The sequence below is a fragment of the Streptomyces celluloflavus genome, from assembly GCA_000720995.1.
GTDB lineage: Bacteria > Actinomycetota > Actinomycetes > Streptomycetales > Streptomycetaceae > Streptomyces > Streptomyces celluloflavus.
Genome location: JOEL01000037.1, coordinates 1 through 57,671, shown reverse-complemented (window position 1 = coordinate 57,671; position 57,671 = coordinate 1). Strand labels below are relative to the sequence as shown.

The window sequence follows — 57,671 nt, the reverse complement described above, 5'->3', positions numbered from 1 at the left end:
CGCACAGTGCGGGCAGGCGACCGCCGCCCGGGTGTGGCCCTCCGCGTTGATCTGCCGGTAGAAGTCCTGCAGGAAGGCCAGGTCGGAGGCGAACATGTTCTCCACCGTCCCGTCGTGCACGTCCGGAAGCGTGCCGAGCCGGGTGATGACCCGGCCCAGCAGGACGACCGAGAGGTAGGCCGGGTTCTCGCGTACCCGTACGTCACGGAGCGGGATCAGTTCGTCCCGTGCCGTGGCCAGCCGCATCGTGCCGTTGCGGTGCACCGTTCCCGACTCGTCCACGAATCCGCGCGGCAGCTCGAACTCGAATTCCGTGCGCAGCACGTCATGCTGGGCCGAATGTTGGGCCGAGGTTGCTCCGGCCGGGCCTTCCCGTCGCATTACTCGATGACCAGTTCTTCGAAGACGATCGTGACCTTCTCGGTGAGCGCGGCGGCGTCGCCCGCCTTGACGCCACTGGTCTCCACCTTGCTGCACCAGGCGTTGCGCATGTTGTAACGCTTCACCGGGGAGTTCTGGTAGTCCATCATCATGATGGTCGCGTTCTTACGGGCCGAACCCATGTCGCCCGCGACGGACTTGTTGATCCACTCCGTGAACGCGCCGCTCTGCGTCATGCCTCGCGTGACGGTGCACTCGCCGGCCTTCTTCACGCCGGGCATCTTCTTGACGACGGGCTTTCCGTCCGCCGACACCTGCTGGTATTCGATGACGTCCTGCTCCATGGAAAGGCCGCTGACCTCCTGGAGGTACTCGACCATCACGCCGTCGATCTGGAGGCCGAAATTGTGTGAGGTGAGCGCATCACCGGGCTGAAGGGACAAGGAATTTCACTCCTGTGCGAATTCTCGAAAGGATCTGTGTGGCTGCGATGGAGACTGCGGCGGCGATTGCGATTGCGGCTGCGAGGGCGACCCGATTGCGGACCGGGTCCGCGCACGCAGCCGCTTCGCCGGCTGCGAACGGGGCTTACTCCTCCAGCTCGCCCCCGCCACCGGAGAACTGGGCCAGCCGGAAGACGACGAACTCGGCCGGCTTGACCGGTGCGATACCGATTTCGCAGACGACCCGCCCCAGGTCGACGGATTCGACGGGGTTCGTCTCCGCGTCACACTTCACATAGAACGCGTCCTCGGGGCGCGCCCCGAACAGTGCGCCCGAGCGCCACTCGTTCACCAGGAACGCCGAGATGTTGCGGCGGATACGGGCCCACAGCGCCTGGTCGTTCGGCTCGAACACCACCCACTGGGTGCCGACGAGAATCGACTCCTCCAGGTAGTTGAAGTAGCGGCGGACGTTCAGGTAGCGCCACGCCGGGTCGGACGCGAGGGTCCGCGCGCCCCATACCCGGACACCGCGCCCGGGGAAGGCCCGGATGCAGTTCACGCCGACCGGGTTGAGCAGATCCTGCTCGCCCCGGGTGATCTGGAGCTCCAGGTCCACGGCGCCGCGCACGATCTCGTTCGCCGGGGCCTTGTGGACACCGCGCTCGGAGTCGTTGCGCGCCCACACACCGGCCATGTGGCCCGACGGGGGAATGACGCGCGACTGGCCCGACGCCGGGTCGAAGACCTTGATCCAGGGGTAGTAGAGCGCGGCGTACCGCGAGTCGTACCCGGCCACCTCCTGGCGCCACTTGCGGATGTCGCGGGCGTTGAGGGACGGCGGCGGGTCGATGATCGCCATCCGGTCGCCCATCAGCTCGCAGTGCGAGATCAGCCCGAGCTGGACCGCCTTGACCTGCTCCAGGTCGATCAGGCCCTGCTGGTAGGCGGCCATCAGGTCCGGTACGGCGACCATGTTGACCTCGTCCAGCGCCTCCAGGCCGCCGAAACCGGTGCGGTCGGCCGAATCGCCGATGAACTGGCCGGAGTTGAGCCGCTCCACGGCGGTGCCCGTCCCCGGGGTGGCCGGCACGGGGGCGGCCACGGGCGGGACGAGGGTGACGGACTGCGCGACGGGCTTGGTCAGCTGCGCGGCGGTCGCGGCCTCTTCGACGGTGATGGTCTTGGACCGCTGCTTGACCTGCGTGACGACGTAGTTGCGCGCCGTCTTCTTCGAGCTGACGTCGAAGCTCTCGACGACCTTCTCGCCGTCCTTGACCACCAGCTTGAAGCGGTCGGCCGCGCTCTCGCCCTCGACGTCCTGCACCTCGACGGTCAGCGCGCCGTTGTTCGCCGAACCCGTGGCGATGGCGGCGACCTTGAACGTGCCGAGCGCGACCGGCTCGCCCGCGGTCAGCTCCTTGGGGGCGGCGGCGCCCACGGCCTGCGGCTGCCCGGCCTCGTCGGTGTCGGCGGACGTCCCGCCCACCCGCACGACGTAGGCGGCGGTGCCGCCGTTGTTGAAGAAGCCGTAGACGGCGTGCGCCAGGTAGTACCCGTCCGTGAACTCGCCGAAGGCGGCCACGTACTGGGACCAGTTCGTCACCAGCGTCGGCTCGTTGACCGGACCGGTGGACGCCAGCCCGACGAAGGCGGCGACGGACGTGCCAATGCCTTCGATCGGGCGCGATCCGCTGGAGACCTCCTCGACGTATACGCCGGGGGACAGGTAGGTGGGCATGGCGTTGCTCTCCTCATGGGCGGTACTGAAGATCGGCTACTGCGGTTACTGCGGTTACTGCGATTCCTGCGGGTACTGCGGATGGTGCGGCTGTCGGGTGCTCAGCTGTCGGGGCGGGGCACCGGTACTCGTACGCGTCCGGGCCTGGGTCCGGGTGCGGGTTCGACGTGCTTCCGGGACACCGGCACCGAGTTCGGCAGCATGGCCTGCGGGTGCAGCAGATCCGTCAGCAGGAACGTCATCAGCTCATCGCCACTCATCTTCTTCAGCCGGGCGGCGAGTGGCTGACCGGCCTGTTCGAGCCGGGCGATCTCCAGGACGGCGCGCTCGGCCAGACCGGGGACGATATCGGCGCCGACGAGCACGTTCTGATGGACGCGGTCCGGATAACGGTGCGCGACGCCGCCCGTCGGAGCGTGGTATTCCTGCATGCTCTCGGTCAGCAGGGCGGGGTAATCGCGCCGGGCGAAGTCACCGAGCATGACCCAGCCGCGCTGGAGGAGACCGGATTCCTTGATTTTCAGGGAGATCCGGGCGGGTTCACCGCCCCCGGCGAACCGGATGTCCCACAAGGGCGAGCTCGGCGCCTCGATGAAGAAGAAGACGAACGCGTCATTGGCCAGCGCCGTCTCGTCGCGGGGCTCCGTAAGGTGCCGGTTGCCGCGCCCTTCGAGTTCCAGGGATGTCCTGGACCGCATGGCCCTGTCGTCGACCATCGCGGCGGCCCGGTCCACGGTCGTGTAGTGGTGCAGGACGCTGTTTCCGAGCGCCGTGGTGAGTTTCGCGCGGGTGTCTGCCATCCATGAGGGTTCGGCGGTCTTCTGGAAGAGCGAGAAGCGCCCTTTCTCTCTTCTGCTCGCGTTCTCCCGCTCCATGGACTGGAGATTCATCCGGGAGAGTTCCTCGAAATAGGCCCGTCCGGACTTCTGGAGCGCCGCGGTGCGGTGCTCGAATTCCGGGTCGCGCCAGAGCAGACCTTCGCGCGTCATCATCTCGTAGGGGCCGTCGCTGCGGCTGGTGAGATCGGCGAGGTCGATGAACCGGTCACTGACCGCCTGCGTCTCCTGCTCGACGATCTCGCGCAGCGCCTTGAGCGGGTCCGGGCCGGAGAGCGCGGAGGCGGCGTCCCGGAGCTCCCCGAGGACGGTGAGCCGCGCCTTCACCCGCCGTTCGCCCAGGCCGTCGTAGCGGTCCGCGAGCTCGCTGATGCGGGCCTGGGCCCCGGACGGCGGGTTCTTGTCCCGCAGCCGTTCGGCCAGCGGCACGCCGGTCCGGTGGGGCCGCCGCTGCGCCTCTCGTTCGGGGGCCCGGCCCTGGGCGGGGACTCGGTTCCGGTCCTGCCGCCGGCCCGGTACCTCACCGGCCGCTGAACCGTGCTGTCGCATGACGTCGGCCAATCCACCGCTGTCCGCGGTCCGTTGGAGCAACTCGGCCGCGCTCGGGGTGAGGTGGCCCGCCGGTACCGACGCCATCACCCGGGCGGCTCCGGACACCGCGAACGCGGCGGACGGGGCCGGTGCGGTGGCGACGGCGGATCCGGGGGCGGCGGGACGTGCGGCGGGTGCCGGGGTGCGGGTGGCCGCCGCGGCGCCCGCGCGTCCGCGCCCGGACGCGGGCTGGTGGCCCGGAATCCGCATGGTGTCCCCCCGTCCCCTGGCTTCCCGGCCCCGGACGCGTGGTCCGGCCCCGGCCGCTCTCGCGGTGTGTATGTTCTGCGCCGCTCTCGCGGTGTGTGCGGCTCTCGGGTCCCGTACTCCGGGCTCGTACGTCCTCGTCTTCGTACGACGCCGTACGTCCTGCTCCGCACCACGTACTCCGTACCCGGTGCCGGGTACTCCGTACTTTCCCCACGATCGCGTACGGTCCGGCGCGGATGTAGAGACGAACGGACGTCAGTGGGGGCACAGGGGGCTGCCCGTTCGGTCACCTGACGCTCCGCCGAGGCCGGCGGACGGGGGCCGGAGCCCCGAGGCCGGACGCCCGGAACGGGGAGTCCGGAGCCGGCGCCCGAGGTCCACCGCCTCTTCGCTGCCCCGGCTTCGGGATTTCAGTGTCCGTGCCTGCGGTCCGGTTCGTCCGGGGGTCCGCATCCGGCGGACGGCGGCGGGGGACCCGGCGTCGGCGTAGACGATGGCCGGTCCGGGGCGCCGGGTACAGAGCCGGGCGGACGTCCCGGCGGGCAGCGCGCGGTGACCGGAAGGGCAAGGCGAGGTGGTGGGGTGCCGTCCCGGGCCACAGGGACGCCCGATGACGTGTTTACGGTTCCGCAGGGGTGAAAGGGCAACCGCCGCTGCCCTTTCGGGCACCTTCCGGAGAAGTGCCAGGCATCACAGGAGGTCCGGGAACGCCGGGGCGAAGCCCCGTGGTTCTGGGAACGGGGGGAATACGACCGGCCGTTACTCGGTTCCCGTCACCCGGCGAGGATGACCGCGCAGCAAGAAAAGGACGCTCCGATGGTGACGTCGAGTACATCCGGTACATCTGAGTAGGTGCGCAAGGGCAGAATCTCGGGGTGCCATGGGCCAATCGGGCAAAGGGGTGGACAGGCTGTGACCACGGACAGGGGTGCCACCCGGTACGGGTACGAGGAGGGGCTGGGCTACGAGGAGGGGTACGCGGACGGCCCCGGATACGAGGGCGGGCACGGGCGCGCGGGCGGCCACGGGAGTGGATACGGGGCCGAGTACCGGAGCGGTGAGCGTGGTCCGTTCCGGTTCCAGGTCCTGGGATCCGTCCGGGTGCTGCGGGACGGTCAGGCGCTGAACGCGGGCTCGCCGCAGCAACGCGTGGTGCTGGCGATGCTGCTGCTGCGCGGCGGCCGGGCGGTGCCGGTGTGGGAGATGGTCGACGCGCTGTGGGAGCAGGCGCCGCCGAAACGGGCGATGGGCACCGTCCGGACCTATGTGTCGCGGCTGCGCACGCTGCTGGAGCCGGAGCGGGGCGCCCGTGCGCCCGCGCGGCTGCTGGTGTCCGAGGGCGACGGCTATGCGCTGCGGACCCCCGTCCAGGCGCTGGACGCGGCGGAGTTCGAGGCCCGGCTGGCGGTCGCGGCCCGGCTGCGGTCCGGGGGCGACACCCGCGGGGCGTACGAGGAACTCTCCCGCGCCCTCGGGCTGTGGGGCGGCACACCGCTGGCCGGACTGTCCGGTCCGTACCCGCACCTGCAGCGCGAACGGCTCACGGAACTGCGGGTCACCGCCCAGGAGAACGCCTTCGCCTGCGCGCTGGAGCTGGGCCGGGCGAGCGAGGTGGTGGCGTCGCTGCGCGCGTTCGCCACCGAGCAGCCGTTACGCGAACGCACCCAGGGACTCCTGATGCGGGCACTGGACCAGAGCGGCCGCCGGGCGGACGCGCTGGCCGTGTACGAGGCCACCCGGCGCTTCCTGGACACCGAACTCGGCATCCGGCCGGGGCGCGAACTCGGTTCCCTGCACGCCCGGTTGCTGTCGGGCGCGCCCGCCACCCGCCTCGCACAGCCGCAGTCACAAACACAGCCGCAGACGGAACGGCGGATACAGCAGCAGCGGCAGCCGCAGATACCGGTGCGGACCGGCCGGTCCGCCGAGTCCGCCGGGCCCGATCTCCCGGTCCCCGCACAGCGATCCAGCCGTACGCGGGGGATCGTCACTCCGGCGCGCGCGCGGACAACGATGTCCGCCCCGGCGACCAGGCCGGACCCCCGCGCGGGTCGCGGGGGCGGCGCCGTACCCGCACCCGGCGTGCCCCGGCAGACCCCGCCGCGCGGGGCGGCATCGGACGCGTCACCGGCACCGGGAACGCCGGCAGCCTCCCTGCCGTCACCGGACTCACCGACCTCACCGGACTCACCGGCCGCGCGAATACCGGGGGCATCCGCCCCGCCCTGCGCGCCCCGCCCCCAGGCCCCCTCCGGTATCCCGGCCCGGCAGCCGGCGGCGTCCGCCCAGCGGATCCCCGTGCCCGCACAGCTGCCCTCCGCCATGGCGGACTTCGCCGGGCGGCGGGAGCTCGCGGCCGGGCTGCACGAGCTGCTGGACGGGGCCGCGGCCGGGCGGGCGCCGGTGGTGGCCGTGCTCACCGGGCTCGGCGGGGCCGGGAAGACCGCGCTGGCCGTCCATGTCGCGCAGCAGGCCCGCGCCCGTTTCCCCGACGGCCAGCTCTACGTCGATCTGCACGGCTGCGATCCGGTCCCGGCCGACACCGCCGACGTACTGACCCGGTTCCTGTCCGCCCTGGGCGTCCCCGACAGCGCCCTGCCGGACGGCCTCGACCAGTTGGCGGCGCTCTACCGCTCGCTGCTCGCGGGCCGCCGGATGCTGATCCTGCTCGACAGTGCCAAGGACGCCGCGCAGATCCGGCCGCTGCTGCCCGGTACACCGGGCTGCGCGGTGCTGGTCACCAGCCGTTCGCGGACGATCGCGCTGTCCGGTGCGCGCACCGTCGAGGTGGGCGTACTGGAGGAGGCGGAGGGCGTCGGGCTGCTGGCCGCGGTGCTGGGCCGCGACCGGGTCGCCGCGGAGCGGTGCGCCGCGCGGGAACTCGTCGCGGACTGCGGCGGACTGCCGCTCGCGCTCCGCATCGCCGCCGCCCGCCTCGCCGCCCGGCCCGGCCGCACCCTCGCCGACCTCGCGGCGCGGCTGCGCGACGAGCGGCGCCGGCTGGACGAACTGCGGGTCGGCGACCTGGCCGTGCACGCGACGTTCCGGATCGGCTACGAGGCCCTCGACCCCGAGCTCGCCCGGACGTTCCGCATCCTGGCCCTCGCCGATATGCCGTCGTTCTGCCGGGGAGCCGCGGCCGTACTGCTGGGCGGGATCAGCGAGGACGAGGCGGAGGAGCGGGTGGAGCGCCTGGTCGACGCGGGGCTGCTGGAGTGCCAGGGCACCGACCGCTACCACTACCACGGCCTGGTCAGGCTCTTCGCGCGACGGCTGAGCGAGCGCACCGACAGCCCGCGCGAGCGGTGCGAGGCGCGGCGCCGCTTCCTCGACTTCGTCCTGGCCACCGTCCTGGAAGTGGTGCGCAACAGCAAACCGCACAGCGTTCTGCCCAGCCTGCTGCACCGTCCGGCGATGCCGGGCCGCGCGCTGCTGGACGCGGCGAGCTCGCGCGAATGGCTGGACGACGCGGACGCGCGGCTGTACGCGTTCGTGGACCGGGTGCTGCGCTACGGGCCGGGCCCGGCCGACGGCGCGGAGCGGCGCGCGGACGGCGCCCCGGAGGGCGACGGGTGCACCGGTCCGGCCGGCGGACGGCACCGCGGCGCGGGCGGGGACGCGGAACGCGCGGGCGACGCGTGGGCGGGGGCGGCGGCGCACCGGGCCGAGGACGCCGCCGATGCGGACGACTGTCCCGGCGACCTGCTGCGCCAGGCCGTCGATCTGCTCACCGCCTGGTCCCACCTCCTCGGCGGCACCGCACGCCACCGCGGTCTGGAACCGCTGGCCCGGCTCGCCCTGGAGCGGGCCCGGTGGCGCGGCGACGACGTGGCCACGGCCCGTGCGCTCCGCCTCCTCGGCGCACCCGGCCACGGCTCCCAGACCTATGAGCGGTCCGCCCGGATGCTGCGCGAGAGCCTGCGGCTGGCCGAGCGGGCGGGCGACCGGCTGGTCGGTGCGGAGGCCGCGCACGAACTGGCCATGGTGCTGCTCGCCATGGGCCGGGCCGGGGAGGCGCTGCCCGTACTGGGGCAGGCGTACACGCGCTTCGAGGCGCTCGGCGGGCGGGCCGACGCGATCCGGGTCCGCGCCCATCTGGCCCGCGCGTATCTCGTCCTCGGGCAGCGCCGCCAGGGGTACCAGGCCATGGCCGAGGCGCTGGCGAGCGCCCGGCAGCTGGGGTGCCCCGAGACGACGGCGCAGGTGCTCTACCAGACCGGCTGCGGGATGCTGGCGGACGGCCGGGCGGGCGAGGCGGCGGCCCATCTGCGGGAGGCGCAGCGGCATCACCGGTGCGCCGGCAACCCGCGCTGGGAGGCGCTGGCCTGGGCCCGGCTGGCCCACTGCGAGCTGGCCCGGGGCCGCGACTCGGCGGCGCTGGACTGCGCGGCGCAGGCACTGGCCATCGAACGCGACCTCGGGGACGACGTCTGCCGGGGGCTGGCGCAGGCCGCGCGCGGCCGGGCGCTGCTGGCCCTGGGCGACACCGCCGGCGCGCACCACGCACTGGAGTCGGCGCGCTCGGCACTGCGGCGGCGGGGCGCGCACCAGGCGGCCGGTATCGCGGAGCTGCTGGCGGAGCCGCTGGACGAGCCGCTGCCGGACGAACTGCTGCGCTCCGACATACCGGCGTAGCGGGCCGGGGCCGGCGCGTCCCGGCCCGCTACGGGCAGCCGTATCACGGGACCGTGCCGCCTGTCGGCCGTTCCGGACGATAGGGCAGCCGATCGTGCCCCCGGGTGTGCCCTTACGGACGCTGCCCCGCGCCTGTACAGACAGTTGACTGTCTGAGTGAGTATGTGGACTTCTCTGGAACCGGCCGCGACGAGCGTCGAACCCGGTTCCGGTACCGGCGTACGGCTGCGCGTGCGCAACACGGGGGACACCGTCGAGGAGTACCGCCTACAGGTGGTGGGCGCCACGGCGGGCTGGGCACGGGTGGAGCCGGATGTGCTGCGGCTGTATCCGGGGGCGGAGGGCACGGCCGAGGTGCGGTTCGCGCCGCCGCGCACACCGGACGCGGTCGCCGGGCCGACGCCCTTCGGTGTGCGGGTGATGCCCCGCGAGACACCGCAGGCCGCGGACATCGTCGAGGGCCAGCTCACGGTCGGCCCGTTCACCGAACTACGCCCCGAACTGGTGCCATTGGTCGTCCGCGGCCGGTGGCGCGCCAAGGCGGCGGTCGCCGTCGACAACCTCGGCAACCAGGAAGTGACCACTTCCCTGTCCGGCCGGGAGAACGGGGACGCGTTCACCGTCGAGGCCGAGCCGAGTTCGGTCCAGGTGGCGCCCGGCCGGGCCGGGTTCGCCGAACTGGCCATCAAGCCGGGCCAGGTGAGCTGGTTCGGCACCACCCGCAAGCACCCGTTCACCGTCTCGGTGCTGCGGGCGGGCGAACCGCAGCCGACCGAGCTGCGCGGCACCTACCTCCAGCCGTCCGTGCTGCCGCCCTGGGCGCTGGCGCTGCTGTCGCTGCTGCTCGCGGCCCTCATCGCGTTCGTGACGCTGTGGTTCCGGGCGTCGCCCGAGGTGTCCACCCAGGCCAAGGAGAAGCCGGAGGCGCAGGTACAGCTGCCGACCAAGCCGGATGCGAAGACCATGCCCAGCGCCCCGCCGCCGTCGCCGTCGGCCCCGCCGGCCGAGAAGCCCCCGTCGGGCGACGACGGGCCCAAGGACCCGCCGAAGAAGGACGGCGGTGGCGGCGGTGAGCAGAAGAAGGACAAGGGCCCGAAGCTGGAGACCCTCCACAGCGACTTCGACCCCGGCGGGTACCTGGAGGTCAAGGAGGGGCAGCAGAAGGACGGCACCTACGTCGGCCAGAGCCCGGACCTGACCGGCGACAAGTACGGCCGCAACCAGCTGTGGATCATCCACCGCTATGCCGAGGACAACACGGTCGCCCTGGAGGCCGGCAACGCCCCGGGCAAGGTCCTCGACAAGAACGGCGGCAGCAATATCGTCTCGATCTGGCACGCCGATCCCCAGGCGCTGAAGTCGGGGCAGCTGCCCGCGAACCAGAAGTGGCGGCTGGAGGACGCGGGTGACGGCCGCTTCCGCCTCGTCAACATGGACAACAACGAGTGCCTCAGCGACACGCAGAACGACAAGAGCGCGCTGACGGGGGAGTGCGGGAAGTACGGCGGTCAGAAGTGGAAGATCGAGAACGCGAAGTGAGCGTCCGCCCGGATCCCGGGATGTGACGGAACGGCCGCCCCCGGGCTCCGAGGGCGGCACCGGGCCGCGTGCCCGGACCAGGGCCGTGCCGGGCGTCCGGCACGGCCCCAAGCGTCTCACTCCCAGCCCGGTGAACTCCCCGGCACCAGCCGCCCCATCTTCCGGTACTCGCGCCGCGCCCCGGCCCGGACATCCGCCGCCGACACCGCCTCGCCGCGGCCCGCCGCCAGATAGCCGGCGGTCACCGCGGCGGACCGGATGGCCCCGCCGGACAGTTCGAACTCCTTCGCGCAGAGTTCGAGCTCGACGGCGAGATCCGGTGCACAGGGCACGGACCGCAGGCAGCGGTTCCAGAGCGTCAGCCGCTGTTCGGGGTCCGGGAACGGGAAGTCGACCACCAGGTCGAGGCGCCGGGTGAACGCCTCGTCGATATTGGCCCGCAGGTTGGTGGTGAGCACGGCGATGCCGCCGAAGGACTCCAGCCGCTGGAGCAGATAGGCGCTTTCGAGGTTGGCGTACCGGTCGTGCGAGCTCTTGACGTCCGACCGCTTGCCGAAGACCGCGTCGGCCTCGTCGAAGAGCAGCACCGCGTCCGTGTGGTCGGCCTCGACGAAGATCCGCTCCAGGTTCTTCTCCGTCTCGCCGACGTACTTGTCGACGACCGACGACAGGTCCACCACATAGAGGTCCAGGCCGAGCGCACCGGCCACGACCTCGGCGGCGTGCGTCTTGCCGGTGCCGGACTCCCCGGCGAACAGGGATGTCACCCCCCGGCCGCGGCCGCCGCCGGTCCGCAGCCCCCACGTACCCAGCACCTGATCCCGGTGCCGGGCCCGCTGCGCCAGCTCGTGCAGCAGCTCCAGGGGCTCGGGCGGCAGAACCAGGTCCGCGAAGGAGACGGCCGGACGCACCCGGCGCGCGTGCCGTCCCAGCAGCGGTGCGGACTGCTGCCGCGCGCTGTGCTGGATGTGGGCGACGGTCAGCGGCGTCCCGTCGAACGCGGCGAGCGCGCCCGCCGTCCGGGCCGCGCCACGGATCCCGGCCGGACCCAGCCGGTACGGTGCGACGGCCTCGGCCAGCTCGGCCGGACCCAGGTCGCCGCCGCGCGGGGCGAGTGCGGCGCGCCAGAGCGCGGGCGCGCCGCCGCCCGCCGGGGCGTCCAGTGCGAGCAGCCCCGCGTCGGGCAGCCACTGCGGATCGCAGGGCTCGCCGCCGTGGAACACCACGGGCACCCCGGCCGACGCCAGCGCCCGCACGAGCCCCGCGGGGCGCTCCGGCAGCGGGCCCACGACGAGCGCGGCACCCCGCAGCCGGGCCTCGCGCACCAGCGCCGCCGCGGCCGTGGCGGAGACCCCGGCGGATGCCGGGGCGGCCGGTGCCGCCGTGGTGTCCGCCGCGTCCGCCTCGCGCGGCGGGGCGCCGCCCGGCCGGTAGCGCAGTACGGCCAGTCCGGCGCCGCACAGGGCGTCGGCCGCCAGCTCGGCGGCCCCGTCGCTCCGCCGCTCCCGCAGATACACCGGGGCCGACCGCGCCACGACGAACGCCCCGAGCCGCGCCGCGAACCCGCCGTCGCCGCTCTCATCGACGCTCTCGGCGCCGTCGCCGGGCGCCGCTTCCGCTCCGGTGCCGCCGCCGGCGCTCCCGGCCGCTCCGTCGTCCGGCCCCGCCGGCAGCAACGTCACCTCGTGGCCCGTCAGTTCGGGGTCCAGCGCATCGTCCCCGAGGAGGTGGGCGACCACCCGCTCGGGCACCCGCAGCGCCCGCCCCGGCAGCGGCCGGTCCGCGTCCTCGACGGCGATCAGCGCGCCGGACGCCAGGGGCGCGGACGGGTGGAAGCGGGCGCGGGCCGCCGGGTCGTACGGGCCGGTGCCCGCGAGGTCCAGGGCGAGCGCGACCGTGGCGCGCCGCCGCCCGACATCGTCGTTGAGATAGCCGTACAGCGGCTCGAAGCCCCGGTCCACGTCGGGTGCCAGCGCGCACAGCAGGATGTGCGCGTCGAGTTCCGTCAGCCCGAACTCCCGGACCAGCAGGTCGAACCGCTGCGCCACCGGCCCGAGTTGACCGGCCTCCGGCAGGGGCCCGGCCCGCAGACCGTCCCCCTCCTCCGCCGCCGCGTCCGTCCGCCCGTCCGCGTCCGTCCGCGTGGCCGCCAGTGCCCTGGCCCGTTCCGGGGTCACATACAGCCCGCGCAGCGGGTCCGTGGCCGTCGGGTCGTCGGCGCTGCGCAGTTCGACCAGTCCGGCCACCCGGCTGCGCAGCCCGGCGAGCCGGACCAGCAGATCCCGCGCCGCGCCGTCCGCCGCCGCCGTGCCGCTCATCCGTCCGCCTTGTCCCCGGCACCGGACGCGGCACCGGACACGGCACCGGACGCGGCGCCGGGTGCGGCCCCGGGGGTGGTCCGCAGCATGCGGGGCTGGGAGTCGTTCGGTTCGCCGTGCAGTCCGCGGACGACCGCGACCGCGCCCTCGGTGACCGGCGGGGCGACGGGATACGTGGGCGATACCGGGAAGGGCACCATGATCACCAGGTCCAGGGAGGGCTTGAGCTCCCCGCCCAGCGCCGACCAGATGTCCGCGATGGAACGGGACTCGGCCGGCGGCACCGCGATGGAGACCGGCAGCGGGGCCCGCAGCGCGGTGAGCGCGTCGGTGAGCGCGGCGGCCGGCAGGATCTCGTGCGGCAGCAGACACGCCAACGCGCCCGCCAGCAGCCGGTGTTCGTCCAGCGGGCGGGTCGTCCAGGCCGTGACCAGGTAGGACAGCCGGAACCACCGCGGCGGCTGCCGCCGGCGGACCACCACCCCGTTCTCGTCCCGTTCGGCGAAGGCCCCGCGCTCGCGCCGGGCCACCTCCTCGCGGATGTCGTACAGATAGGTGTTGAGCGTGGGGGCGTTGCGCCGCGCCGCCCATTCGCGGGTCGGGGCCTCGAACGCGACCTCGCCCAGTCCGTCCGGCAGCGCCCCGCCGCGCAGTATGCGCCGGATGGCCTCGTCGACCTCGTGGATCACGCCGGTCCCCCCGGCTGTCCCGCGCCGGCGCTGCCGCGGCCGCTTCCCGTACAGGTACGCATCAGATGTAGCCCTCTCGCAGCGCGTACGCGACGGCGTGCGCGCGGTTGTTCAGCTGCAGCCGTGTCATCAGGGCGTGCAGGACGTTCTTGACGGTGCGCTCGGAGTAGGAGAGCTTCTCGGAGATCTGCCGGGTGTCCATGCCCTCGGCGACCAGCCGCAGCACATCGACCTCGCGCGGGGCCATACCGAGCGTCGGCACCGCCGCGCCCGCCGTGGTCTCCACCACCGAGCGCCGCAGTCTGCCGACCTGGGTGAGCAGCCGCCCGATCAGGTCCGGCGGGAGTTCGCCCTCGTCGCGGGCGGCGGAGCGCACCGCGCGGAGCAGCCGCTGCGGGGTGGCCTGATGGCGCCAGAGGATGGCCCGGATACCGCACTCCACGACCGTCATCAGCTCCGGTTCGCGCAGTTCGCGGGCGACCAGCACCACGCGCTGCTCACCGCCGCGCACCAGCCGGCGCAGCTCGGCCGTGGCGACGTCGTCGAGCCGGTCGACGATCATGACGGCGACGATGCCGGGGGTCGCGGGGGTCGCGGCGGTCCCGTCCGGATGCGGGTCCACGGCGCCGCCCCGGTCCTTGCCGGGGCCGGTGCCCGTGCCGTGTCCGGTGGTGACCTGGCCCTGGAGGAGTTCGAGGGAGGGCTGATGCTGGAGGTGGCTTATCACCCCGGCCCGGCTCAGCGGATCGGAGGCGTGGACGGTCACCGTGACACGTTCTTCGAGCACTGGCGTTCCCTGTCTTCCCTCTCGTACCGACGGAGACAGGGTGCACCAGGTCGTTCAACAGGCGATTACAGGCGAATCAACGCCGCCGTGCGGGCCGGTGCGCGCGGGGCCCGCGGTGTGCGCGCAGGGCCCGGAACCGGGTACACGGTTCCGGGCCCTGACACGGACGTCAAGCCCGGCCGCACGATCGGCCGGGCGGATCCGGGGCTCAGGCGCCCGCGGTCTCCTCGCCGCCGCCGAACCGCGCGCGGTACGACTCCAGATCGTCCTCGGTGATCTTCGCGAAGAGCACCGGCGGCACCGTGAAGGCCGTCCCGGCGGGCACCGAGGCGAGCGCCTTGGCCTCCTCCTGGGTGACCCAGGCCGCCGTGTCGTCCGGCAGTGCGAACGCGCTCCGCATCGCCTTCGCGGACGCCGGGATGAACGGCTCGGAGACCACCGCGTACAGGTGGATGAGGTTCATCGCCGTGCGCAGCGTCAGCGCCGCCGCTTCCTTGTCGGTCTTGATCTCCAGCCAGGGGGCCTTCTCCTCCAGGTAGGAGTTGCCCGCGCTCCACAGGGCGCGCAGCGCGGCCGCCGCCTTGCGGAACTGGAGGGCCTCCAGGTGGCCCTCGTACTCCGCGAGCAGTCCGGCGATCTCCTCGCCCAGCTTCTGCTCCGCCGGGCCGGCCGCCGCGCCCGCCGGGACGTCGTCCCCGAACCGCTTGCGGGAGAACGACAGCACCCGGTTGACGAAGTTGCCCAGCGTGTCCGCCAGGTCCTTGTTGACCGAGGAGGAGAACAGCTCCCAGGTGAAGGAGGTGTCGTCGGACTCCGGGGCGTTGGCGATCAGGAAGTAGCGCCAGTAGTCGGCCGGCAGCAGCTCCAGCGCCGCGTCCGTGAAGATGCCGCGCTGCTGGGAGGTGGAGAACTTCCCGCCGTAGTAGTTCAGCCAGTTGAACGCCTTGAGGAAGTCGACCTTCTTCCAGGGCTCGCGGGTGCCGATCTGGGTGGCCGGGAACATCACCGAGTGGAACGGGACGTTGTCCTTGGCCATGAACTCCGTGTAGCGGACGTCGCCGGCCTCGTACCACCACGACTTCCAGTCGCGCTCGCCGTCCGCCCCGGCTGCGTCCGCCCACTCCTTCGTCGCCGCGATGTACTCGATCGGCGCGTCGAACCAGACGTAGAAGACCTTGCCGTCGGCCGCCAGCTCGGGCCACACATTGGCCGGTACCGGCACGCCCCAGTCGAGGTCACGGGTGATCGCGCGGTCCTGGAGGCCCTCGGTCAGCCACTTGCGCGCGATCGACGAGGCCAGCGTCGGCCAGTCCGCGCTGTTGGCGTCGATCCACTGCTCGACCTCGGCCTGGAGCTTGGACTGGAGCAGGAAGAGGTGCTTGGTCTCCCGCACCTCCAGCTCGGCGCTGCCGCTGATCGCCGAACGGGGCTCGATCAGATCGGTCGGGTCCAGGACACGGGTGCAGTTCTCGCACTGGTCGCCGCGCGCCTTGTCGTAGCCGCAGTGCGGGCAGGTGCCGACGATGTAGCGGTCGGGCAGGAAGCGGTCGTCGGCGAGGGAGAAGACCTGGCGGATCGCCCGCTCCTCGATGAAGCCGTTCTCCTGCAGCTTGCGGGCGAAGTGCTGGGTCAGCTCGACGTTCTGCCGCGACGAGCTGCGGCCGAAGTGGTCGAAGCGCAGCCCGAAGCCGTCGTAGATCGCCTTCTGCGCGTCGTGCTGCGCACCGCAGAACGCGTCGACCGACTGTCCGGCGGCCTTCGCGGCCAGCTCGGCGGGCGTGCCGTGCTCGTCCGTCGCGCAGATGTAGAGCACGTCGTGCCCGCGCTGGCGCAGGTACCGGGCGTACACATCGGCCGGGAGCATGGACCCCACCATGTTGCCCAGGTGCTTGATCCCGTTGATGTACGGAAGGGCGCTGGTGATGAGGTGTCGAGCCATTGCCGGCTGCTCCCAAGTCGCTACGGTGAGTGAGGATTTGCTTTACGGAACGTCAATATCGTACTGGACGGGGTGCGGGCGCCCAGCCGGGTTTTTCGGGACCGACGGGGAGGCCCGGGAGCGGAGGGGAGGCCCGGGGCCGCTCCCCCGGGTCTGCTACCCGGGGTCCGCCGATGGCCGCCGCACCGGCCCACGGGCGCCTTCCGCCTCGTCTTCCCCGTCCTTCTCGTGCTCCCTGTGCTCCCCGTGCTCCTCGTGCACCACGGCTCCGTCCCGCACTCCCGCCGGGCCCGCGCCGTCCGTCCCGGGGCCGTGCCGCGGGGGCCGGGCCGTGACCATCAGCCCGGCGACGGCGGCGGTCAGCAGCATGATCGCCGCTCCGATGCCGATCGCCACGGTGAACCCGTGCACCACCCCGTCGTGCACGATCGCCGTCCGCAGGGCGGGCGGGACGGCCCCGCCCCCGTTGCGGCGGGCCGCGTCCGCGAGACGGGCCGTGAGATAGGTGGCGGTGGCCGAGGTCGCGATCGTGTTCAGCAGCGCCGTACCGATCGAACCGCCCACCTGCTGCGCGGTGTTGACCGTCGCGGACGTGACACCGGCGTCGTGCGGGGCCACCCCCTTCGTCGCGGTCGCCGTCACCGGCATGAAGACCAGGCTCATACCGAGGCCGACGAGGAGTTCGGCGGGCAGGACGTGCGTGGCGTACGCGGGCCGGGCGGTCAGGAACGTCAGCAGATACAGCCCCACCGAGACCAGCAGCGCGCCCGGCACCATCAGCAGGCGGGGCGCGAGGCGGTGCAGCAGCCGGGCCGATATCTGCGTCGATCCGACGACGATCGTCACCGTCAGCGGAAGGAACGCCATACCGGTCTTGACCGGCGAGTAGCCGAGCACGACCTGGAAGTAGTACGTCATGAACAGGAACATGCCGAACATGGCGATGACGGTCAGCGCCATGGTCAGGAAGGACCCGGCCCGGGTGCGGTCGCGCACGATGTGCGGCGGCAGCAGCGGGTACCGGGCCCGCGTCTGCCACCAGGCGAAAAGAGCCAGCAGGGCCGCGCCGCCCGCCAGCAGCCCGATCACCGGCCCGCTGCCCCAGCCCCGCGGCCCGGCCTCGCTGCACCCGTAGACCAGCGCGACCAGCCCGCCGCAGCCGAGCGCCGCACCCGGTACGTCCAGCCGGGCGTGGCGGCGGCCGGGCCGGTCGCGCAGGACGACGGACGCGCCGGTCAGCGCGGCGGCCGCGACCGGGACGTTCACGTACAGGCACCAGCGCCAGTCCAGGTACTCGGTCAGCAGACCGCCGGCGATCAGCCCGATCGCCGAACCGCCGCCCGCGATGGCGCCGTAGATCCCGAACGCCTTGCCGCGCTCCTTGCCGAGGGTGAACGCCGTGGTCAGCAGCGAGAGCGCGGACGGGGCCAGCAGCGCGGCGAAGGCGCCCTGCAGCGCCCGCGCCCCGAACAGCAGCCCGGAGCTGGTCGCCGCCCCGCCGAGCCCCGACGCGACCGCGAACCCGACCAGGCCCACCATGAAGGTCCGCTTCCGCCCCACCAGGTCGGCGATCCGCCCGCCCAGCAGCAGCAGACCGCCGAAGGCGAGCGTGTACGCGGTGATCACCCACTGCCGGTTCGTGTCCGACATGCCCAGTTCCCGCTGGGCGGACGGCAGCGCGATGTTGACGATCGTCGAGTCCAGCACCACCATCAGCTGCGCCAGCGCGATCACCACGAGCCCCCACCAGCGCCGCGGATCCGGTGCGGACCCCGCGACCCCGTTCGGCCTTGGGCACTCCATCCACTCAGCGTAGGCAGCGGGCGCGGAGCCCGCCCGATGGCGGCGGGCCCCGGTGGCGGAGCGGAGGCGGCCGGTCACGCGGGGAGCCGGGGAGGGTGGCCGCGCGCGCCCGGCGGTACGTTGGCCCCGAGACGAGGGAGGGCTCGCCGGTGGCCAACGATGATCTCCAGTCCATCGTGGACGGTCTGGCCGAACGGCTTCAGCGGTCCGTCGCGATCGACGACCCCTCGATCCGCCTGCTCGCCGCCAGCCGGCATTTCGGCGACGAGGACGCGGTGCGGGTCGCCTCGGTGCTCAACCGGTCCGTGAGCGCGGACCTCGTCGAGCGCGTACTGGCGCACGGCGTCGCGCGCTGGACGGGGCCCGGCAGCGTGGTGGTCGGCGCCGAGGGCTGTCTGCCCCGGCTGTGCGCGCCGATCCGCTGCAACGGTCTGCTGCTCGGCTACCTGTGGCTGATCGACACCGGGCTGGCGCCGGAGCCGGCGTCCGTGGACCTCGCGGCGGAGGCGGCGGAGCGGGCCGGGGTGGTGCTCTACCGGCGGCTGCTCCTGCACGAGCGCACCAAGGCCCGCCACGAGGCGATCCTGCGGGAGCTGGTCTCCGCCGATCCCGCGACGCGGACGCAGGCCGCGGCGGACCTGCGGGACGAGCAGCTGTTCCCCGAGCGGACCGGGCACTACCAGGTCGTCGCCGTCTGCTGCCGGGGCGGCGACGGCATCCCGGCCGCGTCGCGGCAGGCCGCCCTCGAAGCCGGGGTCGAGGACGGTCTGCGCGCCGTGCCCGGCGACCGGCATCTGATGGTCGCCCACCGCACCAGGGCGTGGATTCTCCTCGCCGACGAGCAGGTCCTGCCGCGGTCCCGGCTCGACGCGCTCACCAGCCGCGTCGCGGCCAGGTTCGGCGACCTCACGGGCGGCGGCGCGGCCCGCGTCGTCATCGGGACCGGCGCCGCGGTGACGAGCCTGGAACGCGTCGTGGAGTCCTACCGGCAGGCGTTCCTCGCCACCCGCGCGGCCCTGCTCGTCCCCGGTATCGGCGATATCGCCCGCTGGGGCGAACTCGGCCCGTACGAACTGCTGTTGAAGATGCCCGCCGACGATCTCGCGGCCGCGTCGCGGCTGCCCGCGCTCGTCGCCCTGGAACGCGAGGACGGCCAGGGGACGCTGCTCGCGACCCTGGAGGCGTTCTTCGACCACGCGGGGGACGTACGGCGCACCGCCGAGTCCCTGCGGGTGCACCGTGCGACGCTCTACCACCGGCTCAAGCGCATCGAGCACATCACCGGCCGCCGGCTCGACAGCGGCGACGACCGGCTGACGCTGCACCTCGGCCTCAAGCTCCGGGTGCTGGCGCGACACCTGCCGGAAGCCGCCGTCGCGGAGTTCGACGATTGACCAGTGACCGGGCCGGCGGCGGGCGCCTAGCGTCGGAGGGAAGGCCGCACCCGACTTCCTGGAGATGACGATGCCCCCTACCGGTACGGACGCTGCCACGGGTGCCGTCACGTCCGCCGCTCCGGACGACGCCCCTGATCTTGCTCCCGGCCTCGCTCCCGACTCCGTCGCGTCCGCCGCCCCGGACTCCGTCACGGAGGTGATCGTCGTCGGGGCCGGTGTCATCGGCGCCTCCGTCGCGCTGGAGCTGGCGAAGCTCGGTCTGCGGGTCACCGTCGTCGACAAGGCGGGCGGCGTGGGTCACGGCTCGACCAGCGCCTCCAGCGCCATCGTCCGCTTCAACTACTCCACCCGCGACGGCGTCGCCACCGCCTGGGAGTCCCAGCACTGCTGGGAACGGTGGCCGGACCACCTGGGGTTCCGCGACCCGGCCGGACCGGCGCGCTTCCACCGCGCCGGGATGGCCATGCTCGATGTGCCGGTGGCCCCGCGCGAGCGGATGACCCGGCTCTTCGACCAGGTCGGCGTCCCGTACGAGGAATGGGAGCCCGCCACCCTGGCCGCCCGGATCCCCGGTATCGACCCCGGACGGTACTGGCCGCCCCGGCCCGTCGACGACGACCGCTTCTTCGACGACGCGCGGGGGGCGGTCGGCGCCCTGTACACCCCCGACGCCGGTTATGTCGACGATCCCCAGCTGGCCGCGCAGAACCTCGCCGCCGCCGCGGCCCACCGGGGCGCGCAATTCGTGCTGAACCGGGCGGTGACGCGGATCCACACACGGGGCGACCGGGTCGGCGGCGTCACCCTGTCCGACGGCACCCGGCTGACGGCCCCCGTCCTGGTCAATGCCGCCGGGCCGTGGTCCGGTGCGCTCAACCGCCTGGCCGGGGTCGGCGCCGAGTTCACCGTCGGGGTGCGGCCGATGCGCCAGGAGGTCCACCAGGTCACCGCCCCCGCCTCCTGGACGGGGCCCGGCGAGACCCGGCCGGCCGTTGCCGATATGGACCTGGGGACCTATCTGCGGCCCGCCCCCGGCGGCCGTCTGCTGGTGGGCGGCACCGAGCCGGAATGCGATCCGTTCGACTGGGTGGAGGACCCCGACGCGGCCCGCCCGTACGCCACCGCGAGCCGCTTCCGGGCCCAGGTCACCCGGGCCGCCCGCCGGCTGACGGATCTGACGGTCCCCAACACCCCGTCCGGCATCGCCGGGGTCTACGACGTCGCCGACGACTGGACGCCCATCTACGACCGTACGGACCTCGACGGCTTCTACGTCGCCATGGGCACCAGCGGCAACCAGTTCAAGAACGCCCCGCTCGCCGGCCGGTTCCTCGCCGCCCTGGTCGCCGGGGTCGAAGCCGGCCACGACCACGACGCCGAGCCGCTGAGCTACCACTGCGAGCACACCGGACACATCATCGGCCTCGCCGCGTTCTCGCGGAAGCGCCCCGTCAACGCGGACTCCTCGGGCAGCGTCCTGGGCTGACCGGCCGCGGCGGGGCCGCGACCGGCGAACCGCGGCGGCGGCCCGCGGCAGCCGCTCCGCACGCGCGCCTACGGCAACGGCCGCGGTGGGCCCGGTGGGGCCCGGCCGCGGCCGGAGGGGGTGAACGGGTGCCGGTGCGCCGTCAGTTGTCCTTGAGGACGCCGGCGGTGCGGGCCTCGGTCAGCCACTCGGGGAATTCGACCATGAGCTGCTGGTAGAACTCGTCGGCGGAGAGGCTGCGGGGGTCGCGGCCGGCGTGGAAGAAGCCCGCGTTGTCGACCGCGCGCCGGTCCGGGACGGTCAGATCGTCCAGCTTGCGCAGGAAGTCGAAGCCCCTGGCGTCCGGGTCGCCGAAGCCGATGAACTGCCAGAAGACCGGCAGGCCCGCCGCCTCGCAGAGGGCCTTCTCCGCGGCCGGCTTGGAGGTGGGGGCGCCGTCGGTCTGGAAGATGACGAAGGCGGGGGCGGTGGCGCCGGACTTCTTGTAGTGGTCGACGACCTCGGTGATGGCCCAGTGGTAGTTGGTCCGGCCCATGTGACCGAGCCCGGCGTGCAACTCCTCGATGCGGCCCTGGTGGTTGGCCAGGTCCAGGTCGGCGGTGCCGTCGACATCGGTGGAGAAGAAGACGACCGGAACCGTGCCGTCGTCCAGGTGGGCGGAGAGACCGAGGGCCTGCTCGGCGAGGTGCTGGACGGTGCCGTCCTTGTAGTAGTTGCGCATCGAGCCGGAGCGGTCGAGGACCAGGTAGACGATGGCGCGTTGGGTGGCCAGACCGTGCTTCTCCAGGGTGGCGCCCGCGGACGTGTAGAGGCTGACGAGACCGGGGGCGGTGGATTCGAGCCTGCTGAGGGGGGAGGGGGAGGTGTCGGGGGAGGGGGAAGAGGTGGCGGACGGGGCGGCCGCGGGGGCGGGGGTCTCGTCCTCGTGGGGTGCCGAGTCGGTCTCCGGGGCGGGCTGCGGCTCCGGCGCGGCCTCGGCCGTCGGCTCTGCCGTCGGTTCGGCCGCCGGCTCGGTCTTCGACTCCGGCTTCGGCTCCGTCTTCGACTCGGTTTTCGGCTCGGCCGTCGGGATCGGCTCCGGTGCGGATACGGGCTCCGCCGCCGCTTCGAGGTTCGTTTCCGGTGTCGTCGTCGCCGCTTCGGGCTTCGTTTCGGGCTTCGTTTTCGGCTTTGCTTCCGGTGCTGCCGTCGGCTTCGCGGTTTCGGCGGCCGGTTCGGGGGACGGTGCGGCCGGTTCCGAGGCCGGGGCCGTGACCGGTGCGGGGTTGTCGAAAGCCTGGCTCACCAGGTCGGCGGTGGTGGTGACCTCGGGCTCCGGGGCGGTCGGGGCCGGTTCCTCGACTGCCTTGACCGCCTCGGGGGCCTCGGCGGGCGCCGGGACGGTGACCGCATCGGCCTTCGCGTCGTCCGCCTTGTCGAGGCTGTTGCTGCTGTTACTGCTACTGCCGCTACCGCTGTTGTCACCGGCGCCGCTGGTGGTGAGGTGGCTTTTGGCGGCGCCGATGTCGACCGGGCTGCCCTGGGCGGGCAGGGTGGCCGTCTTCGGCGCCCGGTCCGGCTTGGGGGACCCGGACGGGGCGGTGCGGGCGGCGGGGACCTCGGCCTCGGGGGTGACGGCTCCCGGGGCGGATTCCTCGCGGGCCTCCGGGATTGTCGCCGACTCCGGCGCGTCCGCACCGTTCGGTGCTCCGCCGGTTTCTTCACGGGTCGCCTTGGAGCGACCGAATGCGTTGCGCAGCAGACTCCGAATGCCCATCGGCGGACCTCTCTTGCGTGTGGGGGTGTGCGGCGAATGTCCGTGAAACACAGACATGTCCCTGACCAGGTCGGATACGTAAGGGTAGCGGCCTGCACCGGCCTGGTCGTGGGATCTCGCGCCGCGCGTGGTGGGCTGCCGGGGTGTGGGGGCGGATGTGGTTTCGGCCGTGGGGCGGTTTGCCTGACGGGAATTGCGTACGTGGTGTGTAGGTGCTTTCTTATGGCCGCACTTGGCACGTACTCGGCGAGCGGTCGGATATTCGCGGTGAGTTCACATTCTTTTGCCGCTCCGGTGATCTCTGTTCCCGTCGCTGTGGTGATGACGGGGCGGGTGGGGCGCGGGCCCCGGCCGCGGGCCGCCCGCCCGACGGCCCGAAGAGCCGCGTCCCGCCGGAGTTCGGTCCGCAGCACGCCGGAGTTCAGCCCACGTCACGCCGGGGAAACGGCGAGGCAAGAGGTCGGTAAGAGTGGGCAAGGGACGGTAAGAAGAAGGCCGGTCGGGTATCCGCGGCGCACCTGGCCCCGTCTTCTCCGGTGACCATTGTTGGAGCCGTCCGTTGTCCCTCTTGGCGGCCGGTAAAAGCAGGCGAGAACCCTTATCGAGGGTGACGGGAGATGTGGGCGCATGGGGCTGACCAGTCAGTCGCTCGAATACACGGTGATCGTGTTGGCGTTGGTCTGTGTGGCCGCCACGGTGTGGCTGTGGCCTCGCCTTTCGCGGCAGGGCGTACGGCCCGTACTCGGCAGACTCGGCGCCATCGTGATGACCCAGGTATCGATCGTGTGCGCACTCGCGCTCGCCGTGAACGCGAGCTTCGAGTTCTACGGCAGCTGGGACGAATTGCTGGGCAACAACGACAAGGCTCCGGCGTCCGTGAGCCAGGGCGGCGAGGGGCAGTACGCCTCCGTCGGGAATGCCAAGAGCGAGCTGGTCCAGGCGGCGGGCCCGCAGGGGCTCGACCGTGTGACGGGCCTTCCGCAGGGCCCCGCCGACAAGGTCGGCAAGGTCGAGTCCGTCCGCATCGTCGGCAGACGGACGCGGGCCATCAATCCGGCGTTCGTCTATCTTCCGCCGCAGTATTTCCAGTCGCAGTTCCGTCGGCAGCGGTTCCCTGTCATGGTCGTCATCAGCGGTTATCCGGGCGGCATCATGAATCTCGCGCAGCACCTCCAGATCCCGCAGAACGCGGGCCGGCTGATCGCGGACGGAAAGATGCAGCCGACCGTGATCGTCATGCTCCGGCCGACGATCGCGCCGCCGCGGGACACCGAGTGCGTGGACGTACCGGACGGGCCGCAGGCCGAGACGTTCTTCGCCAAGGACCTGCCGGACGCCATGAAGTCGGCGTACCGCGTCGGCCACGACCCCAGCGCCTGGGGCGCGTTCGGCTACTCGTCCGGGGGCACCTGCTCGCTCCAGCTGGCCATGCGCAATCCGCACGCGTACACCTCGGCGGTCTCGCTCTCCGGTGACTACGCCATCCAGGACGACCTCACCACCGGCAGCCTCTTCGGTTCCGGTGCGGCCGGGGCGCAGCGCGAGCGTGAGCACGATCTGCTGTGGCGGCTGCAGAACCTGCCCGCGCCGCAGGTCTCGGCGCTGGTGGCGAGCAGCCGCAAGGGGGAGCCGGATTACGGCGAGACCATGAAGTTCATCCACGCGGCGAAGGAGCCGATGAAGGTCGACTCGATCATCCTGCCGGAGGGCAGCCACCAGTTCTCGACGTGGCTGCGCGAGATCGTGCCGGCGCTGGAGTGGCAGAGCCAGCAGCTGACGTTCCCGCAGGACGTGGAGTCGATCCCGGTGAAGAGTAAGCCGGGCTCGGACGGGCCGAAGGCGCCCGCTGCGCCCGCCTCGTCGAACGGTACGGCCGACCGGAAGCGGGTGGCGGCGGAGCGGTCGCCGGGGTAGGGCGGCGGATGCGCGCGCCGTCGCGGGACCGGGGCGGCGAGTGCGGCGGCGGGCCGGACGGGGCGCCGGAGCAGGGCCGCGAGGGGGCGTCGGAGCCGTCCGGCGCCCCCTTCGCCGTGCCGTCCCGCACCTGTCGTCCCGCCCCTGTCGTCCCACCGCGCCCCGCCGTCCCCCCCGCCGGTGCGTTACGGGCGGTAGACCATGCCCGGTTCGGGCGTCGCGGGGGACAGGAGCTGGGAGACCGTGACGATCGTGAAGCCGCGGTTCTTCAGTTCCTTGATGATGCCGGGGACGGCCGGCACGGTGCCCTTGTAGATGTCGTGCAGCAGGATGACGCCGTCGCGCTTGGTCTGTTCGAGGACCCGCTTGGTGATCAGGGCGGAGTCGGTCGTCTGGTAGTCCTTGGCGGTCACGCTCCACAGGACCTGCGCCAGCCCGAGATCGCGGCTCACGTCGGAGACCATCTCGTCGGTCTTGCCCTGCGGCGGGCGCATCAGCCTGGGCTTCTTGCCGGTGATCTCCTGGACCGCGTCCTGGACCCGGGACAGCTCCCGCTTGACCTCTTCCGGCTTGATCTCGGTGAGGATCTGGTGCGACCAGGTGTGGTTGGCCAGTTCATGGCCCTCGGCGTCGATCCGCTTCACCTCGGCGGGGCGGTCGGCGATGTGGTTCTTGCCGAGCATGAAGAAGGTCGCGTGCACCTTCTCCTGCTTGAGGATGTCCAGCAGCCGGGGGGTGTTCTCGCTGGGGCCGGCGTCGAAGGTGAGGGCGACGCACTTGGCCTTGCGGCAGTCGACGCCGTCGGCCGCCGCGTCGTCCTTGGCGCCGCTCTTCGCATCCCTGGCGAGCTGGGCGTCCTTGTCCTTCACGTTGGCGGCCGGTGCGTCGTTCCGGGCGTCCACCGGCGCGGTGACATCGAACGTGGCGCAGCCGCTGAGCGCCAGGACCAGGGAGGTGGCGGCCAGCAGCCCGGCTATGGACTTGCCGCGGGCCGCGGACATCTTCTTCGGCATGCGAGCTCTCTCTTCGAACACGAGCGGTGGAACGGGCCGTGGCCTGGGCCTGGGCCTGGATCTGGCCGGTGGTGCCGACGCCGGGATGACGACAGCCCGGGGAACTATACGTAGGTGGTACACACCGGGTGTATAGGTGGGTGGGGGTGTGGGGCTTACGGGGGTGGGTGTGTCGATATGGGGTGATCGGGTGGCGTTTGGCGGTCTATGTCGGTCGGTAGCCCCGGGGCCGCGCGCACCCCCGTTCGGCCGTGTCCCGCGCGACACCTCCGGCGCCCCACGGTGGACTCGTACCGTGACCGCACCGCCGGACGACTGCCTGGCCCGCAACGACTGGATCTGCGGCGACTACCTCGGCTCCCGCCGCCAGATCCTGCTCGACGCGGTGGCCGAGCACGTCCAGCTGACGGTGGTCTCCGTGCTCCTCGGGCTGGTGATCGCCCTGCCGCTGGCGCTGCTGGCCCGCCGCCGGCGCTGGGCGCGCGGACCGGTGCTGGGCCTGACCACCGTGCTCTACACGATCCCCTCGCTGGCGATGTTCTCCCTGCTGCTGCCGCTCTACGGGCTCTCCGCCGCGCTCGTCGTGGCCGGCCTCGCCCTCTACTCCCTCACCCTGCTCGTCCGGAACATCCTGGCGGGCCTCGACGGCGTCCCCGCGGAGGCCAAGGAGGCGGCCCGCGGGATGGGCTACGGACCGCTGCGCCAACTGCTCGCCGTCGAGCTGCCGCTGGCGCTGCCCGCCGCGATGGCCGGGCTGCGGATCGCCACCGTGTCGGCCGTGGCGCTCACCACCGTCGGCGCGATCGTCGGCCACGGCGGTCTGGGCAACCTCATCTACGCCGGGATGAACTCCTTCTTCAAGGCCCAGGTCCTCACCGCGTCCGTGCTGTGCGTGCTCATCGCGGTCGCCTTCGACCTGCTGCTGCTCGGCGCGGAGCGGCTGCTCACCCCGTGGCGGCGGGCGGGCGCACGGCGGCGGCCGCCCCGCGCCCGGCCGGCGGACCGTGCCGAGGGACGGCTGCCGGTCGCCACCGGGCGGCGGCCGTGAACACGCTCACCGAGGTCGGCACCTGGCTGACCACCGCCGCCAACTGGTCCGGTGAGAACGGCGTCTGGCACCGCCTCGTCGAACACCTCCTGCTCACCGTGGTCTGCCTGGTCCTCAGCGCACTGATCGCGCTGCCGGTCGCGCTGATGCTGGGCCACCTCGGCCGCGGCGGCGCGCTCGCCGTCAACCTCGCCAACGCCGGCCGCGCGGTGCCGACCTTCGCCGTCCTCGTACTCCTCCTGCTCACCCCCCTCGGGCGGTACGGGGAGCTGCCGACGGTCATCGCGCTGGTGCTCTTCGCCGTCCCGCCGCTGCTGACCAACGCCTATGTCGGGATGCGCACGGTGGACCAGGACGTGGTGCGGGCCGCCCGGGGGATGGGGATGACCGGACCGCAGCTGGTGTGGCGGGTCGAGGTGCCGCTGGCCTTGCCGCTGGTGCTGACCGGTGTGCGGATCGCCGCCGTGCAACTGGTCGCGACCGCCACGCTGGCCGCGCTGGTGGGCGGCGGGGGGCTCGGCCGGATCATCACCGCGGGGTTCAATCTCGCCAGCACCCCGCAGGTGATGGCGGGCGCGGTGCTCGTCGCGGTGTTCGCGCTGCTGGTGGAGGCGGCCTTCGTGGCCGGGCAGCGGCTGGCACCGGCCAGGGCGCGCGGGGGGCCGCGATGAGCGCCCGCCGGAGGCCGGGCCCGTACCCGCTGGTCCTGCTGCTCGTCCTCACTCTCTGCACGGTCTACACCGCCTGCGCCGGCGGGCCCGCCCTGGAGAACCGTGACGCGGTCACCGTCCCGCCCGGCGACAGCCACGAGCTGACCATCGGCTCGGCCGGTTTCACCGAGAGCGAGCTGCTCGCCCAGATGTACGCGGCGCTGCTCGGCGCGGCCGGCTACCGGACCGACATCGTCACCGTCGGCAACCGCGAACTGTACGAACCCGCGCTGGAGGCAGGGCAGCTCGACGTCGTCGCGGAGTACGCCGCCACCTTCGCGGACTGGCTCAACGCCAAGAAGAACGGGCCGCGGGCGGCGCCGGTCGCCGCGCCGGACCTCGGTACCACCATGACCGCGCTGCGCCGGCTCGCCGCCCCACGCGGCCTGACCGTGCTCGCCCCCGGCCGGGCCGTCGACCGGAACGCCTTCGCGGTGAGCGCGGAGTACGCCGCCGAGCACCGGCTCAGGACCCTCAGCGACCTGGGCCGGGCCGGACTTCCGGTGCGGCTGGCGGCGGGTGACGAATGTGTCCGGCGGCCGTTCTGCGCACCGGGGCTGAAGAAGACGTACGGCATAGCGGTGACGGCCATCGACCCGAAGGGCGTCGGCACCACGCCCGCCAAACAGGCCGTACAGGACGGTCAGGACCAGATGGTCCTGACCACCGGCACGGACGCCACCCTCGACCGGTTCGGCCTGGTGCTGCTCGCCGACGACAAGAAGCTCCAGAACGCCGATTACGTCGTCCCCGTCGTCAACCGCGCACGGGCCGGCAGCGCACGGGCCGCCGCCGCCCTGAACCGGCTCAACGCCGTGCTGACCACCGCCGACCTCGCGGACCTCGACGAACAGGTCGACAGCTGGCGGCGGCTGCCGGCGGACGTGGCCCGCACCTACCTGAAGTCCAAAGGACTGCTGACGAAGAAAGGGGGATGAGGGAGGTGCGGGGGAGAAGCCGGGGCACCGGGCCCTACTCCGTGGGTACCGAGTCCACCTCCGCCCGTTCCCGCGGTACGCCGCGGCCGCCCGAGCCGATGGTGCGGCGCAGCGCCTCATGGAGTTTCGTCGGGGTCAGCACGCCGAGGAAGCGGGGGCCGTCCAGGACCGCGATCCAGCCCGCGTCGTGCTTGAGCATCTCGCTGAACGCCTGCTTGAGCGTGCCGGTCACCGGTACCCATGCCTCCATCCGGCGGGCCTGGTCGGCGACGGTGCCGGGCGCGCCGGACATCTCGTCCCGGCCCACCCAGCCGTGCAGCGCGCCGTCCGCGTCCAGCACCACGGCCCACCGGGCGCCGTCCGCGCGCATCCGGGCCGCCGCCCGGCCGGCCGGTTCGTCGAGGCGGGCGAACGGCGGGCGTTCCAGGTCGGTGTGGTCGATACCGGTCACCGAGAGCTGCTTCAACGCCCGGTCGGTGCCGACGAATTCGGCGACATAGGGGGAGGCCGGGGCGCCCAGTACGCTCGCCGGGGTGTCGTACTGTTCGATGCGGCCCGCCCCGTAGACCGCGATCCGGTCGCCGAGCCGGACGGCTTCCTCGATGTCATGGGTGACCAGCAGCACCGTTTTGCGCAGCTCCGCCTGGAGCCGCAGGAACTCCTTCTGCAACCGGTCGCGGACCACCGGATCGACGGCGCCGAACGGTTCGTCCATGAGGAGGACGGGCGGGTCGGCGGCCAGCGCGCGGGCGACGCCGACGCGCTGCCGCTGGCCGCCGGAGAGCTGCTCGGGATAGCGCGGTCCGTAGACGGCCGGGTCCAGGCCGACGAGGTCCAGGAGCTCGGCCGCCCGTGCCCGTGCTCTGGTCTTCTTCCAGCCGCTCAGGACGGGCACGGTCGCGGTGTTGTCGAGGACGGTGCGGTGCGGGAAGAGGCCGGTCTGCTGGATGACGTAGCCGATCCGGCGGCGCAGCGTGACCGGATCGGCCCCGGAGATGTCCGTACCGTCCACGAAGATCCGCCCGTGGGTGGGGTCGAGGAGCCGGTTGACCATCATCATGGTCGTCGTCTTGCCGCAGCCGGACGGCCCGACCAGGGTCACCAGCTCGCCCGTGCCCACCTCGAAGGAGAGGTCGTCGACGGCGAGGGTCCCGTCGGGGTAGCACTTGGTGACGGACTCGAACCGGATCATTGGTTCATTGAATCCCGCGGCCCGCGACCGGTCCCCTCATGCGGGCAAACGGGCTAGCGAGCTTCCGGCCGACGACCGGGCCGTGCGGACCGGCCGGTCATGGGAGCGAGCGGCACGCGGGCGGTCCGGTCGACGGTTTCACGTGAAACCGGCGCGGTGGCGGCCCGGGTTCAGACGGGCAGATGGGCGGGGAAGGTCACCCGGACCGTCAGACCGCCGCCCGGGTTCGGTTCGGCCTCGGCCGTGGCGGCGTGCGCGCGGGCGATGGAGGCGACGATCGACAGGCCGAGTCCGGCGCCCTCGCCGGGCGCGTGCCGGCGTGCCTCCATGCGGCGGAACGGTTCGAAGAGATACGGGACGGACTCGGCGGCCACGGCGGGGCCGGTGTTGGTGATCACCAGGGTGCGGCCGTCGATGCCGAGGGTGATCCGGCCGTCGGAGTGGTTGTGGCGTACGGCGTTGCCGACCAGATTGCGTACGAGGTGGGTCAGCAGCACGGGATCGCCGTCGACGGTCAGCGGACGGATGTCGGTGGCGAGGGTCACGCCGCGCCCCCAGGCGTCGTCGGCGTATTCGGCGGCCACGGTCTTGGCGAGATCGCCGAGCGCGACCGGCTCCCGGCGCTCCAGGCCCTGATCGGAGACGGAGAGCAGCAGCAGGCCCTCGATCAGCTGCTCGCTGTCGTCGGCGACCTCGATCAGCTTGCCGCGGATGCGCCGTACGTTGGCCGGGTCCGGGTCGGCCAGGCCGATCTCGGCCGCCGCGCGCTGCACGGCCAGCGGGGTGCGCAGCTCGTGCGCGGCGTTGGCGGCGAACCGCTGCTGCGCGGAGACCAGGTGCTCTATGCGGTCGAGCATGCCGTCGAAGGTGTCGGCGAGCTGCTTGAGTTCGCCGGGCGGCGCGTCCAGCGCGATGCGTTCGTGGAGGTTGGCGGCGGAGAGCCGGCGGGCGGTGGTGGTGATCACGGAGACCGGGCGCAGCACCCGGCCGGCCATCCACCAGGCCAGCGCCACCGAGAGGACGGTGAAGACCAGCAGGGCGATCAGCGAGACGGTGAGCAGCTGGCTGAGGGCGGCGTGCTCGGTGGCATCGGTGATGATCTTGGTGGTGCTGAGGAGGCCGGCCTCGTGGGAGCCCGGGGAGGCCGGCGAGGCCGGTGCCACGGCGGGGCCTTGGACGATCGGGCCGGTGGCGCCGGGGACCGGGGACATCCGGCCGGTGGCGGTGGAGGTGACGGCCAGGCTCAGACTGGAGTACAGGCCGCTGCGCAGGAGGAAGTAGACCAGCGCGATGAGCATCGTCCCGGCCAGCACCAGCAGCCCGCCGTAGAGGGCGGTGAGCCGTACGCGTTCGCTGCCGGGGAACCAGCGGCGGCCGAGCAGCCGGCCCGGCAGCGGCAGCCGGCAGGACAGCAGCCGGCGGGACAGCGGTCGGCGGCCGGCGGGGAAGGAGCTCATCGGGAGGCGCCCGGCCGGTCGGCCGCCCCGTGGCGGTCGTCCGACCCCGGCCCGTCGCCGTCCGGCCGCGCTCCGCCCAACCGGTAGCCCGCGCCCGGCACCGTCTCGATCACCGGCGGTTCGCCGAGCTTGGCGCGCAGTTTGCTGAGGGTGACGCGGACCGCGTTGGTGCGGTAGCTGGTGTGCTCCTCCCAGACCTCCTCGATCAGGTCGTCGCCGCTGACCACCGCGCCCTGGGCGCGCAGCAGCACTTCCAGGACCGCGAACTCCTTGCGGGACAGGGCGAGCGGCCGGCCGTCGCGGACGGCCTGGCGGCGCGCGGTGTCGACGGAGACTCCGGCCCGTTCGATGACCGGGGGCAGCGCGGGACGGGCGCGCCGGCCGAGCGCCAGGACCCGGGCCAGCAGTTCCTCGTACGCGAAGGGTTTGGTCAGGTAGTCGTCGGCGCCCAGGCCCAGGCCGTCCACCCGGTCGCGGACGGTGCCGGACGCGGTGAGCATCAGGACGCGGGTCAGCAGTCCCTGCCGGACGACATGGCGGCAGACCTCGTCGCCGTGCAGGCCGGGCAGGTCCCGGTCCAGGATGAGCACGTCGTACGCGCCGAGCCGCAGCTTCGCCAGCGCCGTACGGCCGTCGTGGGCGACATCGGCCGCGACGGCATCGCGGCGCAGCCCCGCGGCGATCATTTCCGCGAGGAATTCCTCGTCCTCCACCACCAGAACGCGCATGGGGTCATGTGTACCCGAGATGCACCTTTCGACAAAGTAAAGGTGCACTCCACCGGTGTGCGGAGGGACGAATTCCCGCGGCCGGTGATCTGCGTCCGGTGATCGGTCAAGGAGCGGCCGGTGATCGGTTAAGGAAACGAAATGCGGCCTCGTGCCAGCCTCTGCCGCGTCGGCTCACCCGTATTCGGCACGGAGGAAAAAATCATGAGGCAGCGCAAGGCGTCACTGGCGGCGGCATCGTTGGCGGCGGGCCTGGCGATATTCGCCACGGCCTGCTCCGGCGCGGACGGCGGGACCAAGGACACGGCCAACGGATCGGGCACGGGCGGCGGTTCGGACGCGAGCGGCAAGGGCAAGGAGGCGGACGCGGCCTACAAGCACCGCCAGTGCCTGCGGGACCACGGCGTGAAGGTCGAGGAGCCCAAGCCGGGTCAGGACCCGCGCGGCATGGTCATCGGGGCCGGCGGGAACGTCGACCAGGAGAAGATGAAGAAGGCGCTGGAGGCGTGCAAGAGCACCAGCCCCAACGCCGGAAAGAGCGAGCTGACCCAGGCGGACAAGGACGAGGCGCTGAAGTACGCCCGCTGTATGCGGAAGAACGGCTTCAATATGCCCGATCCGAAGTTCGAAGGGGGCGGGATGATCGGCAAGGCGATGACCATGCCGCAGGGCGAGGAGAAGAAGAAGTTCGAGAAGGCCAACAAGGCGTGCGGTGGCCAGAATGCCGGATGAGGAGCAGGGGCCGGCTCCACGGCGCGGCCGGAAGAAGAAGTATCTGATCTCCGCGCTGGTGATCGTCGCCCTGCTGGCCGGCGGCGGCGCGGCCATCGCCTCGGTCACCGCCCGCCAGGACGGCGGACAGCAGCAGGGCAAGGGCGCGCTGCCGCCGGCGACCGGCTCCGTCGAGCGGCAGGACCTCAGCAGCAGCACCCAGGTCGACGGGACGCTCGGCTACACCAAGGAACGCAAGATCAACGGCGGCGCGGCCGGCATCCTGACCTGGCTGCCGGACACCGGCTCCACGGTGCAGCAGGACGGCGCGCTCTATGAGCTGGACGGCCACAAGGTCCGGCTGATGTACGGCGACAAGCCGATGTACCGGACCCTCAAGCAGGGTGACAAGGGCGACGACGTCAAGCAGCTGAAGGAGAATCTGCGCGCGCTGGGCTACGGGAACGGGCTGGCCGTGGACGGGGAGTTCACCGCGGGTACTACCGCCGCCGTCAAGCGCTGGCAGAAGGCGCACGACCTCAAGCAGACCGGCACCACCGGGCCCGACCAGATCTCCTTCCAGCCGGGCGCGGTGCGGATCAAGAGCAAGGACGCGGCGGTCGGCGACCAGGCCGCGCCCGGCCGGCCGCTGCTGACCACCACCGGGTCCGCGCGCGAGGTCAAGATCAAACTCGATGTCGCGCAGGCGGACCTGGCGAAGGTGGGCACCGAGGTCGTCGTGAACCTGCCCGGCGGCGGCACCGCCCGCGGCAAGGTGGCCTCGGTCGACCGGACCGTCACCGAGGAGGGCAGCGACCCGCAGAGCAAGAGCCCCAAGATCACCGCCCGGATCACCTTCGCGGACCCCGGCGAGGTCACCGCCTTCGACCAGTCGCCGGTCACCGTCGACGTGGTCGGCGAGGTGCGCAAGAACGTCCTGACGGTCCCGGTCAACGCGCTGCTCGCGCTGCCCGGCGGCGAGTTCGCCGTGCAGGTCGTCGACGGCGGCACGGCACGCGACGTACCCGTGAAGCTGGGCATGTTCGGACAGGGCAGGGTCGAGGTGTCCGGCGGCGGTCTGAAGCAGGGCATGAAGGTCGGGGTGCCCAAGTCATGAGCAGCGGCACCACGGACGGCGCCGTCCCCGGCCCGGCGGACCCCGGCACGTGCCCCACCGGGCACGCCGCCGGTCCGGTCGGCACCGGATACGCCGTCGACCCCGCGGGCACCGGACACGCCGGCGGCCTCCCCGGCCACTTCGCGGGCGCCTCCGACGGTTTCACCGGCGCCCCCGAGCACGTCGTCGAGCTGGCCGGCGTCACCAAGGAGTACCCGGGCGGGGTCGCCGCGCTGCGCGGGGTGGACCTGCGGGTGGCGCGTGCGGAACTGCTGGCCATCGTCGGCCCGTCCGGCTCCGGCAAGTCCACCCTGCTGCACATCATCGGCACCCTCGACCGGCCGACCGCGGGCTCGGTCACCATCGCGGGCCATGACATCGCCACGCTGACCGACCGCCGGCTCTCCGCGCTGCGCGCCCAGCACATCGGCTTCGTCTTCCAGTCCTTCCACCTGGTGCCCGGCATCAGCGCGCAGGACAACGTCGCCGAGGGGCTGCTCTACTCCGGGCTGCCGCGCGCCGAGCGGCGCCGCCGGGCCGCGGTCGCGCTGGACCGGGTGGGCCTCGCGGACCGGATGGCGCACCGCCCGCACGAACTGTCGGGCGGCCAGAAGCAGCGGGTGGCCATCGCGCGGGCGGTGGTCGGCGAACCCGATCTGCTGCTGGCGGACGAGCCGACCGGCGCGCTGGACTCCGCCTCCGGCGAGGCCGTTATGGCGCTGCTGCACGACCTCAACAAGGAGGGCGCCACCATCGCCGTCATCACTCACGACAGCGAGATCGCCGCGGAACTGCCGCGCCAGGTACGGATCCGGGACGGCCAGGTGGTCGCGGACGAGGGACGTGCGGCCCCCACCGGGAAACGCAGGGCGCCCGGCACCGGGCACCCCGGCATCCGGAGCGCCGAGCGGTGAGGCGCACCAGGCTCTCCCCGGCGTCCCTCGGCCCGCGCGACGTCCTGCACGTCGGCTCGGCCGGGCTGCGTACCCGCCCCATGCGGGTCGTCCTGTCCGCCCTCGGTATCGCCATCGGCATCGCGACGATGATCGCGGTGGTCGGCATCTCCGCCTCCAGCAAGGCCCAACTCCTGCAGAAGCTGGACGCGTTGGGCACCAACATGCTCGTCGCCTCGCCCGGCCAGGGACTGTTCGGCGAGGAGGTGAAACTGCCGAAGGAGGCCCCCGGCATGGTGGGCCGGATCGACGGGGTGCAGCAGGTCGGCGCCACCGGCGATCTGCCCCAGGCGGTGCGGCGCAGCGAGAAGATCCCGGCGGACGAGTCCGGCGGCATCACGCTCAAGGCCGCGGACGAGGGGCTGCTGAAGGTGCTGCGCGGGGCGATGGCGTCCGGCACCTGGCTCAACGACGCCAACGGCCGCTATCCCTCCGTCGTGCTCGGCCACATCAGCGCCGAGCGCCTCGGGATCACCGAGCCCGGCCGGCAGGTCTACATCGACGGCCGGTACTTCACCGTCGTCGGCATCCTCGGCCCGCTGCCGCTGGCCCCGGAGATCGAGCGGTCCGCCCTGGTCGGCTGGTCGGCCGCGGGCAAGCTGCTCGGCTTCGACGGCCACCCCACGTCGATCTACGAGCGGTCCACCGACGCCTCCGTGCGCGGCGTACGCGATCTGATCCCGCGCACCGTCGATCCGGAGAACCCGCGCAACGTCCAGGTCACCGACCCGTCCTCGGCGCTCCAGGCCAAGGCGGCGACCGAGGGCGCGTTCACCAACCTGCTGCTCGGGCTGGGCGGGGTGGCGCTGCTGGTGGGCGGCGTCGGAGTCGCCAACACCATGATCATCTCGGTGCTGGAGCGGCGCCACGAGATCGGGCTGCGGCGCTCGATGGGCGCCACCCGCGGCCAGATCCGGATCCAGTTCGTGACCGAGTCCCTGCTGCTCTCGGGGCTCGGCGGTATCGCCGGCATCGTCCTGGGCGCGGCCGCGACCTATGTCTTCGCGGCCTCGGGCGGTATGCCCTGGGTGGTGCCCCTGTGGGCGGTCGGCGGCGGCTTCGGCGCGACCTTGGTGATCGGCACGATCGCCGGCCTCTACCCGGCCGTACGGGCCGCCCGGCTCTCCCCGACGCTCGCCCTGCAGGCGGTTTAGACCTCTGAGGCCATCGCGTCCGGTGACGCGCGGGTCCTGTCCGGCGCACCGCGCGGGACAGGACCCGCGCCGTCGCGGAAAGGGAGACCGGGTGGCACCCGCGCTCGGTGGGGCCGGATCCGGCCGGGCGCGGGGCCGTACGAGTTGCTTCCGGGGCACCGCCTCTCGTCCTGCCGCATCCGGCCCCACCGGCGTGCTTACGATCCACACCGGCCTCCGGTCGAAGGGTGGAAGGGAACGCCACGATGAGAGCCGTAGCAGTCAGCGCATTCGGTGAACAGCCACAGCTCATGGATCTGCCACAGCCCGAACCAGGGCCGGGTGAGGTCCTGGTGCGGCTGTCCGCAGCCGGGGTCAACCCCATCGACTGGAAGATCGCCGACGGCAACTTCGGGGACGCCATGCCGGCCGTCTTCCCGCTGGTCATGGGGTCGGACGGGGCGGGTGAAGTGGCCGCCGTCGGGACCGGCGTACGGCGGTTCACCGTCGGCGACCCGGTGTTCGGCCAGTTCCAGCGGGTGGAGCGGGGCGGCGGTTCGTACGCCGACTTCGCGGTGGCCGCCGAGGCGTCGCTCGCACCGGCCGCCCGCAGCGTCACCTACGCGACCTCCGCGGCGCTGCCGACGGCCGGGATGACGGCGTACAACCTGGTCGAGGAGACCCGCGTCAGCGAGGGCCGGCGGGTGCTGATCGTTGGCGCGACCGGCGGGGTCGGCACCTTCGCCACGCAACTGGCGGCCGGCCGCGGCGCAGAGGTGATCGCCACCGCGCGGCCCGCGATGGCGGAACTGATGCGGAACCTGGGCGCCGCCGAGACCGTCGACCACACCGCGGGCCCGGTCGCCGAACGGGTCCTGGCGGACCACCCGGACGGCGTGGACGTACTGATCGACCTGATCAGCGGCCCCGCGGAATTCAGCGAGATGACGCGGATCGTCCGGGACGGCGGCACCGCCGTCTCCACCATCGGCTCGGCCGACGCGGACGATCTGACCGAGCACAACCTGCGCGGCTTCAACTTCGTCAACCGCCCTTCCCCGCAACTCCTGGAGATCCTCGCGGGCCACGTCGACGCGGGCCGCCTGACCGTCCTCGTCGGCAGCGAAGTCTCCTTGGAGGAGGCCCCCGAAGCCCTGACGGCCAGCCGCACGGGCCGCGCCCGGGGCAAAACGGTGCTGGCCATCTGACGACGCCCCCGCGACATCGGGACCGGAGCGGACTCGGGGCGCTCCGACGGCGGACGGCCGCCCACCACCCGGGCGGCCGACCGCCCGCGGGTGAGGGTCGGAGGTAGCCCCATCTCGTATCCCCGCCGCCGGACGCCTCTGGGGCGGCACTCCGCGGATCCGGCACGCGTCAGGCACGACACCGCCGTTCCGGGTCACGTGCCGCCGCCACTGTCCCCCCTTCCATCACCACCACGGCGGCGGATGGCGCGGTGTACGCCCGGGGCGAGTACGGCGCAGACCCCGAGGGCCACCGCCCACCACACCAGGCCGGTGCCGGGGCCTTCCGGGTGGGTCTCGGGCAGGTCGTCCAGATCGCCGGAACAGGCGGCGGGGGCGGCCTGGCCGTACACGTAGACGCAGACCGTGACGGCGGCCCGCAGGGTGCCCGGGGCGGTCGTACCGGCGGGGGTGGGGCGCTCGCCGAGGGTGGCCGAGGCAGTGAAGACCTGCTCGTCGTACGCGCCCAGATCCGTTCGCCAGACGGCCTTCCGCGCTCCCGTCCCGTCGTCCACGACGGTGCCGCCGTCCGCCGTCGCCGCGGCCGTGGTCGCGGGCATCTGCTGCTCGATACGGGTGCCGGGCAGCCCGGTGGCGCCCAGGTTGTGCACGGTGACGCGGTAGTCGAGCCGCTGACCGGCATCGGCGTGATCGACACCGTCGGTCACATCCACCGACACCGCGACGGCGGGCGGCGCCTGGCGGTCCCGCGGGGCGGCGGGCGATACGGGGCGGACTCGTACGAGGGCGGGTGCGGGTGCGACCTGGCGGTCGTGGGCGAGGGCGGGGGCTGCCCGACGGGGGGCGGGTGCTGTCCGGCAGTCGTGCGCGAGGGCGGTGGACGGTGCGGGAAGTGCGGCGGCGCAGAGCAGTGCGCAGACGGCGACGGTGGTTCTCCGGCCCGTCGCCGTGCCCGTCCCTGTCCCCGTGCCCGTCCCTCTGCCGGTTCCGATGCGGGTCCCGCTGCCGGTTCCGATGCCGGATGTCATGGCGCCATCCGAGCACCGCCGCCCCCGCGCCCGGCGGCTCGCGGCCCGCTCCGGGCTCGGGTTCACCCGAGTGAGTGGGCGTCAGCTGCGGAGCGGGCCACCGGGGGAGCGGGCCACCGGAGGTGCGCCCGTACCGGGGCCGTACCGGGAGTGGGGCGGGCCCATTGCCGGTGTGGGCTCCGTGCCGGTGTGGGTTCAGTGCCGGTGTGGGCCCGGCCGGTGGACGGGGCCGTGGGTGTCCTCGCAGTGCTCGGCGGGGAGCGGGGCGGGCGCGGGGCCGGCGGTCAGCCGCAGTACGTCGTCGGCGGAGCCCTGTTCACCGACGTGGTCGACCTGGAGGGTGGCGTGTGTGATGCCGTACTCCGCGCTCAGCAGTTCCTGGAGGGAGCGGCGGACCTTGTGGCAGTCGCCGCCCGGCGCCACCAGGATGTGCGCGGAGAGCGCCGACTGCCCGGAGGTGATCTGCCAGATGTGCAGGTCGTGGACCTCGACGACCTCGTCGGCCGCGACGAGGTGATCGCCCAGCGCGTCCGGGTCGATACCGGCCGGCGCGGCCTCCATGAAGATCCGGCCGGACTCGCGGACCAGCCCCGTACCGGCCTTCAGCATCAGCGCGACGACCACGAGCGAGGCGATCGCGTCGGCCCGTGCGAAGCCGGTGGTCAGCACGATCAGACCGGAGACCGCGGTGGCGATGAAGCCGAACAGGTCGGTGAGGATGTGCTGGTAGGCGCCCTCGACGTTCAGGCTGGCGCGGTTGGCCTTGGAGAGCATCCAGGCGCAGATGAGGTTCACCACGATCCCGGCCAGCGCGGTGACCAGCACCAGCCCGCCGGTGACCGCGGGTGGCGAGATCAGCCGGACGATCGACTCGTACCCCAGCCAGACGGAGAGCAGCAGCAGCGTGAGGCCGTTGGCCTGGGCGGAGAGGATCTCGGCGCGCTTGAGGCCGTAGGTGTAACCGCCGCGGGCCGGTTTGGCGGCGAGCCGCATCGCGATCAGCGCGAGCACGATCGAGACCGCGTCGGTGAGCATATGGGCGGCGTCGGAGATCAGCGCCAGCGACTGCGCCACGAAGCCGATGACGACTTCGACCGTCATGTACGCAGTGAGCAGGATGAGCGCGGCGCGCAGCCAGCGCCGGTCGGCGTCCGGCGAGACGGCGTGCGAATGGCTGTGCGCGTGGGCTGTGCCCTCGTCGTGCCCGTGGGCGTGCTCGGTCATGGCGCGCTCCTTCCTGGGTCGTCGCTGGGAAGCAAACCGCACTTCGGCGAAAGATCCAAAGGCTGCACCGGTGACCGTTGTCATTACCGCCGAACGGGCTATCGTGCCTGGTCACAGCGGTGCGAACGGCTTCGGCGAGGAGAGCGGAAACGGAGCGGGGAGGTCCGCTCGGGCGGGGTGGGAGACCCCCGGTACGCCGCCCGACGGCCACGGACTCGTCGCCTCGTACAAACGCCACGGCGTCGGCCGTCGTCATCTGACGACGGCCGACGCCGGGTGTCCGAGTGTCAGGCCGCGGGTGCGGAGGTGGGGATGCAGATGTCCCTCTGCTCGGCGGAGTCCGAGGCCGGGTGCTGCGCCTGGACCGGGCTGACCATGGTGCGGTGGGCACCGGTCGACTCTGCTGCCGATGCGGCCGAGGCCATGGCTATCTGCGTCCCGATGAGGGCGAAGCCCGTAATTGCAACGGCGACACAGGGCCTCATGCGTGGTTTCACGTGAATCCTCGTATGCGAAAGGGGATCTTCGAAACAGAGGATTATCACGGGAGGGATTGGCGATGCAAAAGCGTAAAAGTGTGGCGTGTGCAAAGCGAGAGGATCGGGGCGTACGGATATGTGTCACGATCCTTCGGACAGGTCCCCATCGATTTTGCCAGGTGAATATTACCGATTCTCATTGCCGGGCGAAAATGGCCCCGGCATATTACTCAAGCATTCACTGATGCGGGCCGCCTCACTCTGGTCGAGCGAAGAGAAGATGTCGTACGCCTGCTGCCATAACGCGCGGGCGGATTCGGTGCGGCCCTCGTGGACGCGGACCTCGGCCAGCGTGTCCGCCGCCCTGGCCTCCTCCTCCGGGGAGCGCATCCGCCGGGCCGCGGCGATCGCCGCCTCCAGGTGCTCGGCGGCGTCCGGCAGCTGCTGCATATCGGCCTCCGCCTGGCCCAGCCGGCGCAGGGCTTCGACCTCCTCGTGGGCCGCGCCGATGTTGCGTGCCAGCTCCAGGGCCTTCCCGTGGTACGTGGCGGCCTCGACGGGACGGCCCAAGAGGTGATGGACCCTGCCCAGTCCGATGAGACTGTTCGCCTCGTTCTTCCGGTCGCCGAGCCGCCGGAAGATGAAGAGGCATTCCTGATACATGTCCAGCGCGAGTTCGACATCCCCGGTGGCGGCCAGGAAGCCGGCCAGATTTGCCTGGATGGTGGCCTGGTCGGAATGGCTTCCGCTGGATTTTGCGATACGGAGCGACTCTTCGTAAGTCTGGCGGGCGAGTCGCTGCTCGCCCAGCAGCGTATGTAAATCGCCGAAATTATTGAGAGTCTTCGCCAGATTCCGCTGATCGCCCGACAGCTGGAAATTCTCGATTGCCTCGTGGAAATATTTGCGGGCCCGGTGGTGGTCTCCGAGAGAGAGGAATGAGATGGCGATATTGTTCTGTGTCCTGGCCAGGTCCCAGGCGTTTCCCGAGGCCAGCTGGATTTCCAGGGTCTCCTCGTAGAGGGCGAGTGCTTCGTCGTTCTCTCCGAGGTGCCAGTGCAGGACGCCCAGGGCGCGGAGGGCCGCTGCCGTGGTGTCCGTGTCGCCGGCGGCGCGGGCCAGCGCCAGTGCCCGGCGGCCGGTCTCCGCCGCCTGGGCGTAGTCGCTGGTGTTCGCGTGGGTCGCGCCGAGGTCGAGCAGGGCGAGCCGTAACGCACGCCGGTCGTCGGCGCGTTCCCAGTGGTCAACGGCGTGCCGGTGCATGCGGACGGTGTCCGTCCAGTGGCATTCGGCGTCCAGGAAACCGGCCAGCGCATGGCTGAGCAGTGCGGCCCGGTCGGGCGCCCCGTGGGTGCGGGCGTGCCGCTCGGCGGTCAGCAGGTTGGACCGCTCGGTGGTCAGCCAGTCCTTGGCGTCCTCGGCGGAGCGCCAGACGGGCAGCGGAGAGAGGGCAAGATCGGCCATTTCCTGGACCGGCAGGCGGAAGCGCCGTGGGTAGAGGAGAGTGTCGGCCCGGACCGCGGCGAAGAGATAGAAGTCGATCAGGCGGCGCAGGGCGGCGTCGCGCTCTTCCGTGCTGTCCTCGGAGAATGCCAGGACGCGTGCGTACTCCCCCAACAGATCATGAAATCGGTACCGGTTGGGCGCGGGTTCCTGGAGCAGATGGCAGTGCAGGAGTGTTTCGAGGTGCCATTCGGCCTGGTCGAGCGGCAGACCGGTCAGGGACGCCGCGGCATGCGGCCCGAACTCCGCGCCGAGGTGGAGCCCGAGCCGGCGGAACATGGATCGCTGATCAACGGTCAGGGTCTGATAGGAGAGTTCGAATGCGCGGGCGATCTCCGAGTTCCCGTCCCGGAATTCGCCGAGTCGGCCAGGACCCCGGGAGAGCCGGTCGCGAAGGATGCGCAGGGTCCACGAGGGACGGGCGCTGAAGCGATTGGCGACGATCTCGATCGCCAAGGGCAGATAGCCGCAAAGACCGACGATACGGGCGATTTCCCGGACGTCCGATTCCCGGGTGCGGTCCGCACCGGCGAACTCCCTGAAGAGCGCGACCGCGTCGTCCGGCGGTAGCACGTCCAGGGCGAGCGTGCGGGCGCCGGGCAGGCCGGACAGCCGGCGCCGGCTGGTGATGATGACGAGGGACGGGGAGGAACCGGGGAGCAGCGGTCGGACCTGGGCGGTGCCGGCCGCGTCGTCGAGGACGATGACCATGCGCCGGCGCGTCAGGACGGTGCGCCACAGGGCGGTGCGTTCCTCGATGTCGGAGGGGATGCCGTCGGCCGGGACCCCCATGAGGCGGAGCAGCACCGCGAGCGCCGCGCCCGCGCTCAGCGGGTCCTGGACCTGGGCGTGCGCCCGTAGGTCGAGGTACAACTGCCCGTCGGGGAAGCGCTCGCCGAGCAAATGGGCCGCGCTGACCGCCATGGCGGTCTTGCCGACGCCGGCCATGCCGGAGATCGCCTCCAGGGCCACGATGTGACCGCCACCCCCACTGTCCATGCCGCTGCCCGCGCCGCTGTTCATGACCGCGTCGACGGCGGCCCGGAGCCGCCGCATCTCCGTGTGCCGGCCGATGAGGGGGATATGGCGGGGGAGGTTACGGGGCGGCGCGGCGGAGGGGGTTCCGTGGTCCGCGGCGGCGCCCGGGAGGAGGTCCTCCAGGGGGCCGCGGTGCAGGATGTGCCGGTGGATCCGGGTGAGTTCCTCGCCCGGAACGGCGCCCAGTTCCGCCCGCAGCCGGCGGCGTGCCTCCTCGTGGACGCGCAGCGCGTCCGCGTGCCGGCCGCAGCCGTAGTACGCCACCATGAGCTGGCCCAACAGGCTCTCGTCGTCGGGGTACTGGCCGGCGAGGGAGGACAGATCGCCGACGAGATCGCTGAAGCGCCGCAGCCGCAGCTCCATGGCGATACGCGACGAGGTGACGCCGAGCCGTTTCTCCGCGAGGCTTGTACGCGTCCGCTCGGACCAGCTGCCCGGCAGCCCGGCGAGAGCCTCCCCGTGCCAGAGCCGCTCCGCCTCGTGCAGCAGGGCGGCGGCGGCTTCGTCGTCCCCGTCGTGGGACAGTGACCGGGCCTGTGTGGCGAGGCGCTGGAAGCGGTGCCAGTCGATACGGTCCGGATCGGCGTCGAGGGTGTAGGTGTGGGCGTGGTGGGTGATGGCGGGCGCGGAGGTGCCGGTCGTGGCGTCGGTGTGGGTGCCGGTACTCGCGTGGGCCCGGCGGAGATCCGAACGGAGACGTGAGACGTAGGTGTGGACGGCCTGGCGTGCTCTATCGGGCGGATCGCCGTCCCAGAGGCGTCCGACGAGAGTGTCCAGGGCCACGGGGCGGCCCACCGCCAAGGCCAGCGAGGCAAGGACGCACCGCTCCTTGTCGGAGCGCAGTGCGATCCGGCGTTGCCGCGATCCGAGACAGACGGGACCGAGCACGAAAATTTCCACCGGCGCCTCCCCCTCGACGGCGCAGCCCACCACCTTTGTGAGCATGTCACTCGCCGGAGGGAGTGGCCAGGGGCTTACCCAACAGGCGACTGAATCCGGCCTGTTGGGTGCGGGAGTGGACTCCTCTTGGCCGTTCATGGGTAATGCTGATGTGATCAAAAAGGGCGCATGGGGGCAAGCGGCATGGGGGTAAGTGGCTTGGGAGCGCGGGGTGTGGCGCCGGGGGACGGCCGGGCAGGGGACAGGCGGGCGAGACGGCGGGGTCACTCCGCCGCGCACTGTTCCACGACGCACCGTTCCACCACGCACCGCTTTGCGACGTAGTACCGCTCCACGACGTAGCACTGCTCCACGGCGTACTGATTCACGACGTACCGGGACGGGGGCGCGGATGCATCGGGATGTGAACGCCATAGGGGGCTCGGCCTGGATCAACGGGCCGAGCGTCCAGGCCGGGGCGGTCCGCGGCGGGCTTCACATCTACCCGGGGGCCGCCGCGCCGGTCCTCCCCGTACCGCGTCAACTGCTCCCCGTTTCCCCGCACTTCACCAACCGTGAGCGCGAGCTGTCGGCCCTGGACGAGCTCTACGCCCGCTGCCCGGACACCGCCACCCCGCTGATCGTGGTCAGCGGGACGGCCGGTATCGGCAAGACGGCGCTGGTGTCGCGGTGGCTGAGAGACGCGGCGGAGCGGTTTCCGGACGGCCAGTTGTACGCGGATCTGCGCGGCCACTCACCGGAGGGCCCGGCCGCGCCCGGCGAGATACTCGGCCAATTCCTGCGAGCGCTCGGTGTCGGTCCGGTACCGGCCGACCTGGGGGAGCAGACCGCGCTGTGGCGTTCGGTCACCGCGGCGCTGCGTATCGCCGTCATGCTCGACAACGTCTTCTCCGCCGCCCAGGCCCGGCCGCTGCTGCCCGGTGGCCAGGGCGGTCTGGTCGTCGCGACCAGCAGACACCGGCTCACCGGCCTGCGCGCCGACGGTGCGCTCTACTACCAGCTCGGCCTGCTGGACCGGGCGGCCGCCGTGGAGATCCTGTCCCGCGGGATCGGTCAGGACCGCGTGGAGAGCGAGTCCAGTGAGGCGGACGAGGTGGTCTCGCTCTGTGCCGGGCTGCCCCTGGCGGTCTGCCTGGCGTCCGCGCGTCTCGCCTCCAGACCCCGGCAGCCGATGAGCGCCATGGTGGACGCGCTCGCCCAGGAACGCGGCCGGCTGGCGGCGCTGGCCATCACAGGGGAATCGGAGTCCTCGGTGTACAACGCACTGGACGAGTCGTACGCGGTGCTGACCGCTGACGTCAGGCGGCTCTACCGGCGCCTCGCGCTGCTGCCGGTCCGCACCTTCGAGGCCCGTATCGCGGCGGCGGTCTGCGCGATCCCGCTGGTGGAGGCGGGCCGGCTGCTCGACGCACTGGTGGAGGCCAATCTGGTCGAGGACATCGGCGCGGACGCCTACCGTTTCCACGATCTGGTCCGGCTGCACGCCGAGGAACGGGGGCGGACCGAGGAGAGTGCGGCGGCCCTCGACGAGACGCTGCGGCGGGTGTGCGACTGGTATCTGGCCACCGCGACGGAGGCCCAGCGGCTGCTGTCCCCACGTCAGTTCACCCTGTCCAGGGAGTACCGGTTCCCGCCGGATGCGCTCCGTCCCTTCGCCCGGGAGACCGACGCGCTGAACTGGCTCGAAACCCGACGGAACGACCTGCTGGCCGCCGTGCGCGCCGCCTACGCACGACAGTGGGACGACCTCGCCTGGCAACTCGTCGACGCGATGTGGCCGTTGTTCCACCGGCTGCGCTACTTCGAGCTGTGGGCGGACGCACACGAAACCGGTCTGCGTGCCGCGCGGCGGGCCGGAAACCGTACGGCGGAACGGCAGATGCTCAACTCCGGCGCCATCGGCTTCAACGCCGCCGGGCGGGTCGAGGAGGCCATCACCTGGTTCACCCGGTCGCTCGACGCCGCCCGTGAGGCCGGGGACGTACGGGACGAAGGCCAGGCGCTGCACGGACTCGGCACGGCCCACTGGCAGGCCGGGCGTCCTGCGGAGGCCACGTCCTTTCTGGCGCGGGCGATAGACAGCTGGGAGGCGGTCGGCTATCCGCGGGGGGCCGCCCTGTCGCGGATCGTGCTGGGTGAGATGGTTCTGGCGGACGGGGACGCGGAACGGCCCGGTGCGCGGACCGGGCAACGGGCCGCGGAGTATTTCGCGCGGGCCCACAAAGCGCTGCTCGCGGTGGACGACCCCTACGACGCCGCGCGGGCGCTCGCCCTCCTCGGCCGGGCCCGGGTGCTGACCGGCGCGTACGAGTCGGGTATGGCCCAACTCGCGGACGCGGGTGCGGTGTTCGAGGCGGCGGGCGCCGCGCACTGGCAGGCCAGGACGCTGGAGCTGCTCGGCACCTGCGCCCGGGAACACGCCGACCTCGCCGTCGCGCGAGGCTTCTACGAGCGTTCCCGGGCCCTGTACGAGCGGCAGAGCCCGTCCGACGCACGCCGGGTGGGGGATCTGCTGGCCGGGGTGACGGGATCCGACGAACCCGTTGGGCCTGCCGGGCCCGCCGAACCTGTCGAATCGGGTCAGCCCATTCAGCCCGCCGGGCCCGTTGAGCCGTCAGGTCCGGCCGGCGCAACAGACCCGGCCGGTTCAGTAGATCCGGCAGATTCAGCAGATCCCCCCGGGGACCGTCCTAGCTGACCGGCAGCACAGTGAGGGACAGCAGCGCCTCCCCTGCGTCGCCCGCCACCAGCAGCCCGTGCAGACACGACGCCACCAGGGAACACTCCATGGGCGTCAGCGGCCGGCCGGACGCCGACGCGGAGGGCGGCAGCCGGCGGCTGCCGGTGCGTTCCGCGACCGCCCAGCCGCCGTCGGGCAGCGGAAGCGCGGCGAGCCGGCAGCCGGTGCGACGGGTCAGTACGTTCTCGACCCAGCGCAGTGCGGCCCGTTCCGGCCGGGGCCGGTGTCCGTGCAGTACGTCCGCGCAGTCCAGCCAGCGGTCCGCCGCACCGGATTCGGCATCCACGGCGAAGTGCTCGTCGAGGTCGTCCGGTGGGCGTGCGCTATCCGGCGGTCCTGTCACGTCGGGCCGGACCCCGCTCCCTCCGGCGGCTCCGGCGACGCGGGCCACCGCGGTGTACCCGCCGGTGCGCGTGGCGGCGAACAGCGTGAGCGCCGGTACGGAGCGGGGGATACCGGTGGCGGACAGGCTGCCGGGCAGCCCGGCCCGCACCCGCACCATTCGCCGGCCCCGGTACACCCACTCCGCCCGTGCCCACGCGGCCCGCGTCCACTCGGCCCGCGCCCACTCCGGATGCGTCCATGGCACCGGGGGCCGGGGCGCGGCGGCCCGGACCGGCGTGGTGGGCGGCGGGGCCGCGGGCGGCGGCACTTCGGGCCGCGGTGCCGCGGCGTTCCGCGGACTCGTCATGCCGGCACCTCCGTTCCCAGGTCCCCGGCGCCGGGTGCCGCGGCCCACGCCGCCAGCTGCGGCGGCAGGGGCAGTTGGCGGGTGGTGGCCGGGTGTGCGGGCTGGCCGAGGCCGAGGTTCCGGTAGAGCAGCCTGCGCATGTTCTGGCTGAACCGCCCCGGCTCGGAGGTGATGCGGGCGGCGATGGCCGCGTATTCCGTCCGCTGCCGGTGCCGGTACTCGACCGCGGCGTACGCCAACTGGCTCTTGAGGGAGTGCGCGGGGGACAGCGCCGGGGCCGTCAGCGCGAGCGCGGCGGCCGGTGAGGCGGGGTTGATCTCCTGCTCGGGCGATGCGGCCAGCAAGATCGGGGCCTTGGTCAGCGTCCCGTACAAGGTCACGGAGCCGTGGTCGCCGATGATCCAGTCCGCCGCGATCAGCACGGGCCGCCAGTCCGCTTCCGGTGGCACCACCGCGATGCCGCGCTGTTCGCACTGCGCAAGCCAGGACCGTACCTGCCAGGCGCCGTGCCCGGACCAGACGTTGGGGTGGACCAGGACGGCCACCCGGCGGTTCTTCCCCGCCAGCTCGCCCAGCAGCCGTGGCAGCAGGGATTCGATGGACCCGAAGGAGGAACGCCTGCCCCAGGTGGAGACGACGGCGGCGAGCCGTTGCCCCTTCCGGAGGCCCAGCGCCCGGCGGTAGGCGCGACGCAGCGGGAGGCTGGCCACGATGCGGTCGTGGACGGGGTCGCCGATCACGGCCGCCACCGGCAGGGCCTCCGGGCACGAGTGCGCCAGCTCGCCGAGGTGGTCCCGGTGGGGCAGGACCACCGCGGCGGGCAGCTCCCGGCCGTCCGGGATGATGTCCTGCCGCCCGAGCCCCGCCACGCGAGTGTCCGCCCCCTCGGTCACGCGCTTGAGGTAGTTGGCACCGTGCGGCAGCGTGATCAGGGGCGCCCGGATCTCGCCCATGCCCCGTGGCCCTGCCGCCAACGCGAGATCGAACTCCATCCGGACCGCCTCGCTCCAGGGCAGCACCGCGCTGCCGAGCCGGTGGAGAAACTGCGCCACGCCGTCGCTGAACGGGTGCGGCGGCGCGGTGAACACCATCTGGATCCGCAGGTCCGACTCCAGCAGTGCGCACACCTCTTGCAGCCGCTTCGCGTACGTCACGGTGTGTGCGACGAACAGAATCCGCTTACGGCCCGTGAGTGTGAGCCATTCGCGTAAGTTGTGGCCGTGGTGTGGATCCTTTTCGAACATGCCCAATGCCGTCACGGCATCCCCCCATGTGTGATCGGTCCGGCCGGCCGCTGTACCGGTTGGTGGCCGGTTGGCGGGGCTCATGCCCGGGGAGACTTGCGAAAGGCTTGCCGCATCCTTGCGGAAACCTTGCCTGCGGCGTGTTGACTCCCGTGGTGGCGACGGGAGTTGGTTTACTGCGCACCTTCGCTTCGCGCCGTTCACCTCACCTTTGCTTGTTTCACGGCATCCGCTTGGCTGTGTTCGTTGCACGGCGTTCGCCGGCGGGGCTCGTTGCCCGGCGTTCGCTTCTCTTCGCCCACCCCGCCCCTTCACCGAGCGCGGACCACCCCCGCCGTGCAGGCCGCCAGTGCGCACAGGGCCACCGGCAGGAAGAACGTGAGGTTGAGCGGGATGACCTGGGTCAGTGGGCCGATGACGGCGGGGCCGGCGAGGACGCCGAGGTAGCCCAGGCCGGCGACGCGGGAGACGTTCGCCCCGGAGGCGCCCGCGTCGGCGTGGCCCGCGGCGCTGAAGAACTGCGGGATGCAGCCGGAGAGGCCGATGCCGAAGACCGTCCAGCCGGCCAGTGCGAGGGGGATCCACGGGGAGAGCGCGGTGGCCACGAGCCCGGCGGCGGCCAGGGCCGTGCCGTAGCGGACCAGGCGCACCGGGCCGATCCGGGCGACGACGCGGTCGGTGGCGAACCTGCCGACGGTCATCGCCGTGGCGAAGGCACCGTAGGCGAGCGCGGCCGTCGCGGCCGGGGCGTCCAGGACGTCGCGGAGGTGCAGCGCGCTCCAGTCGTTCGCGACGCCTTCGCAGAGCATCAGGGCCAGAGCCAGTACGGCGAGCGCCCAGATGCGGGAGGGCGTACGGCGCTTGCCGGACTTCCCGCCGGGGGCGACCTCGGCGTCTCCGTGGCCGTTGGTGTCCTCGGCGAGGCTCTGGTTCGCGGGGCCGCCGTCGGGGGCCGGGCCGTCCGGCCGCGGCCGCAGCAGCCCCGTGGTGGTGACCAGCGTGACGGCCACGCCGAGAGCGGCGATGCAGCTCAGCGTGACGGGCGCGCTCCAGCCCCAGCTGAGCGTCCGGGCGCCGACCAGCGCGGCGAGCACCCCGCCGACGGAGAACACCGCGTGGAAGGCGGACATGACGGGCCGTCCGTACCGGCTCTCCACGTGGACGGCGTGCGTGTTCATGCCGACGTCCAGGCAGCCGTTGCCGAAGCCGAGTACCAGCAGCGCCGCCGCCAGTGCCCACGGTCCCTGGGCCAGGCCCGGCAGGACGAGCGCGGCGCTGCACAGCAGTCCGCCCGCGGGAACGACGCGGTGGCTGCCGAACCGGTCGGTGAGCGGGCCGCAGAGCTGCATCCCGGCGAACGCGCCGCCGCCGAGGAAGAGCAGCAGCCAGCCGAGCACGGCGTGGGTGACGCCGGTCCGGTGCTCGATGGCCGGGATGTGCACGATCCACATGCCCATGACGAAGCCGTTGAGCCCGAAGAACCCGAAGGTGGCCAGGCGGGCCGCGCGCAGCCGGCGGTCCGGCGGAGCGGCCGCCGACCCGGCCGGTGGTCCGGTGGGCGGGCGGCCGTCGCGGTCCGGCGGGGCGGCGGGGGCCGTGGTGGGCGCGGGGCTGGAAGGGGAGGCCGCGGAGGACGAGGAAGACGAGGGGGAAGGCGAGGACGAGGCACTCGAAGTGTTCATCTTCCGGAGGCTAACGAACGCATATCATGTTCGCTAGCTTGACTTATGAACGTTATGGATGTGCGATACGGGCATGTATGCGGGGATGTCGAGTACCGACCGGCTCACTTTGATCACCCGGGCCCTGCGCGAGTCCGAGCGGCTGAGCGTCACGGAACTGGCCGCGCTCACGGGCGCCTCGGAGATGACCATCCGGCGCGATCTGGAGCACCTGGCGGAACAGGGCGTACTGGAGCGCTACCGCGGTGGCGCCAGAAGCCTCGTACTGCGCGGCGAGGGGCCGCCGTTCGGACTGCGCGTCCGGGAGGGCCTGGACGTCAAGGAGCGGATCGCCGCCGAGGTGGCCGGGCAGATCGCCGACGGTGAGTCCGTCCTCATCGACAGCGGTACGACCTGCCTGGAGGTCGCCAAGGCGCTGCGCGACCGCCCGCTCACCGCGCTGCCGCTCTCGCTGCACGCCGCCAACGTCCTGGCTGGTGCCCCCACGCTCAAACTGCTGCTGCCGGGCGGCGAGCCCCGCCCCGGCGAACTGGCGGTGACCGGCCCGCTCGCCGAGGCGTCACTGGCCGCGCTGCGCTTCGACACCGCCGTCATCGGCTGCTGCGGGCTGACGCCGGGGGACGGGCTGACCGCGTACGACCTGGCCGACGCGGCGATCAAACGCGCCGCGATGGCCTCGGCCCGCCGGGTGATCGCGGTCGCCGACGCGGCGAAGCTCTCCCGTACGGCGCTGGCCTTCGTCGCGGCCGCCACCGCCCTCGACGTCGTGGTGACCGACACGGCCGCGCCGGACGAGGCCGTGGACGCCCTGACGGCGGCCGGGGTGGTGGTACGGCGGGTGTGACGGACGCCGTGCCTGGGGACGCCGTGCCTGGGGACGTGGTGTCTGCGGACACGGCGTCTGCGGACACCGTGTCCGCGGGGCCCGCACCTCAGCGGTGCGGCCCTCACCCCGACGGGTACGGCCCTGGTGCCACCGGGTGCTGCCCTGGTGCCACCGGGTACGTCCCTGGTGTCACCAGGTGCGGCCCTCGTGCCACCGGATGCAGCGCCGCGTACTCCAGCGGCGCCGACGGGTCGATCGAGACGTCCAGCGGGGCCGGTTCGGCGCCCGCGCGGACCAGGAGGTCGCCGACGGCGGCGATCATCGCGCCGTTGTCGGTGCACAGCCGCAGCGGCGGTACGCGCAGGGTGATACCGGCCGCGGCGCAGCGCTCCTGGGCCAGCGCGCGGACCCGCGAGTTGGCGGCCACACCGCCGACCACGACCAGGGTCCGTACACCGTGTTCGGTGCAGGCGGCCACCGCCTTGCGGGTGAGGACATCGGCGACCGCCTCCTGGAGCGAGGCCGCGCCGTCGGCGAGCGGGAGGGGCAGTCCGGCGGCGTGATGGCGTTCCGCCCAGCGGGCCGCCGCGGTCTTCAGGCCCGAGAAGGAGAACGTGAAGCGGTTCGCGGACGGGCCCGTGGTGAGCGGACGGGGGAACGGGACCGCGCGCGGATCCCCCGTGCGCGCGGTCCGGTCGATGGCCGGGCCGCCCGGATAGGGCAGCCCGAAGACCCGGGCGACCTTGTCGAAGCACTCCCCGGCGGCGTCGTCCAGGGTGTCGCTGAGGTGCGTGATCGGGTCGCGGGCCAGATCGCGTACGAGCAGCAGCGAGGTGTGGCCGCCGGAGACGATCAGCACCACGCAGGGGTCGGGCAGCGGGCCGTGTTCGAGGGTGTCGGCGGCGACATGCCCGGCCAGGTGGTGGACGCCGTACAGCGGGACGCCGAGCGCGTACGCCAGCCCCTTCGCACCGGCCAGCCCCACCTGAAGCGCACCGGAGAGCCCCGGACCGGTGGTCACCGCGACCGCCCCGATATCGGCGGCCGTCAGCCCCGCGTCGTCCAGCGCCTCACGCACCACGGGCGTCAGGGCGTGCACATGGGCGCGCGCGGCGATCTCCGGCACCACCCCGCCGAACCGGGCGTGCTCATCCATGCTCGACGCCAGCGCATGCCCGAGCAGCCGCCCGTCGCACACCAGCCCCGCACCGGTCTCGTCGCAGGAGGACTCGATACCCAGCACGACGGGGGAGCCGGCGGTACGGCCGCGCACGGAGCCGGCGGCCCCGCCCCGCGGCGAGCCCGCGGACCACTTCTTCGTCGGCATCGCGGTCCCTTCTTGCATTGAGTGAGTAATTGCGAAGTGTAGGCAATAAGGGGAACGGGGGGCCAGCAAAGGGGAAGGCAAGAGGACGGAGGGTGCGCGGGGCCAAGCCGCCCCGCCGCAGTTTCTGGCAGTGGTTGCTGCGGCGTCCGCGACCGACGGCGGCACTCACCCGCTGACGGCACTTGCCCGATGATGGCGAGGGAGCCTTCGGAGCAAGGGAGCCCTCCGGAGGCACTCCGAGGCCGAGCGTCGGCGGCAATCAGCAGTGACCAGCAGTATCGGCAGTAATCGATCAAGGTTCGCTGTCACGGGGCGACGCCCCGGTCAGTAGAGTGCGAAGCCGTTCATCTCACCCTTACCGCGATCCCGAGGTACTCGGCAGTGACCCCCGCACCACCTGGGCCGACGACACCGTCCGGCCCGGCAGCACCGCCCGCACCGCCCGCCTCCCTGCCGTCGGCGGTGACCGTCGTGGGTATCGGGGCCGACGGCTGGGACGGTCTGCCCGACGCGTCCCGGGAGGCGCTGCGCACCGCCGAGACGCTGATCGGCGGGGCGCGGCAGCTTGCGCTGCTGCCCGCGGAGTGCGCGGGCGAGCGGGTCGCCTGGCCCTCGCCGCTGCGTCCGGCCGTCCCCGGTCTGCTCGCCGCGCACGCCGGCCGCCGGGTCGCCGTTCTGGCCAGCGGCGACCCGATGTTCTACGGGATCGGGCGGACGCTGACCGAGGTGTTGGAGGAGGCCGTGACGGTCATGTCCGATGGCCCGGCCCCCCACACCGCCCCGTCCGCCCCGCGGCTGCGGGTGCTCCCGCACCCCTCCTCCGTCTCGTACGCCTGCGCCCGGCTCGGGTGGCCGGTGGAGGAGACCGAGGTCGTCACGCTCGTCGGGCGGCCCGCCGAGAACCTGCTCGCCGCGCTGTACGACGGCCGCCGGGTGCTGGTGCTCTCCGCGGGCGCCGGCACCCCCGCCGAGGTCGCGACGCTGCTGCGCGCGCACGGCTACGGCCCGACCCGGATGCGGGTCCTGCAACAGCTCGGCGGCGACCGCGAACGGACCGCCGAGGGCACGGCGGCGGAGTGGCCCCCGGAGACCCGCGACGCGATCACCGCCGCCCACCACCCGGCTGACGCCGATCCGCTGAACGTCACCCCGGCTGACGCCGATCCTCCGAACGTCACCCCGGCCGTCGGCATCGTCCCTCCGAACGACGTCACCCCGGCCGCCGACATCGCCCCCCTGGACGCCATCCCGATCGACACCGCCCCCCTGAACGTCGCTCCGACCGACATCGACCCGCTGAACGTCATCGCCCTGGACTGTGTCCGGGAGCCCGGCACGCTGCGGCTGTCGGCCGTGCCGGGGCTGCCCGACGCGGCGTACGAGCACGACGGCCAGCTGACCAAGCGCCATGTCCGCGCCGCCACCCTCGCCGCGCTGGCGCCCGCCCCCGGTGAACTGCTGTGGGACATCGGCGGCGGCTCCGGCTCCATCGCCATCGAGTGGCTGCGCGCCCACCGCGGCTGCCGGGCGGTCAGCGTCGAGCGCGATCCCGTACGGGCCGAGCGGATCGGCCGTAACGCACGCGCGCTCGGCGTGCCCGCGCTGCGCGTCGTCACCGGGCGCGCGCCCGCGGCGCTGGCCGGTCTGCCGACGCCGGACGCGGTGTTCATCGGCGGCGGGCTGACCGTCCCCGGTCTGCTGGCCGCGTGCTGGGACGCGCTGCCCGCGGGCGGCCGGATCGTCGCCAACACGGTGACGCTGGAGTCCGAGGCGCTGCTCGCCGACTGGTACCGGCGGCACGGCGGCGAACTGGTCCGGCTGGCCGTCGCGCACGCGGTGCCGGTCGGCGGCTTCACCGGCTGGCGGCAGGCGATGCCGGTCACCCAGTGGACGGCGGTCAAATCGCCCGGGACACCCCGGACACCCACCTCCCTCCTCGCCAACACCCTCCCTCACGAGAGCGAAGACCCACGATGACCGTCTACTTCATCGGGGCGGGCCCCGGCGCCGCCGACCTGATCACCGTGCGTGGCGCCCGCACCCTGGCCGCCTGCGGGGTCTGCCTGTACGCGGGCAGCCTGGTGCCGCGCGAACTGCTCGCCGAGTGCCCGCCCGGCGCCCGTCTCATCGACACCGCGCAGCTGGACCTCGACGCGATCACCGGGGAGATGGTCCGGGCCCATGAGGAGGGCCACGACGTCGCCCGGCTGCACTCCGGCGACCCGTCCGTCTTCAGCGCCGTCGCCGAACAGATGCGCCGCCTGGACGCGGCCGGTGTGCCGTACGAGGTCGTGCCGGGCGTTCCGGCGTTCGCCGCCGCGGCCGCCGCCCTCAAGCGCGAGCTGACCGTGCCGACCGTCGGCCAGACCGTCATTCTCACCCGTGTCGCCCAGCGCGCCACCCCCATGCCCGAGGGCGAGGACCTCGCCACCCTCGGCCGCAGTGGCGCGCTGCTCGTCCTGCACCTGGCCGCGATGTACGTGGACCGGGTGGTCGACGAACTGCTGCCGCACTACGGGGCCGACTGCCCGGCCGCCGTCGTCGCGATGGCCTCCCGCCCCGACGAAGTCGTCCTGCGCGGCACCCTCGCCGATATCGCCGATCAGGTGAAGGCGGCCGGCATCGTCCGCACGGCCGTCATCCTGGTCGGCCGCACCCTCGCCGCCGACCGGTTCCGCGACAGCCACCTCTACTCGGCGGACCGCGAACGCCCGCACGCGGCGGGGGAGGGCGCTTGCGGTGCGGCGGGGGACGCGCGGGCCGATGCGTCGGCGGTGGACGCTCCGTAAACCGCGTGCGTACGCGCCCGTTACCCGCTCGGGAACGGGCATCCCGGCCGACGCCGACGCCGATATGCAGATGTGGATGCCGGGTCCGGGCTGACGACGGGTCCGGACCTGGAGCTTGGGTGCCCGCCGCCCTGGGCACGGGGCGCCGGGCCGCCGTCCGGTGTGCGGAACACGCTCAGGCGCTGCCCCGCCGACCCTCCGGCCCCCGTGGCTCCGCCCGGCCCACCACCATCCCCGCCCGGTCGATGCAGATGACGTCGACCGCGACGGGGGCGCCGCGGAGGACGGCGAGGGCCTCGTCGCGGGCCGTGGCGGCGACCAGGTCGCCGAGGGGGACGCCGGCCGCCGCGCAGAGCTGGAGGGCCGCGAGACCGGTGTTGGCCTCGGCGACGGCGGTGGCCAGGGGCTCGTCGGCGCCGCCGCGGCGGGCCAGTTCGGCGAGGAAGCCCTTGTCCACCTGGGAGCGCGCGGAGTGCAGATCGAGATGCCCGGCCGCCAGTTTGGACAGCTTGGCGAAGCCGCCGCAGAGGGTGAGGCGGTCGACGGGGTGGCGGCGGATGTACTTGAGCACCGCGCCCGCGAAGTCACCCATGTCCAGGAGCGCGTCCTCGGGGAGGTGGTGGAGGGCGACGACCGTCTTCTCCGACGTCGAACCGGTGCACCCGGCCACATGCCGCCGCCCCGCCGCCCGCGCCACGTCCACCCCGCGCCGGATGGAGTCGATCCAGGCGGAGCAGGAGTACGGGACGACGATGCCGGTGGTGCCCAGGATCGACAGCCCGCCGAGGATGCCGAGCCGCGGGTTCCAGGTACTGCGGGCGATCTCCGCACCGTGATCGACCGAGATCTCGACCTCGACGTCCCCGCTTCCGCCGCAGCGGGCGGCGACCGCGGCCAGATGCTCGCGGATCAGCTGCCGGGGGACGGGGTTGATCGCGGGCTCCCCGACGTCCAGCGGCAGCCCGGGGCGGGTGACCGTACCCACTCCCGGCCCCGCCTTGAACACCACACCGGAACCGGCCGGCAGCGCCCGCACCCGGGCGCGGATCAGCGCACCGTGCGTCACATCCGGATCGTCCCCGGCGTCCTTCACCACCCCGGCCATGGCGCTCCGTACGGGGCTCCGCCTCGGTGGCCCCGACTCGCCCCGTAGTCCCGACGGTCCCGGCTCGCTCGGTGGCCCCAGCTCATCCACGGGGCTCGAATCCTCAACGGGCCCCAGCTCACCCGCCGGTCCCGGCTCATCCACCGTTCCCAGCTCCTCCACGGCGAGCGCGAAGGCGGGTGTCTGTCCCCTGGGCAGCGTGATGGTGACCGGATCAGGGAAATCGCCGCTCAGCAGCGCGGTGTACGCGGCCGTACTCGCCGCCGTCGCACAGGCACCGGTCGTCCAGCCGGGCCGCAGCCCGGTGTGCGCGAGCTGAGCGCTGCGCCCTCCCGTACCCTTCGGTTGCGCTTCAGCCACGGACGCACCCGCGACCGAGGCGTCCGCGATCGGCGCATCCGTAACCGGCGCACCCGCCACCGCAGAACCCGCTACCGAGGACCCCGCACCCCATGAACCACGCCGCTCGCCCGGTGCCCCGTCTGCTGATCCTCGGCGGCACCACGGAGGCCCGCCGCCTGGCCGCCGACCTGGTCGCGTCGCCCCTCGCACCGCAGGTCACGACCTCCCTCGCCGGCCGGGTCGCCGCGCCGCGGCTGCCCGCCGGGGACGTCCGCATCGGAGGGTTCGGCGGCCCCGAGGGCCTCGCCCGCTGGCTGCGCGAGCACGCGGTGGACGCGCTCATCGACGCCACCCATCCTTTCGCCGGCACGATCAGTCACAACGCGGCCGAAGCCGCCGCTACCGCCCATGTTCCCCTGCTGGCTGTCCGCCGGCCCGGCTGGGTCCCGGGTCCGGGCGACGACTGGCACCAGGTCGCGTCCCTGGACGAGGCGGCCGCCGCCCTCCCCGCCCTCGGCGCCCGCGTCTTCCTCACCACCGGCCGGATGGGGCTGGCCCACTTCGCCCACCTGACCGGCCTCTGGTTCCTCGTACGCTCCGTGGACGCCCCCGAGCCCCCGCACCCGCCCCGGATGCGGACCCTCCTCGACCGCGGCCCCTTCACCCTCGACGGCGAACGCGAGCTGCTGCGCCGCCACCGCATCGATGTCCTGGTCACCAAGGACAGCGGCGCCGCCGCGACCGCCCCGAAACTGACGGCGGCACGCGAGGCGGGCATCCCGGTCGTCCTCGTCCGCCGTCCCCCGGCCCCCGAGGGGGTACCGGTGGCGGCGGATCCGGCGGAGGCCGTGGACTGGGTGCGCCGCCTTTTCGCCTGAGGCGAGCCGAGCCGAGCTGTGCCGAGACGAGCCGGATCGGGTGCGCTCCCGTCTCGGGGGTGGATCCCTGCCGGTCCCGCGAATGTTGATCTTCGCCTGATGGTGGTTTCAGTGGCCGTAGGCGGTCAGTGCGCGCATGACTGGCATGACCGGCCGGCCGCGCATGAACCCGGCTCCACTCATCAGGCTCCCTTGGAACCGATCTTGGAATCGACCGTCCAGGGAACGGGGAGGCGCGCTACCGGCGGACCGCCGAGATCAGCCCGCCGGGCTGCTCCGCGCGCTGTGGCGGGGTGCTGATCGGGCGGCCGTAGGCGGCAGCGCGCTCGCGCAGGGTGTGGCTGTCGGCCTCCCAGCCGTGTCCGACCAGCCAGCCCACCGGGTCGTCGGGCATCTCCGAGACCCACATGGACGCCGCCGATCCCGGCGCGGCGTCCGCGCCGAAGCGCTCGATCACGCCGCGCGAGCCCAATGTCAGCCCCATCCGACTGCCTGCCGCCGACTGCGCGCTGATCCGGGCCAGCAGGAGCTCCACCGCGTCCTGGGGCAGATAGATCAGTAGTCCTTCGGCGATCCACGCGGTCGGCACGGCCGGGTCGTGCCCTGCGGCGGCCAGCGCGCCTGGCCAGTCCGCACGCAGATCCACCGCGACGGTGATCCGCTCGCAGCGTGCGACGGCCCGCTCCTGGCGCAGCACCGAAGCCTTGAAGCCCAGTGGCGCGGCGGTGTCGACCTCGAACAGCCGGGTGCCCTCGGGCCAGTCCATCCGGAAGGCCCGGCTGTCCATACCGGCGCCGAGCAGCACGACCTGCCGGACCCCGGACGCGGAGGCTTGCTGCAACAGGTCGTCGAGGAACTTCGTCCTGATGACGATGGAGAGCGATACGGCCAGCCGGCGGCGTCGCGCGGCCTCGTCAGCGGGCGGCGGCGAGGAGGGCCACAGGCCGCCGGCGGCGGCGAAGGCTTGTGCCAGTGGGTCGCGGAACAGCGCGTTCTCCCGCTCGCTCTCCAGCGCCCGCACCCTGGCCACCCCCACCGCGGTGGCCCACACTCCCGACGGCTGCACCCGCTCCTGCTCATCAGTCACCGGGCCAGGCTAGATGCAATACCGGTGATTTAGGTGGCTTTCCGGCTGGTGGGTCTGGTCTTGGTCGGTCCGACCAGTGTCACGCGGGGAGTGCTCGGTCGGGGTGGATCGTGGT

42 protein-coding genes (1 of these 42 running past the window's edge) are annotated in these 57,671 nt (G+C 72.8%); 18 read left to right on the top strand and 24 right to left on the bottom strand.

Going from position 1 to position 57,671, the window contains the following annotated elements:
• The 4 genes from IH09_RS27060 to IH09_RS27045 form a co-directional block, all read right to left on the bottom strand.
• On the bottom strand, positions 1-381 hold the 5' portion of the coding sequence (locus tag IH09_RS27060; RefSeq protein ID WP_052860101.1) for a hypothetical protein. Its footprint begins 48 nt before the window's first position; the window shows 381 of its 429 coding nt (coding positions 1-381); it begins with the start codon at positions 379-381; the stop codon falls past the left edge of the window.
• A complete protein-coding gene (locus IH09_RS27055; RefSeq protein ID WP_052860100.1) occupies positions 381-824 on the bottom strand; it encodes a phage tail protein in 444 nt (147 codons plus the stop codon). Before IH09_RS27055 ends, IH09_RS27060 begins: the two co-directional genes overlap by 1 nt.
• 145 nt (positions 825-969) lie before the next feature.
• Positions 970-2,565 (bottom strand): phage tail sheath family protein, encoded by a 1,596-nt coding sequence (locus IH09_RS27050; protein WP_052860099.1) that lies wholly within the window; start codon positions 2,563-2,565, stop codon positions 970-972.
• A 101-nt stretch (positions 2,566-2,666) separates the two neighbouring features.
• A complete protein-coding gene (locus IH09_RS27045) occupies positions 2,667-4,202 on the bottom strand; it encodes a hypothetical protein (protein WP_052860098.1) in 1,536 nt (511 codons plus the stop codon).
• 912 nt (positions 4,203-5,114) lie between these two features.
• On the opposite strand from IH09_RS27045, the gene IH09_RS27040 reads away from it, so the two are divergent.
• Both IH09_RS27040 and IH09_RS27035 read left to right on the top strand, forming a co-directional pair.
• Entirely contained in the window at positions 5,115-8,837 is a 3,723-nt protein-coding gene (locus IH09_RS27040; protein ID WP_052860097.1) for a BTAD domain-containing putative transcriptional regulator, read from the top strand.
• A 156-nt stretch (positions 8,838-8,993) separates the two neighbouring features.
• On the top strand, positions 8,994-10,376 hold the full coding sequence (locus IH09_RS27035) for an RICIN domain-containing protein (RefSeq protein ID WP_143682181.1): 1,383 nt from the start codon (positions 8,994-8,996) through the stop codon (positions 10,374-10,376).
• Positions 10,377-10,492: 116 nt separating this feature from the next.
• Here IH09_RS27035 and IH09_RS27030 read toward each other — a convergent pair whose 3' ends face one another.
• The 5 genes from IH09_RS27030 to IH09_RS27010 form a co-directional block, all read right to left on the bottom strand.
• The gene (locus IH09_RS27030; RefSeq protein ID WP_052860095.1) at positions 10,493-12,694 is read right to left on the bottom strand and encodes an ATP-binding protein; all 2,202 of its coding nucleotides are present in this window, start codon (positions 12,692-12,694) and stop codon (positions 10,493-10,495) included.
• The gene (locus IH09_RS27025) at positions 12,691-13,383 is read right to left on the bottom strand and encodes a Pvc16 family protein (protein ID WP_052860094.1); all 693 of its coding nucleotides are present in this window, start codon (positions 13,381-13,383) and stop codon (positions 12,691-12,693) included. Before IH09_RS27025 ends, IH09_RS27030 begins: the two co-directional genes overlap by 4 nt.
• A 61-nt stretch (positions 13,384-13,444) precedes the next feature.
• On the bottom strand, positions 13,445-14,170 hold the full coding sequence (locus IH09_RS27020) for a LuxR C-terminal-related transcriptional regulator (protein WP_052860093.1): 726 nt from the start codon (positions 14,168-14,170) through the stop codon (positions 13,445-13,447).
• 208 nt (positions 14,171-14,378) lie between these two features.
• Positions 14,379-16,109, bottom strand: coding sequence for a methionine--tRNA ligase (metG, locus tag IH09_RS27015; RefSeq protein ID WP_052860092.1), 1,731 nt, complete (start codon positions 16,107-16,109; stop codon positions 14,379-14,381).
• Between the two features lie 156 nt (positions 16,110-16,265).
• The gene (locus IH09_RS27010) at positions 16,266-17,912 is read right to left on the bottom strand and encodes an MFS transporter (RefSeq protein ID WP_190233425.1); all 1,647 of its coding nucleotides are present in this window, start codon (positions 17,910-17,912) and stop codon (positions 16,266-16,268) included.
• Positions 17,913-18,061: 149 nt separating this feature from the next.
• On the opposite strand from IH09_RS27010, the gene IH09_RS27005 reads away from it, so the two are divergent.
• Positions 18,062-19,306, top strand: coding sequence for a helix-turn-helix domain-containing protein (locus IH09_RS27005; RefSeq protein WP_052860091.1), 1,245 nt, complete (start codon positions 18,062-18,064; stop codon positions 19,304-19,306).
• A 64-nt stretch (positions 19,307-19,370) separates the two neighbouring features.
• Positions 19,371-20,795 carry an NAD(P)/FAD-dependent oxidoreductase gene (locus IH09_RS27000; protein ID WP_240150378.1) on the top strand — a complete coding sequence of 475 codons (1,425 nt, stop codon included), beginning with the start codon at positions 19,371-19,373 and terminating at the stop codon, positions 20,793-20,795.
• 142 nt (positions 20,796-20,937) lie between these two features.
• On the opposite strand, the gene IH09_RS26995 is transcribed toward IH09_RS27000, so the two are convergent.
• Positions 20,938-22,551, bottom strand: coding sequence for a vWA domain-containing protein (locus IH09_RS26995; RefSeq protein WP_052860090.1), 1,614 nt, complete (start codon positions 22,549-22,551; stop codon positions 20,938-20,940).
• 627 nt (positions 22,552-23,178) lie between these two features.
• On the opposite strand from IH09_RS26995, the gene IH09_RS26990 reads away from it, so the two are divergent.
• Complete coding sequence (locus tag IH09_RS26990) at positions 23,179-24,465, top strand: alpha/beta hydrolase (protein WP_052860089.1); 1,287 nt, start codon at positions 23,179-23,181, stop codon at positions 24,463-24,465.
• A 185-nt stretch (positions 24,466-24,650) separates the two neighbouring features.
• Here the strand turns inward: IH09_RS26990 and IH09_RS26985 are convergent, their stop codons facing one another.
• Positions 24,651-25,478, bottom strand: a complete 828-nt coding sequence (locus tag IH09_RS26985; protein ID WP_052860088.1) for a polysaccharide deacetylase family protein — start codon at positions 25,476-25,478, stop codon at positions 24,651-24,653.
• 295 nt (positions 25,479-25,773) lie between these two features.
• Between IH09_RS26985 and IH09_RS26980 the strand changes: the two genes are divergently transcribed.
• Genes IH09_RS26980 through IH09_RS26970 form a run of 3 tightly spaced genes read left to right on the top strand, consistent with a single transcriptional unit; the run spans position 25,774 to position 28,174 of the window.
• Positions 25,774-26,526: an ABC transporter permease subunit gene (locus IH09_RS26980; protein ID WP_052860087.1), complete on the top strand. Its 753-nt coding sequence runs from the start codon at positions 25,774-25,776 to the stop codon at positions 26,524-26,526.
• Positions 26,523-27,197, top strand: a complete 675-nt coding sequence (locus IH09_RS26975) for an ABC transporter permease subunit (protein WP_052860107.1) — start codon at positions 26,523-26,525, stop codon at positions 27,195-27,197. The genes IH09_RS26980 and IH09_RS26975 overlap by 4 nt, the downstream gene beginning before the upstream one ends.
• On the top strand, positions 27,194-28,174 hold the full coding sequence (locus IH09_RS26970) for an ABC transporter substrate-binding protein (RefSeq protein ID WP_052860086.1): 981 nt from the start codon (positions 27,194-27,196) through the stop codon (positions 28,172-28,174). The genes IH09_RS26975 and IH09_RS26970 overlap by 4 nt, the downstream gene beginning before the upstream one ends.
• A 34-nt stretch (positions 28,175-28,208) precedes the next feature.
• Here IH09_RS26970 and IH09_RS26965 read toward each other — a convergent pair whose 3' ends face one another.
• The 3 genes from IH09_RS26965 to IH09_RS26955 form a co-directional block, all read right to left on the bottom strand.
• A complete protein-coding gene (locus tag IH09_RS26965; protein ID WP_052860085.1) occupies positions 28,209-29,366 on the bottom strand; it encodes an ABC transporter ATP-binding protein in 1,158 nt (385 codons plus the stop codon).
• A gap of 170 nt (positions 29,367-29,536) precedes the next feature.
• Positions 29,537-30,823, bottom strand: coding sequence for a sensor histidine kinase (locus IH09_RS26960; RefSeq protein ID WP_110952612.1), 1,287 nt, complete (start codon positions 30,821-30,823; stop codon positions 29,537-29,539).
• A complete protein-coding gene (locus tag IH09_RS26955; protein ID WP_052860084.1) occupies positions 30,820-31,551 on the bottom strand; it encodes a response regulator transcription factor in 732 nt (243 codons plus the stop codon). Before IH09_RS26955 ends, IH09_RS26960 begins: the two co-directional genes overlap by 4 nt.
• Before the next feature lie 204 nt (positions 31,552-31,755).
• Here IH09_RS26955 and IH09_RS26950 point away from each other — a divergent pair, with 204 nt between their 5' ends.
• From IH09_RS26950 to IH09_RS26930, 5 genes are all read left to right on the top strand, one after another.
• Positions 31,756-32,283 (top strand): hypothetical protein, encoded by a 528-nt coding sequence (locus IH09_RS26950; RefSeq protein WP_052860083.1) that lies wholly within the window; start codon positions 31,756-31,758, stop codon positions 32,281-32,283.
• A complete protein-coding gene (locus tag IH09_RS26945; protein WP_052860082.1) occupies positions 32,273-33,379 on the top strand; it encodes a peptidoglycan-binding protein in 1,107 nt (368 codons plus the stop codon). Before IH09_RS26950 ends, IH09_RS26945 begins: the two co-directional genes overlap by 11 nt.
• On the top strand, positions 33,376-34,293 hold the full coding sequence (locus IH09_RS26940; protein WP_240150377.1) for an ABC transporter ATP-binding protein: 918 nt from the start codon (positions 33,376-33,378) through the stop codon (positions 34,291-34,293). The genes IH09_RS26945 and IH09_RS26940 overlap by 4 nt, the downstream gene beginning before the upstream one ends.
• Positions 34,290-35,486 carry an FtsX-like permease family protein gene (locus IH09_RS26935; RefSeq protein ID WP_052860081.1) on the top strand — a complete coding sequence of 399 codons (1,197 nt, stop codon included), beginning with the start codon at positions 34,290-34,292 and terminating at the stop codon, positions 35,484-35,486. Before IH09_RS26940 ends, IH09_RS26935 begins: the two co-directional genes overlap by 4 nt.
• A gap of 245 nt (positions 35,487-35,731) precedes the next feature.
• Positions 35,732-36,673 carry an NADP-dependent oxidoreductase gene (locus IH09_RS26930; RefSeq protein ID WP_052860080.1) on the top strand — a complete coding sequence of 314 codons (942 nt, stop codon included), beginning with the start codon at positions 35,732-35,734 and terminating at the stop codon, positions 36,671-36,673.
• Positions 36,674-36,867: 194 nt separating this feature from the next.
• Here IH09_RS26930 and IH09_RS26925 read toward each other — a convergent pair whose 3' ends face one another.
• The 4 genes from IH09_RS26925 to IH09_RS26910 form a co-directional block, all read right to left on the bottom strand.
• Positions 36,868-37,701 carry a hypothetical protein gene (locus IH09_RS26925; RefSeq protein ID WP_110952610.1) on the bottom strand — a complete coding sequence of 278 codons (834 nt, stop codon included), beginning with the start codon at positions 37,699-37,701 and terminating at the stop codon, positions 36,868-36,870.
• A gap of 195 nt (positions 37,702-37,896) precedes the next feature.
• Positions 37,897-38,925 (bottom strand): cation diffusion facilitator family transporter, encoded by a 1,029-nt coding sequence (locus IH09_RS26920; protein ID WP_052860079.1) that lies wholly within the window; start codon positions 38,923-38,925, stop codon positions 37,897-37,899.
• A 287-nt stretch (positions 38,926-39,212) separates the two neighbouring features.
• Positions 39,213-39,422, bottom strand: a complete 210-nt coding sequence (locus tag IH09_RS39350) for a hypothetical protein (RefSeq protein ID WP_190233424.1) — start codon at positions 39,420-39,422, stop codon at positions 39,213-39,215.
• Between the two features lie 168 nt (positions 39,423-39,590).
• A complete protein-coding gene (locus IH09_RS26910; protein WP_052860077.1) occupies positions 39,591-42,890 on the bottom strand; it encodes an AfsR/SARP family transcriptional regulator in 3,300 nt (1,099 codons plus the stop codon).
• A 346-nt stretch (positions 42,891-43,236) separates the two neighbouring features.
• Here IH09_RS26910 and IH09_RS26905 point away from each other — a divergent pair, with 346 nt between their 5' ends.
• On the top strand, positions 43,237-45,543 hold the full coding sequence (locus IH09_RS26905; RefSeq protein WP_110952609.1) for a tetratricopeptide repeat protein: 2,307 nt from the start codon (positions 43,237-43,239) through the stop codon (positions 45,541-45,543).
• Here IH09_RS26905 and IH09_RS26900 read toward each other — a convergent pair.
• The 3 genes from IH09_RS26900 to IH09_RS26890 form a co-directional block, all read right to left on the bottom strand.
• Positions 45,536-46,276, bottom strand: a complete 741-nt coding sequence (locus IH09_RS26900; protein ID WP_190233423.1) for a hypothetical protein — start codon at positions 46,274-46,276, stop codon at positions 45,536-45,538. The two genes, IH09_RS26905 and IH09_RS26900, sit on opposite strands and share 8 nt — an antisense overlap.
• Positions 46,273-47,520 (bottom strand): hypothetical protein, encoded by a 1,248-nt coding sequence (locus tag IH09_RS26895; protein ID WP_052860075.1) that lies wholly within the window; start codon positions 47,518-47,520, stop codon positions 46,273-46,275. Before IH09_RS26895 ends, IH09_RS26900 begins: the two co-directional genes overlap by 4 nt.
• A gap of 311 nt (positions 47,521-47,831) precedes the next feature.
• Positions 47,832-48,971 (bottom strand): MFS transporter, encoded by a 1,140-nt coding sequence (locus IH09_RS26890; RefSeq protein WP_240150380.1) that lies wholly within the window; start codon positions 48,969-48,971, stop codon positions 47,832-47,834.
• 316 nt (positions 48,972-49,287) lie between these two features.
• On the opposite strand from IH09_RS26890, the gene IH09_RS26885 reads away from it, so the two are divergent.
• Positions 49,288-50,046, top strand: a complete 759-nt coding sequence (locus IH09_RS26885) for a DeoR/GlpR family DNA-binding transcription regulator (protein ID WP_052860074.1) — start codon at positions 49,288-49,290, stop codon at positions 50,044-50,046.
• A 103-nt stretch (positions 50,047-50,149) separates the two neighbouring features.
• Here IH09_RS26885 and tsaD read toward each other — a convergent pair whose 3' ends face one another.
• Positions 50,150-51,355, bottom strand: a complete 1,206-nt coding sequence (tsaD, locus tag IH09_RS26880) for a tRNA (adenosine(37)-N6)-threonylcarbamoyltransferase complex transferase subunit TsaD (RefSeq protein WP_240150376.1) — start codon at positions 51,353-51,355, stop codon at positions 50,150-50,152.
• 381 nt (positions 51,356-51,736) lie between these two features.
• Here tsaD and cbiE point away from each other — a divergent pair, with 381 nt between their 5' ends.
• The gene (gene cbiE / locus IH09_RS26875; protein WP_404827290.1) at positions 51,737-53,332 is read left to right on the top strand and encodes a precorrin-6y C5,15-methyltransferase (decarboxylating) subunit CbiE; all 1,596 of its coding nucleotides are present in this window, start codon (positions 51,737-51,739) and stop codon (positions 53,330-53,332) included.
• On the top strand, positions 53,329-54,144 hold the full coding sequence (cobM, locus tag IH09_RS26870; RefSeq protein WP_052860073.1) for a precorrin-4 C(11)-methyltransferase: 816 nt from the start codon (positions 53,329-53,331) through the stop codon (positions 54,142-54,144). Before cbiE ends, cobM begins: the two co-directional genes overlap by 4 nt.
• Positions 54,145-54,319: 175 nt before the next feature.
• On the opposite strand, the gene IH09_RS26865 is transcribed toward cobM, so the two are convergent.
• Positions 54,320-55,609 (bottom strand): cobalt-precorrin-5B (C(1))-methyltransferase, encoded by a 1,290-nt coding sequence (locus IH09_RS26865; RefSeq protein WP_052860102.1) that lies wholly within the window; start codon positions 55,607-55,609, stop codon positions 54,320-54,322.
• A gap of 92 nt (positions 55,610-55,701) precedes the next feature.
• On the opposite strand from IH09_RS26865, the gene IH09_RS26860 reads away from it, so the two are divergent.
• On the top strand, positions 55,702-56,469 hold the full coding sequence (locus IH09_RS26860; protein WP_052860072.1) for a cobalt-precorrin-6A reductase: 768 nt from the start codon (positions 55,702-55,704) through the stop codon (positions 56,467-56,469).
• Positions 56,470-56,707: 238 nt separating this feature from the next.
• Here IH09_RS26860 and IH09_RS26855 read toward each other — a convergent pair whose 3' ends face one another.
• Positions 56,708-57,556: a class I SAM-dependent methyltransferase gene (locus IH09_RS26855; RefSeq protein ID WP_094793492.1), complete on the bottom strand. Its 849-nt coding sequence runs from the start codon at positions 57,554-57,556 to the stop codon at positions 56,708-56,710.
• Positions 57,557-57,671: the final 115 nt, after the last annotated feature.

Bases quoted from the DNA above. Each gene is read 5' to 3' on its own strand.
- IH09_RS26970 (WP_052860086.1), top strand. From the start codon at position 27,194: ATGAGCGCCCGCCGGAGGCCGGGCCCGTACCCGCTGGTCCTGCTGCTC.
- IH09_RS27050 (WP_052860099.1), bottom strand. From the start codon at position 2,565: ATGCCCACCTACCTGTCCCCCGGCGTATACGTCGAGGAGGTCTCCAGC.
- IH09_RS26860 (WP_052860072.1), top strand. From the start codon at position 55,702: ATGAACCACGCCGCTCGCCCGGTGCCCCGTCTGCTGATCCTCGGCGGC.
- IH09_RS26995 (WP_052860090.1), bottom strand. From the start codon at position 22,551: ATGGGCATTCGGAGTCTGCTGCGCAACGCATTCGGTCGCTCCAAGGCG.
- IH09_RS26900 (WP_190233423.1), bottom strand. From the start codon at position 46,276: ATGACGAGTCCGCGGAACGCCGCGGCACCGCGGCCCGAAGTGCCGCCG.
- IH09_RS26890 (WP_240150380.1), bottom strand. From the start codon at position 48,971: ATGTGGATCGTGCACATCCCGGCCATCGAGCACCGGACCGGCGTCACC.
- IH09_RS26940 (WP_240150377.1), top strand. From the start codon at position 33,376: ATGAGCAGCGGCACCACGGACGGCGCCGTCCCCGGCCCGGCGGACCCC.
- IH09_RS26930 (WP_052860080.1), top strand. From the start codon at position 35,732: ATGAGAGCCGTAGCAGTCAGCGCATTCGGTGAACAGCCACAGCTCATG.
- IH09_RS26955 (WP_052860084.1), bottom strand. From the start codon at position 31,551: ATGCGCGTTCTGGTGGTGGAGGACGAGGAATTCCTCGCGGAAATGATC.
- IH09_RS26990 (WP_052860089.1), top strand. From the start codon at position 23,179: ATGGGGCTGACCAGTCAGTCGCTCGAATACACGGTGATCGTGTTGGCG.
- IH09_RS26945 (WP_052860082.1), top strand. From the start codon at position 32,273: ATGCCGGATGAGGAGCAGGGGCCGGCTCCACGGCGCGGCCGGAAGAAG.
- metG (WP_052860092.1), bottom strand. From the start codon at position 16,109: ATGGCTCGACACCTCATCACCAGCGCCCTTCCGTACATCAACGGGATC.
- IH09_RS27010 (WP_190233425.1), bottom strand. From the start codon at position 17,912: ATGGAGTGCCCAAGGCCGAACGGGGTCGCGGGGTCCGCACCGGATCCG.
- IH09_RS26905 (WP_110952609.1), top strand. From the start codon at position 43,237: ATGCATCGGGATGTGAACGCCATAGGGGGCTCGGCCTGGATCAACGGG.
- IH09_RS27030 (WP_052860095.1), bottom strand. From the start codon at position 12,694: ATGAGCGGCACGGCGGCGGCGGACGGCGCGGCGCGGGATCTGCTGGTC.
- IH09_RS26950 (WP_052860083.1), top strand. From the start codon at position 31,756: ATGAGGCAGCGCAAGGCGTCACTGGCGGCGGCATCGTTGGCGGCGGGC.
- tsaD (WP_240150376.1), bottom strand. From the start codon at position 51,355: ATGCCGACGAAGAAGTGGTCCGCGGGCTCGCCGCGGGGCGGGGCCGCC.
- IH09_RS27000 (WP_240150378.1), top strand. From the start codon at position 19,371: ATGACGATGCCCCCTACCGGTACGGACGCTGCCACGGGTGCCGTCACG.
- IH09_RS26885 (WP_052860074.1), top strand. From the start codon at position 49,288: ATGTCGAGTACCGACCGGCTCACTTTGATCACCCGGGCCCTGCGCGAG.
- IH09_RS26960 (WP_110952612.1), bottom strand. From the start codon at position 30,823: ATGAGCTCCTTCCCCGCCGGCCGCCGACCGCTGTCCCGCCGGCTGCTG.
- IH09_RS26985 (WP_052860088.1), bottom strand. From the start codon at position 25,478: ATGCCGAAGAAGATGTCCGCGGCCCGCGGCAAGTCCATAGCCGGGCTG.
- cobM (WP_052860073.1), top strand. From the start codon at position 53,329: ATGACCGTCTACTTCATCGGGGCGGGCCCCGGCGCCGCCGACCTGATC.
- IH09_RS26920 (WP_052860079.1), bottom strand. From the start codon at position 38,925: ATGACCGAGCACGCCCACGGGCACGACGAGGGCACAGCCCACGCGCAC.
- IH09_RS26925 (WP_110952610.1), bottom strand. From the start codon at position 37,701: ATGACATCCGGCATCGGAACCGGCAGCGGGACCCGCATCGGAACCGGC.
- IH09_RS26895 (WP_052860075.1), bottom strand. From the start codon at position 47,520: ATGTTCGAAAAGGATCCACACCACGGCCACAACTTACGCGAATGGCTC.
- IH09_RS27045 (WP_052860098.1), bottom strand. From the start codon at position 4,202: ATGCGGATTCCGGGCCACCAGCCCGCGTCCGGGCGCGGACGCGCGGGC.
- IH09_RS26910 (WP_052860077.1), bottom strand. From the start codon at position 42,890: ATGCTCACAAAGGTGGTGGGCTGCGCCGTCGAGGGGGAGGCGCCGGTG.
- IH09_RS26965 (WP_052860085.1), bottom strand. From the start codon at position 29,366: ATGATCCGGTTCGAGTCCGTCACCAAGTGCTACCCCGACGGGACCCTC.